46 protein-coding genes (2 of these 46 cut by a window edge) are annotated in these 57,671 nt (G+C 71.2%); 17 read left to right on the forward strand and 29 right to left on the reverse strand.

Features of this window, described 5'->3' with window-relative positions:
- Positions 1-420 carry the 3' portion of a PepSY domain-containing protein gene (locus PV734_RS42375; RefSeq protein ID WP_319098080.1) on the forward strand. The gene continues 210 nt to the left of window position 1, outside the view, so 420 of the gene's 630 nt are visible here — the last part of the coding sequence; the start codon falls outside the window, past its left edge; it ends in the stop codon at positions 418-420.
- Between the two features lie 17 nt (positions 421-437).
- Here the strand turns inward: PV734_RS42375 and PV734_RS42380 are convergent, their stop codons facing one another.
- The 3 genes from PV734_RS42380 to PV734_RS42390 all read right to left on the reverse strand — a co-directional run bounded on the left by PV734_RS42380 (position 438) and on the right by PV734_RS42390 (position 4,072).
- The gene (locus PV734_RS42380) at positions 438-1,652 is read right to left on the reverse strand and encodes an MFS transporter (RefSeq protein ID WP_319294711.1); all 1,215 of its coding nucleotides are present in this window, start codon (positions 1,650-1,652) and stop codon (positions 438-440) included.
- 210 nt (positions 1,653-1,862) lie between these two features.
- The gene (gene meaB, locus PV734_RS42385; RefSeq protein ID WP_319294713.1) at positions 1,863-2,819 is read right to left on the reverse strand and encodes a methylmalonyl Co-A mutase-associated GTPase MeaB; all 957 of its coding nucleotides are present in this window, start codon (positions 2,817-2,819) and stop codon (positions 1,863-1,865) included.
- A gap of 50 nt (positions 2,820-2,869) precedes the next feature.
- Positions 2,870-4,072, reverse strand: coding sequence for an acetyl-CoA C-acetyltransferase (locus PV734_RS42390; RefSeq protein ID WP_319098084.1), 1,203 nt, complete (start codon positions 4,070-4,072; stop codon positions 2,870-2,872).
- A 150-nt stretch (positions 4,073-4,222) separates the two neighbouring features.
- Between PV734_RS42390 and mce the strand changes: the two genes are divergently transcribed.
- The 7 genes from mce to PV734_RS42425 all read left to right on the forward strand — a co-directional run bounded on the left by mce (position 4,223) and on the right by PV734_RS42425 (position 14,179).
- On the forward strand, positions 4,223-4,663 hold the full coding sequence (gene mce / locus PV734_RS42395; protein ID WP_319098085.1) for a methylmalonyl-CoA epimerase: 441 nt from the start codon (positions 4,223-4,225) through the stop codon (positions 4,661-4,663).
- A 243-nt stretch (positions 4,664-4,906) separates the two neighbouring features.
- The gene (gene scy, locus PV734_RS42400) at positions 4,907-8,755 is read left to right on the forward strand and encodes a polarized growth protein Scy (RefSeq protein ID WP_319294715.1); all 3,849 of its coding nucleotides are present in this window, start codon (positions 4,907-4,909) and stop codon (positions 8,753-8,755) included.
- 218 nt (positions 8,756-8,973) lie between these two features.
- Positions 8,974-9,912 carry a cellulose-binding protein gene (locus tag PV734_RS42405; RefSeq protein WP_319098089.1) on the forward strand — a complete coding sequence of 313 codons (939 nt, stop codon included), beginning with the start codon at positions 8,974-8,976 and terminating at the stop codon, positions 9,910-9,912.
- A gap of 245 nt (positions 9,913-10,157) precedes the next feature.
- Positions 10,158-11,177 (forward strand): ABC transporter ATP-binding protein, encoded by a 1,020-nt coding sequence (locus PV734_RS42410; protein ID WP_319098090.1) that lies wholly within the window; start codon positions 10,158-10,160, stop codon positions 11,175-11,177.
- On the forward strand, positions 11,174-11,944 hold the full coding sequence (locus PV734_RS42415) for an ABC transporter permease (protein ID WP_319098092.1): 771 nt from the start codon (positions 11,174-11,176) through the stop codon (positions 11,942-11,944). The genes PV734_RS42410 and PV734_RS42415 overlap by 4 nt, the downstream gene beginning before the upstream one ends.
- Positions 11,945-12,089: 145 nt before the next feature.
- Positions 12,090-13,319 carry an ABC transporter ATP-binding protein gene (locus PV734_RS42420; RefSeq protein ID WP_319294717.1) on the forward strand — a complete coding sequence of 410 codons (1,230 nt, stop codon included), beginning with the start codon at positions 12,090-12,092 and terminating at the stop codon, positions 13,317-13,319.
- Positions 13,316-14,179: an ABC transporter permease subunit gene (locus PV734_RS42425; protein WP_319098095.1), complete on the forward strand. Its 864-nt coding sequence runs from the start codon at positions 13,316-13,318 to the stop codon at positions 14,177-14,179. Before PV734_RS42420 ends, PV734_RS42425 begins: the two co-directional genes overlap by 4 nt.
- A gap of 76 nt (positions 14,180-14,255) precedes the next feature.
- Here the strand turns inward: PV734_RS42425 and PV734_RS42430 are convergent, their stop codons facing one another.
- Positions 14,256-14,591 (reverse strand): ATP/GTP-binding protein, encoded by a 336-nt coding sequence (locus PV734_RS42430; RefSeq protein WP_319098097.1) that lies wholly within the window; start codon positions 14,589-14,591, stop codon positions 14,256-14,258.
- A gap of 311 nt (positions 14,592-14,902) precedes the next feature.
- Here PV734_RS42430 and PV734_RS42435 point away from each other — a divergent pair, with 311 nt between their 5' ends.
- Positions 14,903-15,931 (forward strand): LLM class flavin-dependent oxidoreductase, encoded by a 1,029-nt coding sequence (locus PV734_RS42435; protein WP_319294719.1) that lies wholly within the window; start codon positions 14,903-14,905, stop codon positions 15,929-15,931.
- 90 nt (positions 15,932-16,021) lie between these two features.
- On the opposite strand, the gene PV734_RS42440 is transcribed toward PV734_RS42435, so the two are convergent.
- A complete protein-coding gene (locus PV734_RS42440; RefSeq protein WP_006381684.1) occupies positions 16,022-16,414 on the reverse strand; it encodes an SCO5389 family protein in 393 nt (130 codons plus the stop codon).
- A gap of 298 nt (positions 16,415-16,712) precedes the next feature.
- On the opposite strand from PV734_RS42440, the gene nucS reads away from it, so the two are divergent.
- Positions 16,713-17,384, forward strand: a complete 672-nt coding sequence (gene nucS / locus PV734_RS42445; RefSeq protein WP_319098100.1) for an endonuclease NucS — start codon at positions 16,713-16,715, stop codon at positions 17,382-17,384.
- A 78-nt stretch (positions 17,385-17,462) separates the two neighbouring features.
- On the opposite strand, the gene PV734_RS42450 is transcribed toward nucS, so the two are convergent.
- The 3 genes from PV734_RS42450 to PV734_RS42460 all read right to left on the reverse strand — a co-directional run bounded on the left by PV734_RS42450 (position 17,463) and on the right by PV734_RS42460 (position 21,773).
- Positions 17,463-20,156 carry an ATP-binding protein gene (locus tag PV734_RS42450; RefSeq protein WP_319294729.1) on the reverse strand — a complete coding sequence of 898 codons (2,694 nt, stop codon included), beginning with the start codon at positions 20,154-20,156 and terminating at the stop codon, positions 17,463-17,465.
- A 222-nt stretch (positions 20,157-20,378) separates the two neighbouring features.
- A complete protein-coding gene (locus tag PV734_RS42455) occupies positions 20,379-20,702 on the reverse strand; it encodes an STAS domain-containing protein (RefSeq protein WP_006382151.1) in 324 nt (107 codons plus the stop codon).
- Positions 20,703-20,924: 222 nt separating this feature from the next.
- Complete coding sequence (locus PV734_RS42460; protein WP_319294720.1) at positions 20,925-21,773, reverse strand: 3-hydroxyacyl-CoA dehydrogenase family protein; 849 nt, start codon at positions 21,771-21,773, stop codon at positions 20,925-20,927.
- Between the two features lie 305 nt (positions 21,774-22,078).
- Between PV734_RS42460 and PV734_RS42465 the strand changes: the two genes are divergently transcribed.
- Both PV734_RS42465 and PV734_RS42470 read left to right on the forward strand, forming a co-directional pair.
- The gene (locus tag PV734_RS42465) at positions 22,079-22,651 is read left to right on the forward strand and encodes a cob(I)yrinic acid a,c-diamide adenosyltransferase (RefSeq protein WP_319098103.1); all 573 of its coding nucleotides are present in this window, start codon (positions 22,079-22,081) and stop codon (positions 22,649-22,651) included.
- 305 nt (positions 22,652-22,956) lie between these two features.
- Positions 22,957-24,786, forward strand: a complete 1,830-nt coding sequence (locus PV734_RS42470; RefSeq protein WP_319098105.1) for a glycoside hydrolase family 18 chitinase — start codon at positions 22,957-22,959, stop codon at positions 24,784-24,786.
- Positions 24,787-24,857: 71 nt separating this feature from the next.
- Here the strand turns inward: PV734_RS42470 and PV734_RS42475 are convergent, their stop codons facing one another.
- The 17 genes from PV734_RS42475 to PV734_RS42555 form a co-directional block, all read right to left on the reverse strand.
- Positions 24,858-25,304: a DUF2550 domain-containing protein gene (locus PV734_RS42475; RefSeq protein WP_319098106.1), complete on the reverse strand. Its 447-nt coding sequence runs from the start codon at positions 25,302-25,304 to the stop codon at positions 24,858-24,860.
- A 163-nt stretch (positions 25,305-25,467) separates the two neighbouring features.
- The gene (locus PV734_RS42480; protein ID WP_006381675.1) at positions 25,468-25,842 is read right to left on the reverse strand and encodes a F0F1 ATP synthase subunit epsilon; all 375 of its coding nucleotides are present in this window, start codon (positions 25,840-25,842) and stop codon (positions 25,468-25,470) included.
- Positions 25,843-25,971: 129 nt separating this feature from the next.
- Positions 25,972-27,408 (reverse strand): F0F1 ATP synthase subunit beta, encoded by a 1,437-nt coding sequence (gene atpD, locus PV734_RS42485; RefSeq protein WP_319098107.1) that lies wholly within the window; start codon positions 27,406-27,408, stop codon positions 25,972-25,974.
- Positions 27,408-28,325 (reverse strand): F0F1 ATP synthase subunit gamma, encoded by a 918-nt coding sequence (locus tag PV734_RS42490; RefSeq protein ID WP_319098108.1) that lies wholly within the window; start codon positions 28,323-28,325, stop codon positions 27,408-27,410. The genes atpD and PV734_RS42490 overlap by 1 nt, the downstream gene beginning before the upstream one ends.
- A gap of 20 nt (positions 28,326-28,345) precedes the next feature.
- Positions 28,346-29,938 carry a F0F1 ATP synthase subunit alpha gene (gene atpA / locus PV734_RS42495; protein ID WP_319098109.1) on the reverse strand — a complete coding sequence of 531 codons (1,593 nt, stop codon included), beginning with the start codon at positions 29,936-29,938 and terminating at the stop codon, positions 28,346-28,348.
- A 160-nt stretch (positions 29,939-30,098) separates the two neighbouring features.
- Positions 30,099-30,914, reverse strand: coding sequence for a F0F1 ATP synthase subunit delta (locus tag PV734_RS42500; RefSeq protein ID WP_319098138.1), 816 nt, complete (start codon positions 30,912-30,914; stop codon positions 30,099-30,101).
- 2 nt (positions 30,915-30,916) lie between these two features.
- Positions 30,917-31,462 carry a F0F1 ATP synthase subunit B gene (locus PV734_RS42505; RefSeq protein ID WP_319098111.1) on the reverse strand — a complete coding sequence of 182 codons (546 nt, stop codon included), beginning with the start codon at positions 31,460-31,462 and terminating at the stop codon, positions 30,917-30,919.
- 40 nt (positions 31,463-31,502) lie between these two features.
- Positions 31,503-31,754 carry a F0F1 ATP synthase subunit C gene (locus PV734_RS42510; protein WP_319098113.1) on the reverse strand — a complete coding sequence of 84 codons (252 nt, stop codon included), beginning with the start codon at positions 31,752-31,754 and terminating at the stop codon, positions 31,503-31,505.
- Between the two features lie 72 nt (positions 31,755-31,826).
- Positions 31,827-32,648 carry a F0F1 ATP synthase subunit A gene (gene atpB / locus PV734_RS42515; protein ID WP_319098114.1) on the reverse strand — a complete coding sequence of 274 codons (822 nt, stop codon included), beginning with the start codon at positions 32,646-32,648 and terminating at the stop codon, positions 31,827-31,829.
- Between the two features lie 225 nt (positions 32,649-32,873).
- Entirely contained in the window at positions 32,874-33,311 is a 438-nt protein-coding gene (locus PV734_RS42520; RefSeq protein ID WP_319098115.1) for a hypothetical protein, read from the reverse strand.
- A gap of 281 nt (positions 33,312-33,592) precedes the next feature.
- Positions 33,593-34,717 (reverse strand): flavodoxin-dependent (E)-4-hydroxy-3-methylbut-2-enyl-diphosphate synthase, encoded by a 1,125-nt coding sequence (gene ispG, locus PV734_RS42525; protein WP_319098116.1) that lies wholly within the window; start codon positions 34,715-34,717, stop codon positions 33,593-33,595.
- Complete coding sequence (locus PV734_RS42530; RefSeq protein WP_415924363.1) at positions 34,714-36,483, reverse strand: 1-deoxy-D-xylulose-5-phosphate synthase; 1,770 nt, start codon at positions 36,481-36,483, stop codon at positions 34,714-34,716. The genes ispG and PV734_RS42530 overlap by 4 nt, the downstream gene beginning before the upstream one ends.
- Before the next feature lie 32 nt (positions 36,484-36,515).
- Positions 36,516-37,514: a 4-hydroxy-3-methylbut-2-enyl diphosphate reductase gene (locus tag PV734_RS42535; RefSeq protein ID WP_319098117.1), complete on the reverse strand. Its 999-nt coding sequence runs from the start codon at positions 37,512-37,514 to the stop codon at positions 36,516-36,518.
- Positions 37,511-41,179, reverse strand: a complete 3,669-nt coding sequence (locus PV734_RS42540; protein ID WP_319294721.1) for an ABC transporter ATP-binding protein — start codon at positions 41,177-41,179, stop codon at positions 37,511-37,513. Before PV734_RS42540 ends, PV734_RS42535 begins: the two co-directional genes overlap by 4 nt.
- A 39-nt stretch (positions 41,180-41,218) precedes the next feature.
- The gene (locus tag PV734_RS42545; protein WP_319098120.1) at positions 41,219-41,794 is read right to left on the reverse strand and encodes a 4'-phosphopantetheinyl transferase family protein; all 576 of its coding nucleotides are present in this window, start codon (positions 41,792-41,794) and stop codon (positions 41,219-41,221) included.
- Positions 41,791-42,000 (reverse strand): MbtH family protein, encoded by a 210-nt coding sequence (locus PV734_RS42550; RefSeq protein ID WP_319098121.1) that lies wholly within the window; start codon positions 41,998-42,000, stop codon positions 41,791-41,793. Before PV734_RS42550 ends, PV734_RS42545 begins: the two co-directional genes overlap by 4 nt.
- 63 nt (positions 42,001-42,063) lie before the next feature.
- Positions 42,064-43,356, reverse strand: a complete 1,293-nt coding sequence (locus PV734_RS42555; RefSeq protein WP_319098122.1) for a glycosyltransferase — start codon at positions 43,354-43,356, stop codon at positions 42,064-42,066.
- Positions 43,357-43,529: 173 nt separating this feature from the next.
- Between PV734_RS42555 and PV734_RS42560 the strand changes: the two genes are divergently transcribed.
- From PV734_RS42560 to PV734_RS42580, 5 genes are read left to right on the forward strand one after another with little or no spacing between them, the layout of a single operon-like run.
- Positions 43,530-44,807 (forward strand): glycosyltransferase, encoded by a 1,278-nt coding sequence (locus tag PV734_RS42560; RefSeq protein ID WP_319098123.1) that lies wholly within the window; start codon positions 43,530-43,532, stop codon positions 44,805-44,807.
- Positions 44,807-46,195 (forward strand): NDP-hexose 2,3-dehydratase family protein, encoded by a 1,389-nt coding sequence (locus tag PV734_RS42565; protein ID WP_319098124.1) that lies wholly within the window; start codon positions 44,807-44,809, stop codon positions 46,193-46,195. Before PV734_RS42560 ends, PV734_RS42565 begins: the two co-directional genes overlap by 1 nt.
- Positions 46,192-47,175 (forward strand): NAD-dependent epimerase/dehydratase family protein, encoded by a 984-nt coding sequence (locus tag PV734_RS42570; protein ID WP_319294722.1) that lies wholly within the window; start codon positions 46,192-46,194, stop codon positions 47,173-47,175. Before PV734_RS42565 ends, PV734_RS42570 begins: the two co-directional genes overlap by 4 nt.
- The gene (locus PV734_RS42575; protein ID WP_319098126.1) at positions 47,172-48,293 is read left to right on the forward strand and encodes a DegT/DnrJ/EryC1/StrS family aminotransferase; all 1,122 of its coding nucleotides are present in this window, start codon (positions 47,172-47,174) and stop codon (positions 48,291-48,293) included. Before PV734_RS42570 ends, PV734_RS42575 begins: the two co-directional genes overlap by 4 nt.
- A 55-nt stretch (positions 48,294-48,348) precedes the next feature.
- Entirely contained in the window at positions 48,349-48,474 is a 126-nt protein-coding gene (locus PV734_RS42580) for a hypothetical protein (protein WP_319098127.1), read from the forward strand.
- Between the two features lie 25 nt (positions 48,475-48,499).
- On the opposite strand, the gene PV734_RS42585 is transcribed toward PV734_RS42580, so the two are convergent.
- From PV734_RS42585 to PV734_RS42600, 4 genes are all read right to left on the reverse strand, one after another.
- Positions 48,500-49,360, reverse strand: coding sequence for a hypothetical protein (locus tag PV734_RS42585; RefSeq protein ID WP_319098128.1), 861 nt, complete (start codon positions 49,358-49,360; stop codon positions 48,500-48,502).
- Positions 49,361-49,394: 34 nt separating this feature from the next.
- Entirely contained in the window at positions 49,395-50,516 is a 1,122-nt protein-coding gene (locus PV734_RS42590; RefSeq protein ID WP_319098129.1) for a cupin-like domain-containing protein, read from the reverse strand.
- A 101-nt stretch (positions 50,517-50,617) separates the two neighbouring features.
- Entirely contained in the window at positions 50,618-51,862 is a 1,245-nt protein-coding gene (gene ccrA, locus PV734_RS42595; protein ID WP_319098130.1) for a crotonyl-CoA carboxylase/reductase, read from the reverse strand.
- On the reverse strand, positions 51,859-57,671 hold the 3' portion of the coding sequence (locus PV734_RS42600; protein WP_319294732.1) for a non-ribosomal peptide synthetase. The gene runs 2,911 nt beyond the window's last position; the window shows 5,813 of its 8,724 coding nt (coding positions 2,912-8,724); the start codon falls outside the window, past its right edge — the gene reads right to left on this strand; the stop codon is at positions 51,859-51,861. Before PV734_RS42600 ends, ccrA begins: the two co-directional genes overlap by 4 nt.

Here is a 57,671-nt window from a genome sequence, read left to right on the forward strand (position 1 = left end):
GCCGAGGCGGTCGCCGCCGCACTGCGGCACACCCCGGGCACCGCTGTCTCCGCCGAACTGGAGGACGACGGCGCCGACGCCGGCACGTGGAGCGTGGACGTCGTGCGGGGCGACGGCGCCGAGTACGGCGTGGAGGTGTCCGGCGCCGGGAAGGTGCTGGGCGCGCACCGCGACGACGACGGGGGCGACGACGACAGCGAGGACCGCGCCGAGTCGGCCGCCCTCAAGGGCGCGAAGTTCGACGCCCACGAGGCCGCCCTCGCCGCCGCCGCGAAGGGCACGGTCACCGAGGTCGACGCGGACGACGACAGCGGTGCCGTGGCCTGGAACGTGGAGACGGTGAAGGCCGGTACGACGAGTGAGTGGACGGTGGCACTCGACACGGGGAAGATCACGCGGGTCCAGTCCGACGAGGACTGAGCACGCCGTCGGGGGGGTCACTCGCGCATCGGGCCGTAAACGGGTGGGCGGGTGGGAAACAGAGCCGCGACCAGCACCACCACCCCGGTCAGCGCGAAGCAGACGCCCACCGGGAGATGTCCCGCGACGACCCCCGCCCCGGCGGAGCCGATCGTGCTGCCCGCGTTGGTCGCCGTGTTGACCCACGCCCCCGCCCGGACACGCGCCTCGGGCGCCACCGCCTCGTCGGCGATGAGATACGCGGTGGTGATGGCCGGGGACACGAAGACCCCGGCCACCGTCATGGCGACGACGAGGGTGCCCAGGCCCGGGGCGAGTCCCGCGCCGAGGAGCGCCAGGCCCAGGCCGCACGCCAGCAGGGTGAGCCGGGTCCGGGCCGGCCCTGACCACGCCACGACCCCGTTGAGCAGGCCCCCGACGGCGCTTCCGGCGGACAGCGCGGCCAGGACCCAGGCCGCGCTCGCCGCGCCGTGGCCGTGTTGCCCGGCGAACACCACGACCAGGAGGTCGAGGGAGCCGAGCCCGACTCCGACACCCGCGGCGGCGCCCACCGGACCCCGGACGCGGCCCAGCACCCGCCTGCCGCCGCCTGTCCCCCGGCGGGCGTCGGGTGCCGCGGGGCGCATCCCCCGTAGCGCCGGCGAGGTCACGAAACCGGCGGTGCCCGCCGCCATCAGGGCCGCCCCGACGACGATGCCGACGGCCGGCACGGTGAACCCGGCCAGGACACCGACCAGCAGCGGCCCCGAGACGAACAGCAGTTCCTCGGCGACACCGTCGAGGCTGTACGCCCGTTGCAGCAGTCGCCGGTCCTCGGCGATGGTGCTCCACACGGCCCGCATGGTCGGTCCGAGCGGCGGGACACAGGCGCCCGAGAGGGCGGTGAGGGAGCCCAGTACGGCCGTCGGCGCACCTGGGCGCCAGACGGCCACCGTGAGCAGCCCGAGCGCGGTGAGGTGGGTGAGCAGCAGGGGGACGAGCGCCCGGCGCGGCCCGTGCCGGTCGATGAGGGCGGCCCTGGCGGGCGCCAGGAGGACGACGGTGGCACCGAAGAGCGCCATCGCGGCACCGGCCACGGCGTAGGAACCCGAGGCCCGGGTGACGGCGAGCATCACGGACAGTGGGACGACGCCGTAGGACAGCCTGCCGAGCAGGGCGGTGGCGAAGGTGCGGCGGGCGTACGGAATGCGCAGGACGGCGGCATATGAAGGCCGCGTCGAGGTCGCGGACATGCGAAGTTCCTCTGGGAGGCGGCGCGTTGAGCGAGCGCCGTGGCAGAAAGGGGACGCCGGGTCACCGCGTCGACCGCGCCGCGTGTGCGGGCCGGTCGTCGTGGTGCGGGGCGGCACCTATGCCAAGAGGAGGAACATGCCGGTCAACGTATCAGCGTGGCCCGGGAGTCGGCCACGGCCGCCGCGAAATCCCGCCCGCCGACGGCCTCTTCACTTCTCGGTCAGACCCGCGACCAGTTCGTCCGCCGCCCGGTACGGGTCCAGCTCACCCGCCACGATCCGCTCCGCCAGGGCGCTCAGGCGCCGGTCGCCGCGGAGGTCGCCGATGCGTTCGCGGAGGGTCGTGACGGCGATCGTCTCGACCTCGTGGGACGCGCGGGCGCGGCGGCGCTCGGCGAGGACACCGTGCTCCTCCATCCACGCGCGGTGCTTCTCCAGGGCCTCCACCAGTTCGTCGACGCCCTCTTCCCTGGAGGCGACCGTCTTCACGATCGGGGGACGCCAGTCGCCGGGCTTCCTGGCCGCGCCGAGGCCGAGCATGTGGTTCAGCTCGCGGGCGGTGGAGTCCGCGCCGTCCCGGTCCGCCTTGTTGACGACGTACACATCGCCGATCTCCAGGATTCCGGCCTTGGCCGCCTGGACGCCGTCGCCCATCCCGGGCGCGAGGAGCACCACGCTGGTGTCGGCCTGCGCGGCGATCTCGACCTCGGACTGGCCGACGCCCACGGTCTCGACCAGGATCACGTCGCAGCCCGCCGCGTCCAGGACGCGGATCGCCTGCGGGGCCGCCCAGGCCAGTCCGCCGAGGTGGCCGCGGGTCGCCATCGAGCGGATGTAGACGCCCGGGTCGGAGGCGTGGTCCGACATCCGCACCCGGTCGCCGAGGAGCGCGCCGCCGGAGAACGGCGACGAAGGGTCGACGGCGAGCACGCCGACCCGTCTGCCCTGGCGCCGGTAGGCCGTGACCAGCGCCGAGGTCGACGTCGACTTGCCCACGCCCGGTGATCCCGTGAGGCCGACCACGTACGCGTTGCCCGCCAGCGGGGCCAGCGCGGCCATGACCTCGCGGAGTTGTGCGGACGCCCCCTCGACCAGGGAGATCAGCCGGGCCACGGCCCGTGGCCGGCCTTCCCTGGCCTGCGCGACCAGCGTGGGGACGTCCTCCATCACAACTCCGTTCCGATCCTGGCCGTACGGCCGGTACCGCTCGCGACCGCCTACGCCTTGGGTACCCGCACGATCAGCGCGTCACCCTGGCCGCCGCCCCCGCACAGGGCAGCCGCGCCGACACCGCCGCCGCGCCGCTTCAGTTCGAGAGCCAGGTGCAGTACGAGCCGTGCGCCGGACATCCCGATCGGGTGGCCCAGGGCGATCGCACCGCCGTTGACGTTCACCCGATCCGTGGACACGCCGAGGTCCTTGATTGACTGGATCGAGACCGCCGCGAAGGCCTCGTTGATCTCGATCAGGTCAAGATCTTCGACGCCCAGGCCCTCCTTCTTGAGCGCGTTCAGGATGGCGTTGGAGGGCTGGGAGTGGAGGGAGTTGTCGGGGCCCGCCACATTGCCGTGGGCGCCGATCTCCGCGATCCACTCCAGGCCGAGTTCCTCGGCCTTCGCCCTGCTCATGACCACTACGGCGGCCGCGCCGTCCGAGATCGGCGACGACGTACCCGCCGTGATCGTGCCGTCCTTCGTGAACGCCGGGCGCAGCTTGGCCAGCGACTCCGCCGTCGTGTCCGCCCGGATGCCCTCGTCCTGGCTGAAAACAACCGGGTCGCCCTTGCGCTGCGGGATCTCGACGGGGGTGATCTCCGCCTCGAACACGCCGTTCTTCTGCGCCGCCGCCGCACGCTGGTGGGAGAGCGCCCCGATCTCGTCCTGCTCGGGGCGCAGGATGCCCAGCCGCGTGTTGTGGTTCTCCGTCGACTGGCCCATGGGGATGTTCTCGAAGGCGTCGGTCAGCCCGTCGTACGCCATCGCGTCGAGCATCTCGATCGCGCCGTACTTGTAGCCCTCACGGGACTTGGGGAGCAGGTGGGGGGCGTTCGTCATCGATTCCTGGCCACCGGCCACGACGATGTCGAACTCGCCGGCGCGGATCAGCTGGTCGGCGAGCGCGATGGCGTCCAGGCCGGACAGGCACACCTTGTTGATGGTCAGCGCCGGGACGTTCATCGGGATGCCGGCCTTGACCGCGGCCTGGCGGGCCGGGATCTGGCCCGCGCCGGCCTGGAGGACCTGGCCCATGATCACGTACTGCACCTGGTCGCCACCGATACCCGCACGGTCGAGGGCGGCCTTGATCGCGAAGCCGCCGAGGTCGGCTCCGGAGAAGGTCTTGAGCGAGCCCAGCAGCCGTCCCATGGGCGTACGTGCGCCCGCGACGATCACCGAGGTGGTGCTGTTCGTTCCTGACATGAGGTGCGATCCCCTTTCAGCTGGGGAGCTGAGGAGTGTGTGAACGAGGGTTTACTTGAATGTACTGAGCGGTAGCCCCTGGCGTCACCGGGCCGTCGGTGTGACAGCGCGCACGTTGCGTAACCACCTCGGGCGCGCTGCACTAACACCATGTTGACGCGAATCGACCACATCGGGATCGCCTGCTTCGACCTCGACACGACCGTCGAGTTCTACCGGGCCACGTACGGCTTCGAGGTGTTCCACTCCGAGGTCAACGAGGAGCAGGGCGTCCGCGAGGCCATGTTGAAGATCAACGACACGGGCGACGGCGGTGCCTCCTACCTCCAGCTCCTGGAGCCGACCCGCGAGGACTCGGCCGTGGGCAAGTGGCTGGCCAAAAACGGGGAGGGCGTGCACCACATCGCTTTCGGTACGGCAGATGTGGACGGAGACGCCGCCGACGTCCGCAGCAAGGGCGTACGCGTTCTGTACGACGAGCCACGGCGCGGCTCCATGGGGTCGCGGATCACCTTCCTGCACCCGAAGGATTGCCACGGAGTACTGACAGAACTGGTCACTTCGGCGCCTGTTGAGTCACCTGAGCACTGACCCTCGTACATATGGGCCGGTAGGGTTGGGGACGGCCGCTGCCGTGTTGTCGGGAAGCGGCCCGGGTCCTGGTGTGTTGCGGTGCGGGATCCGAGGGCCGGGGTACAGGTTTCGGGGGCCGAGGGTGAGGGCGGGAGTCCGTGCTTCGCCGTTGATCTGACACCATTCCCCGGGAGCCCCGTTCGGCGGATGGACGTGGCTCGTTCGGAGAAGGTTGCGACCAGGGACGGATGGGACCGCGCAGTGCGGGGCTACGAACGCCAGGAGCGAGAGCCGGCGGCTGACGTCGACCACCTCTCTCGGTTCGAGGCCGAGATGGAGCGGCTGAAGACCGAGCGGGAAAAGGCGATTCAGCACGCCGAGGACCTCGGCTACCAGGTCGAGGTGCTGCGCGCCAAGCTTCACGAGGCGCGCCGCACACTCATGTCCCGGCCCGCCTATGACGGCGGCGACATCGGGTATCAGGCGGAGCAGTTGCTTCGCAACGCCCAGATCCAGGCGGATCAGCTCCGCCAGGACGCCGAGCGCGAGATGTCGCAGGCCCGCGCCCAGACCCAGCGCATCCTGCAGGAGCACGCCGAGCAGGCGGCCCGTCTGCAGGCCGAGCTGCATCAGGAGGCGGTCACCCGTCGCCAGCAGCTCGACCAGGAGCTTTCCGAGCGGCGCCAGACCGTCGAGTCGCACGTCAACGAGAACGTGGCGTGGGCCGAGCAGCTGCGGGCCCGCAGCGAGTCCCAGGCGCGCCGGCTCGTCGACGAGTCGCGGGCGGAGGCCGAGCAGGCGCTGGCCGCCGCGCGTGCCGAGGCCGAGCGGGTCGCGAACGAGGCCCGGCAGCGGCTGCAGAGCGAGGGCGAGACCGCCCGCGCGGAGGCCGACCAGCTGCTGCGCCGGGCACGCGCCGAGGCCGAGCGGCTCCTGAACAGCGCGACCTCCGAGGCCCGCGAGGCCGCCGACCACGCCGAGCAGCTGCGCAGCTCCACGGTGACCGAGTCGGACAGCGCCCGTCGCCAGGCCACCGAGCTGAGCCGGGCCGCCGAGCAGCGGATGCAGGAGGCCGAGACCGCGCTGCGGGAGGCCCGCGCCGAGGCGGAGAAGGTCGTCACCGAGGCGAAGGAGTCCGCGGCCAAGACGTCCGCCGCCGCCGAGTCCGCCAACGAGCAGCGCACCCGTACGGCGAAGGAGCAGGTCGCCCGGCTGGTCACCGAGGCCAGCCAGGAGGCTGAGACCACCAAGGCGATCGCCGAGGAGGTCGTCGCCGACGCCAAGGCCAAGGCCGAGAAGATCGTCGCCGAGGCCGAGGAGACCGCCCGCAGTCTCACCGCCGAGGAGACCGCCTCCCAGCTCGCCAAGGCGGCCCGCACCGCAGAGGACGTCCTGAACAAGGCGTCCGAGGAAGCGAAGTCGACCACCAAGGCGGCGACCGAGGAGGCCGAGCGCATCCGCGCCGAGGCCGAGTCCGAGGCGGACCGGCTGCGCGCCGAGGCGCACGACATCGCCGAGCAGCTCAAGGGCACGGCGAAGGACGACACCAAGGAGTACCGCGCCAAGACGGTCGAGCTCCAGGAGGAGGCCCGGCGGCTGCGCGGCGAGGCCGAGCAGCTGCGCGCCGACGCGGTCGCCGAGGGCGAGCGCATCCGCGCGGAGGCGCGCCGTGAGGCCGTCCAGCAGATCGAGGAGGCGGCCAGGACCGCCGAGGACCTGCTCGCCAAGGCGAAGGCGGACGCGGACGAGCTGCGTCAGATCGCCCAGACGGACAGCGAGAAGGTCCGTACGGAGGCCATCGAGCGCGCGACGACGCTGCGCCGGCAGGCCGAGGAGACGCTGGAGCGCACCCGCAAGGAGGCGGAGCGGCACCGCGCGGAGGCCGTCGAGCAGGCCGAGGGCATCGCGGCGGACGCCGAGCAGGCCGCGCGCGAGCTGCGCGAGGAGACCGAGCGGGCCATAGAGACGCGCCGCGACGAGGCGTCCGCCGAGCTCACCCGGCTGCACACGGAGGCCGAGGACCGCCTCACCGCCGCCGAGCAGGCGCTCACCGACGCCCGCGCGGAGGCCGACCGGGTCCGCCGCGAGGGGTCCGAGGAGGCGGAGCGGCTGCGTTCCGAGGCGGCCGAGCGCGTCCGCAGCCTCCAGGCGCAGGCCGACGCGGAGATCCAGCGGCTGCGCGACGAGGCCGCGGCGGACGCGTCGGCGTCCCGGGCGGAGGGCGAGGCCATCGCCGTACGCCTGCGGTCCGAGGCGGTGGCCGAGGCCGAGCGGCTGAAGTCGGAGGCCCAGGACACCGCCGACCGGGTACGGACGGAGGCGCAGGCCGCCGCCGAGCGGCTGGCGACGGAGGCGTCGGAGACGCTGGCCGCCGCGCAGGAGGAGGCCGCCCGGCGTCGCCGCGAGGCCGAGGAGACCCTCGGTTCCGCCCGTCAGGAGGCCGACCAGGAGCGTGAGCGGGCCCGCGAGCAGAGCGAGGAGCTGCTGGCGTCGGCGCGCAGGCGCGTGGAGGACGCCCAGGCGGAGGCCGTACGGCTGGTCGAGGAGGCGGACCGGCGGGCCAACGAGATGGTGTCGGCGGCCGAGCAGCACGCCCAGCAGGTGCGGGAGTCGGTGTCCGGGCTGCACGAGCAGGCCCAGGAGGAGATCCAGGGACTGCGGTCCGCGGCCGAGCACGTCGCCGACCGGATGCGCCGCGAGGCGCAGGAGGAGTCGGACCGGGTCCGCGCGGACGCCTACTCCGAGCGGGAGCGTGCCTCCGAGGACGCGAGCCGGGTGCGGCGCGAGGCGGCGGAGGCGTCGGAGCACGCCAAGTCGCTCGCCGAGCGCACGGTGGGCGACGCCATCGCCGAGGCGGAGCGGCTGCGTCAGGACGCCGCCGCGCACGCCCAGCGGGTGCGCACGGAGGCGTCGGACACCATCGCGGGCGCCGAGCAGGACGCGGCGCGCAGCCGGGCGGAGGCCCGCGAGGACGCGAACCGGATCCGTTCGGACGCGGCGACGCAGGCGGACACGCTGATCACCGAGGTGACGGCGGAGGCGGAGCGGCTCACCGAGGAGACCAACGCCGAGGCGGAGCGGGTCCGGGCGGAGTCCGTGGCCACGGCCGAGCAGCTGGTCTCGGAGGCGACCGGGGAGGCGGAGCGGCTGCGTGCCGAGGCCGCCGACACGGTCGGTTCGGCGCAGCAGCACTCTGAGCGTGTCCGTGCCGAGGCGGAGCGGGTCAAGGCCGAGGCGGCGCAGGAGGCCGACCGGCTCATGTCGACCGCGCGCGACGAGGCCGACAGCACGCTGGACGAGGCCCGCAAGGAGGCCAACAAGCGGCGCTCCGAGGCGGCCGAGCAGGTCGACACCCTCATCACGGAGACGGCCGCCGAGGTCGACAAGCTCCTGTCGGAGTCGCAGCAGGCCGCGCAGAAGACGACCGCGGAGGCGGAGGCGCAGGCCGACTCGATGGTGGGCGCGGCCCGCACCGAGGCCGAGCGTCTGGTGGGACAGGCGACCGCGCGGGGCAACTCGACGGTGGAGAAGGCCCGTGCGGACGCGGACGAGCTGCTGGTCGGCGCGCGCCGGGACGCCACCGCCATAAGGGAGCGCGCGGAGGAGCTGCGGGACCGCATCACGGCCGAGATCGAGAGCCTGCACGAGCGGGCCCGCCGTGAGGCCTCCGAGACCATGAGGTCGACCGGCGACCGCTGCGACGCGCTGATCAAGGCCGCCGAGGAGCAGCTCGCCAAGGCGGAGGCGAAGGCCAGGGATCTGGTCTCGGAGGCCAACTCCGAGGCGGGCAAGGTCCGGATCGCCGCCGTCAAGAAGGCCGAGGGGCTCCTGAAGGAGGCCGAGCAGAAGAAGTCCTCGCTGATCCGGGAGGCCGAGGAGCTGCGGGCCGAGGCGATCCGCGAGGCGAAGGCCACGGTCGAGGAGGGCAAGCGCGAGCTCGAGATCCTCGTCCGGCGCCGTGAGGACATTCAGGCGGAGATCTCCCGTGTCCAGGACGTGCTGGAAGCGTTGGAGTCTTTTGAGGCCCCGTCGGCGAACAAGGACGGCGGCGTCAAGGCGGGCGCTGCCGCCGGCGTAACTCGATCGGGTGGCAAGTCGTCAGAGAGCTAGCACGGAGGGCCCGTTGAGGGTTAACGCGGAGAGGGCGCTGTGTGCACTCTGTGGGGCTTTCTGGCGTCTTTGACCAATTCTTTGGCAAGCAGTCCGCCGGTTAGCCACTCAAAAGGGGTCTCATTCTCCATATCAATCGGGTGACTGCTCGATGACACGCCGCTTGGACCCCTAGGATTCCCCCTATCACCTCACCGGTCTCATTCGACAGGAACCCCATGAGCGACACTTCCCCCTACGGCTTCGAGCTTGTGCGGCGTGGGTACGACCGCGCTCAGGTGGACGAACGCATCTCGAAGCTCGTCTCCGACCGTGACAGCGCTCTGGCTCGCATCACTGCTCTGGAAAAGCGCATCGAGGAGCTCCACCTCGAAACGCAGAACGCCCAGGCCCAGGTGAGCGACGCAGAGCCGTCGTACGCCGGTCTCGGCGCGCGAGTCGAGAAGATCCTCCGTCTCGCCGAGGAGGAGGCCAAGGACCTGCGCGAGGAGGCCCGTCGCGCGGCCGAGCAGCACCGCGAGCTCGCCGAGTCGGCGGCCCAGCAGGTGCGCAACGACGCAGAATCGTTCGCTGCGGACCGCAAGTCCAAGGCGGAGGACGAGGGCGTCCGGATCGTCGAGAAGGCCAAGAGCGACGCCTCGCAGCTCCGCCAGGAGGCGACGAAGGACGCGCAGTCCAAGCGTGAGGAGGCGGACGCCCTCTTCGAGGAGACCCGCGCCAAGGCCGCCCAGGCCGCCGCGGACTTCGAGACGAACCTCGCCAAGCGCCGTGAGCAGTCGGAGCGCGACCTCGCGTCCCGTCAGGCCAAGGCCGAGAAGCGCCTCGCGGAGATCGAGCACCGCGCGGAGCAGCTCCGTCTGGAGGCCGAGAAGCTGCGCACGGACGCGGAGCGTCGCGCCCGTCAGACCGTCGAGACGGCCCAGCGCCAGGCCGAGGACATCGTGGCCGACGCGAACGCCAAGGCCGACCGGATCCGTTCGGAATCGGAGCGCGAGCTGGCGGCTCTCACCAACCGCCGCGACTCGATCAACGCCCAGCTGACGAACGTCCGCGAGATGCTCGCCACCCTGACGGGAGCCGCGGTCGCCGCCGCCGGCGCCCCGGTCACGGACGACGAGCCGATCACCCGCGGAGTACCGGCCCAGCAGTCCCGGTAGCCAGTCGGACGAGCGGTACCTGAGACCCGCACCCCTTCGAACGGGGGTGCGGGTCTCCGCCGTTTGGCGATCACTTGTAGACAGGGGGCGAGGGCACATCCCCAGGGGCGCGGGGAACTGCGCGACAAGCCACGACGGCGCGGCGCACACGCACCGGCGACCACCCCCAGAAGACCAAACCCACGTTCACCAGAAGTTGCCGCACACAAGTGGCAACCCCCCTCACCCCCAACTAGCGTGGCCGCATGATCGAGCTAGAGGGGCTGACCAAGCGGTACGGCGAGAAGGTGGCGGTCAACCATCTGACATTCACCGTCAGACCGGGCATCGTGACCGGCTTCCTCGGCCCCAACGGCGCCGGCAAGTCCACCACCATGCGGATGATGCTCGGCCTCGACCGCCCCACCGCGGGTGACGTCCGGATCGACGGTCAGCACTACGACCGCCTCAAGGACCCCCTCAAGTACATCGGCGCCCTCCTCGACGCCAAGGCCATGCACGGCGGGCGCAGCGCCTTCAACCATCTCCTGTGTCTCGCGCAGAGCAACGGCATCCCCCGCGCGCGCGTGAACGAGGTCCTCGACACCGTGGGGCTCACGTCGGTCGCCCGGAAGAAGGCGAAGGGGTTCTCCCTCGGCATGGGACAGCGGCTCGGTATCGCGGGCGCGCTCCTGGGTGACCCGCGGATCCTGATGTTCGACGAGCCGGTCAACGGCCTCGACCCCGAGGGCATCCACTGGATCCGCAACCTGATGAAGTCGCTGGCCGGTCAGGGCCGGACGGTCTTCGTCTCCTCGCATCTCATGAGCGAGATGGCGCTGACCGCCGATCACCTGGTCGTCATCGGCCAGGGCCGGCTCCTCGCCGACACCTCCATGGCGGACTTCATCGAGCAGAACTCGCGTTCGTACGTCCGTATCCGCTCCCCCCAGCGCGAACGGCTGCTCGACGTCCTGTACGCCGCCGGGATCACCGCGGTGCAGGCCGGCGGCGAGACGCTCGAAGTGGACGGCGGGAAGGCCGAGCAGATCGGTGAGCTGGCCGCGCAGCACCACCTCGTGCTGCACGAGTTGAGTCCCCAGCAGGCCTCCCTGGAGGAGGCGTTCATGCAGCTGACCGCCGAGTCCGTCGAGTACCACGCGCACTCCGACACCCCGGCCACCACCGGCCTCCCGGCGAGCTCCCCACCCGTCTCCCCCTCCGCGCCCCCGCCCGGTTCGGCGGCCGGGGCGTGGGGCGACGGCTGGCAGAAAGGACGGTCATGACGGCCGCTCAGGTCATCCGGTCCGAGTGGACCAAGATCCGGTCGGTGGCGTCCACGGTGTGGACACTCGGTCTCGCGGCCGTGGTGACGATCGCGCTCGGCGCGCTGATCTCGCTGCTGTTCAAGAACCAGTGGAGCGATCTCAGCGAGAAGGACCGGCTCTCCTTCGACCCGACGTACACGAGTTTCGCGGGGATGAGTCTGGGACAGCTCGCGATGATCGTGTTCGGGGTTCTCGTCGTGTCGAACGAGTACAGCACCGGCATGATCCGCACCTCGTTGGCCGCCGTACCGCAGCGCGGCACGTTCCTCGCCAGCAAGCTCACGGTGGCGGCCGGGCTCGCCTTCGCGGTCGGCGTCGTCACCAGCTTCGCCGCGTTCTTCCTCGGACAGGCCATGCTGGGCGACCACTCGACGTCCATCGGCGATCCCGGCGTGCTGCGCGCGGTCATCGGCGGGGCGCTCTACATGACGCTCATCGCCCTGTTCTCCATGGGCGTGGCCGCGATGCTGCGCAGTCCGATGCTGTCGCTCGGTGTCCTGATGCCGTTCTTCTTCCTGATCTCCAACATCCTGGGCGCCGTGTCGGCGACGAAGAAGGTCGCCCGCTATCTGCCCGACCAGGCCGGCAGCAAGATCATGCAGGTGGTCACCCCGATCGACAACGACACGCCGTACGGCCCCTGGGGCGGACTCGCGATCATGGTGGGGTGGGTCGCGGTGGCCCTGCTCGGCGGCTATGTGCTGCTGAGGCAGCGGGACGCCTGAACAGCGTCCCCCGCGCATGGATCACTCGGTCATGGACCCGACATTTTTACCGCGTTTTGAAGGGAACCGTCAGCGCCCGGATAAGCTCCTAACCCTTACGGGGGCTTGTGCCCCGCTGTCCTGAATTTTTCGATGGGTGCGGAGCATGATCGAGGCAGTCGGCCTGACGAAGCGCTACGGCGACAAGACGGCCGTGTACAACCTTTCCTTCCAGGTGCGGCCGGGTTCCGTCACCGGCTTCCTCGGCCCGAACGGGTCGGGCAAGTCGACGACGATGAGGATGATCCTCGGCCTGGACCAGCCCACCTCGGGCCAGGTGACGATCGGCGGCTTCCCTTACCGCAAGCTGCCCAACGCCCCCCGGCAGGTCGGCGCGCTGCTCGACGCCAAGGCCGTGCACGGCGGCCGGTCCGCCCGCAGCCACCTGCTGTGTCTGGCCCAGCTGTCGGGCATCCCGGCGCGGCGCGTGGACGAGGTGCTGGGCGTCGTCGGACTGCAGGACGTGGCCCGCAAGCGCTCCAAGGGCTTCTCGCTCGGCATGGGACAGCGGCTCGGTATCGCCGCCGCGCTGCTCGGCGACCCCCAGGTACTGCTCTTCGACGAGCCGGTCAACGGCCTCGACCCCGAGGGCATCCTCTGGGTGCGCAACCTGATGAAGGCGCTCGCGGCGGAGGGGCGGACCGTGTTCGTCTCCTCCCACCTGATGAGCGAGATGGCGCTGACCGCCGACCACCTCATCGTGATCGGGCGCGGACAGCTGCTCTCCGACATGAGCATCAAGGACTTCATCTCCACCAACTCCGCCGACTTCGCGCGCGTGCGCACCCCCGACACCGAGCCGCAGCAGCGCGAGAAGCTGACGGCCGCGCTGACCGAGGCGGGCGGCCAGGTGCTGCCCGAGCCGGACGGCGGGCTGCGCGTGACCGGGCTGCCGCTGCCCCGCATCAGCGACCTCGCGCACGGCGCCGACGTACGCCTGTGGGAGCTGTCGCCGCACCAGGCGTCGCTGGAGGAGGCGTACATGCGGATGACGCAGGGCGCCGTCGACTACCGCTCGACCGTCGACCAGAAGGCCGGGCTCCACCAGCTGCCGCCGCCGGGCATGGAGCCGCCGGTGCAGATGCCGGTCCCGGGGCAGGGCCAGCCGGGCTGGTACGCCCCGCCGCCGCCCCAGCAGGGCGGTCAGCCGCCCTTCGGGGACTCCGGACAGCACAACCACCCCGGACAGCCCGCAGGGCCGTACAGCGCCCCTGGCGGCCCCGGCGCTCCCGCCGGCGGCCACGCGAACCCGTACGCGCAGCCCGCCGCCACTCCTCAGCAGGCGCCCGCCGCTGCCGCCGCTCCCGCCCTGACCAAGCCCGAGGACGCCCGATGAGCACGCCCCAGCAGCCCCCGACGCAAGCGCTGCAGCCGCAGGCCGCGCCCAACTGGCAGGCGGCGCCCGGCACTCCGTACGCCGCCTACACCTCGCCGATCCCGGTCACGCCCACGCACCTCGGTCATGCGCTCGCCTCCGAGTGGACGAAGATCAAGTCGGTGCGCTCCACGATCTGGACGCTCGGGGTCTTCCTGCTCCTCGTCATCGGCATCGGTCTGCTGGTCGCCGTCCAGACGACCGACGAGGACTTCGGGGATGTGCCGTACACCATCCCCGCGTTCTTCGGGCTGGTGCTCGGACAGATCTGCCTGATCACGCTGGGCGTGCTGGTCGTCTCGTCGGAGTACGGCACGGGCATGATCCGTACGACGTTCACCGCCTCGCCGCAGCGCCACCGGGTGCTCGCCGCCAAGCTGATCATCTTCTTCGCCGTCGCGTTCGTCGTGTCCGCGTTCGCGATCGGTTTCGTCGGGCTGGTGACCGAGTCGATGCACAACACCGGTGAGGGCAGGGCGTGGGGGGGCAGCGTCGTCAAGGGTGCTCTGTACGTCTCGCTGCTCGGGGTGCTGGCCCTCGCGGTCGGCTCGATGCTGCGCCACTCGGCGGGCGCCATCACCGCGATGCTGGGTCTCGTCCTCGTGCCGGCGATCATGCCCGCGTTCCTGATGCTGTCCGCGAGCCTGCAGACGATCGGCGAGAAGATGCTGGAGTACAACGCCCCCAATTCCCTCGCCAAGATCTTCGGGATCGGCGAGGGGGACGGCAGCGGAGGCGGCGCCCAGCTCGGTCTGCTCGCCGGGGTGACCGCCGCGGCGATCGCCGGCGCCTTCGTGCTGCTCGACCGCAGGGACGTGTGATTCACCCGGACGCGTGAACTGCCCGGACTGCTGGGCGAGTTCGGAAACCCGGTCAGGACCTCGGTCGAGGTCTCGGTCAGAACCTCGGCGAGTTACGGGACCGCTGCACCCGCGTGGTGCGGCGGTCCTTCGCGTTCCAGCACGCCTTGTGCCAGTGCCGGCGGTCGTCCACGCCCGCGTGCTCGGCCCACGCGACGACGTGCGGGACACCGGACGGGATCAGCTGGTCGCAGCCGGGGCAGCGGTACGTCTTGCCCTGGGCGCTGGCGCCCGCCACGTGCCGGACGTTCCAGTTCTCGCCCTGCCAGCTCTCCGAGGACTGGAAGCCGCCGTAGCGGCCGGAGTCGTCCCCGTCGGCACTCCGGCCGGACGAGCCGCCGGGGCCTTGGGGGCGGTTGCGACGCGGGGACACAGGACACCTCACGGAGCGGGTCAGGGAGCACGGATGCGCTCCAGCCTACGCGGCGCGATCCTGGGTAGATGTAAGTAACCAGCTCCGCACCACTCCCCTCGAACCCTCTCGAACTCCCGCCCGAATCATGTCGTCGACTCTCGGGCCGCTTCGAGGCAGACCCCCGCCGGACCACAGGAAGCTCCCCACCCGGCCGCCCAATTCTGCAGACAATCCGCCAATCTCTCCGCCAAGCCGTGACTTCGGCACGTGTCGCACGGTTATGCCGTGCGGGGGAGCTCCGTGTCGGGGCCTAGGAAGCAGGAAAGAGCATGCGCGTAGGAAGTTTTGTGCTGGCGGCCCAGTTCCCGGGCCAGGGCCAGGGGGAGGCGCTGCACCGAGCGGTCCGGTCCGCCGAGGTCGCCGAGGAGGCGGGTCTCGACACGGTCTGGCTGGCGGAGCACCACTTCGTGCCGTACGGCACCTGCCCGTCCGCGACCACCCTGGCCGCCCTGCTGCTGGGCCGCACCCGGCGCATCCGGATCGGTACGGCGGTGAGCGTGCTGCCCACCACCCACCCCGTGGCGCTCGGCGAACAGGCGGCGCTGCTGCATCTGACGTCCGGCGGGCGGTTCACGCTGGGCGTGGGGCGCGGCGGGCCGTGGGTCGACCTGGAGGTCTTCGGGACGGGCCTAGAGGCGTACGAGGAGGCCTTCCCGGAATCACTCGATCTGCTGGTCCGCTGGCTGCGTGAACCGTCCGTGTCGGCGGACGGCGACCGGTTCAGGTTCCGCCAGGTACCCGTCGTACCCAGCCCGTCGGAGTCGCTGACCGAGACGGCGGGTCCGGAGGTCGTCGTCGCCTGCACCTCGCCGTCGAGCGTGCGGCTGGCAGCCGAGCGCGGCCTGCCGATGCTCCTCGGAATGCACATCGGGGACGAGGAGAAGGCCGAGATGGTCGCCCTGTGGCGGCGGTACGCGCGTGCGGCGGGGCGTCCGGCGGACGAGATCCGGGGCGCCGCCCATGTGTCGGCCGGTATCTGCCAGGTCGCGGACCGGCGTACGGACGCGGTCGAGACGCTGATGAAGGCGATGCCGGGCTGGCTGCGACAGGGGCTGGAAGCACATGTCACGGTGGATGGCCGGGAGCGTTCGATGCGGGACCCGGTGGCGTACACCGAACTCCTCTGCGGACTGCACCCGGTGGGCACGGCGAGGCTGTGCGCCGACCGGCTGGCGGCGACCTCCGAACGGACGGGCATCTCGCGCTTCGCCCTGCTGGTGGAGGGCTCCGGCGACCTGGCGGCCACGGAGGAGAACGTACGGCGGCTGGGCACCGAGGTGCTCACCCAGCTGCGCTGAACCGCTCGACCGCACTGCCCCAGGGAGCTTGCCGCCCCGTACAGAAACACCTCCCGCGTACGGAGCGGCAAGCCGTTGCCCCAAATCGCGTCAGCAGTCCCGGAATTCCGGGGACTGGTTCAGCAACTGACTGCGTACCGAGGTGAAGCGGGCCAGCTTGACATCCACCGAGGAGTCCAGCGGGAACACCGCCACCCGGTGGCAGTTCTGGAAGGCCAGCCGCACACCGAAGTGCCGCTGCAGCGCGCCGCGAATCGCGTCACTCGCCAGCGCTCGCAGCAGCTGGCCACGTGCCTGCTCGTCCGGCGGCGGCGTCTGGTTGTCGGCGAAGTCTCCGCCGTCCACCTTCAGCTGGGCCACCAGGGAGCTGATCATCTCCCATGCGTAGGGCAGGGAGGTCCGGACGCAGTCGACGAATTCAGCTTCGTCGACCTCGCCTCGCTCGGCCTGTTCGAGTAGGGCCGGTGAGACGTCGAGCGACATGAGTTCTCCTCTCGCACCCCCGGGTCACGGGGGTTGCCTGACAGGGAAAGAGAGCCCGCGAAACCGAGCACGCTCCGTACACGCATCGCGACCTCCCGTTTACTACGGTAGGCAACGGGCCGTGACCGCACCAGGAAAACGCGGATACAGGACCGGTCAGAACCGTCCTCGTAGGCACACAATCAGCCAACAACGAACAGTTGCCTCTGGCATGTTCCGTGGGCCCACCGAGCGCGTACCGGCACTGTGAGGTGGGCGAATCGCGTGGACCACCGCCCGTCGAGTAGCGTTGCCGACCATGCGTCTCGTCATTGCGCGCTGTTCCGTGGACTACGCGGGCCGGCTCACCGCTCATCTCCCGTCGGCCCCCCGTCTCATCCTGGTCAAGGCTGACGGCAGCGTCTCGATCCACGCGGACGACCGCGCCTACAAGCCTCTCAACTGGATGTCTCCGCCCTGCACGTTGAAGGAGGGGACCGGAGAAGAGGAGGGGATCTGGACCGTCATCAACAAGGCGGGCGAGAAGCTCATCATCACGATGGAGGAGATTCTTCACGACTCCTCGCACGAACTGGGCGTGGATCCCGGCCTGATCAAGGACGGCGTGGAAGCGCACCTCCAGGAACTCCTCGCCGACCGCATCGACACCCTCGGCGACGGCTACACCCTCATCCGCCGCGAGTACATGACGGCCATCGGCCCGGTCGACATCCTGTGCCGGGACGGCGAGGGCGCGACGGTCGCCGTCGAGATCAAGCGGCGCGGCGAGATCGACGGCGTGGAGCAACTCACGCGCTATCTGGAGCTGTTGAACCGCGACCCGCACCTCGCTCCGGTGCGCGGAATCTTCGCCGCCCAGGAGATCAAGCCCCAGGCCCGCGTCCTCGCCACCGACCGGGGCATCGGCTGCGCGGTCCTCGACTACAACGCCCTGCGCGGCATCGAGGACGACAAACTCCGGCTGTTCTGACGCGGGTTCACTGCGTGCGGCTTGGCGGTACGAGGAAGGGGGCGGGCCCGCCCCCTTCCTCGTACCTTCCTCGCGCTGTCAGATCACCGGCGCCGTACCGGCCGTCGACGCGGGTGCGGTGGTGGTGTCGGCGGGGGCGCTCGCCGGGGCGCTCGCCGGGGCGCTCGCCGTCTCGCTCTGGATCGGGCTGGAGACCGGACCGCTGGCCGTGGTCGTGGTCGCCGGGGTCGACGGCGAAGGCGATGTCGTCGGACCGTCTGTCGGCGGCGTGGTTGTCGGACCGCCGGTCGGCGGGGTCGTCGTGGGACCGCCTGTCGGCGGCGTGGTTGTCGGACCGCCGGTCGGCGGGGTCGTCGTCGGGCGCTCCGTCGGAGACGAGGTCACCGTACCGCCGCTGCTCCCCCCGGTACCGGTCCCGCCTCCCGGCGTCTTCGTCCCCGTCGGGTCGTCCGACGGGGTCGCGCCGTCCGTGGGCGGTGGCGTCGGGTCGTCCGAGGTGCCCATCGTCCCGTCGGGGCCCGGATCCGTCGGGCGGCTGGTAGCCGTACCGGTGTCGCCGTTGCTGTCTCCGCCGCCGTTGTCGGCCTTGTCGGCGCCGAGGCTGTCGTCGTCGCTGCCCGCGCTGGCGGACGGGTTGACGCCCACCTGGCCGGACGGCGTGTCACCCGGGTTCGAGGTCGCGCCCAGGGTCACCACCGTACCGAGCACGGCCGCGAGCAGGGCGCCCGCGCCGACCGCCACGAGGTTGCGCCGGGCACCGCCCACGAGCCGCTGGACGCCCGAGACCTTGTGCGCCCCGCCGCCCCCGGACCGGGACGCGATCACGGTCGGCGCGAAGTCACCGCCTCCATAGGCGGAATCCGAACCGGAAGACGAACCGGAACCCGTGCCCGAGGACTGTAGCGGCGGGTAACCGGCGGCCCCGAAGAGGGCCGGGACCCCACCGGGCGGCGACGCCGACTCCTCGTACCGCGCGTCCGGCACCTCCTCGCCCGCCGTGGAACCCGGGCCGGAGCCGAAGCCCGGTGTGTCACCGGCCCGGTCGGCGACCAGGGTGAGGGCACGGCGGCCCGCGACCGTGCCGCGCTTGTCGGCGACGGCGCCGCGCAGGCCGATGGCGGCCTCCAGCTCCGCACGGGCCTGGTCGAGCTGCTCGCCGCAGAGCGCGAGGATGCCCAACTCATGGTGGAAATAGGCCTGTTCCGAGACCTCCCCGGCGACCCGGGCGGCCTCGGCGCCAAGCTGCAGGACGTGTTCCCAGGCGCTCCAGTACAGTCCGGCCGCGAAGGCGGGCGCCGCCGTGCGGGCCAGTTGTACGGCTGTCCTCTCCTCTTCCTCCCCCGGCGTCACTGTCTCGGGGACCGGGCCGCCGAGGGCGACGAGCGTGGCGAGCGCGGCGATCAGGGCGTCGGCCTCGGCGCTCACCCGCTCGGGAGTCACGGACGGGTGCCCCGCCCACCAGGCGTAGTGCCGGGCGGCGGTGTACGCCCGGTCCTGGGCGCCTTCGCCGTATCCGGCGGCCTCCAGCTGGGTCCGCACGCCGGCGGCGAGCCGGTAGTGGGAGCCGACCGGGGACACCAGGGCGCAGCCGAGCAGCTCCCCGAGGGCGGCGTCCGCGTGGGTGTCGCCGACCAGCGCGGGCAGATGGGCCTGGTGGGGCACCTCACCACCGAGCGCGACGGCGAACCGCAGGGTGTCCCGCGCGGACGGGCTGAGCCGGGACGCGAGCAGTGGCGCGGGCGCGGCACCCTCGGCGAGCGAGGGCAGCGGTACGGCGTCCTCGTCGCCGGAGTCCAACGGCGCGTCGACCGGGACGTCGGCCGGGACGTCCTCGAAGACGCCGAACTCGTCGAAGGCGTCGGCGCGGGCCCGGAGTCCGTCGCGCTGCCTGAGCAGGGCGCCGGCCTGGACGAACCGCAGGGGCAGGCCCTCGGACTCGAACCAGAGGTCGCCGGCCCAGTTGGCCTCCTCCTCGGTGAGGACCCGGCCGACGGCACGCTCAAGGAGTTCCAGGCCACCGGCCCGGTCGAGGCCGTCGAGGAACAGCTCCTCGATCAGCGCGTCGGCGGACGGGGCGGGTACGTCGGGGGTGGCGCTGATCAGGAAGGCGCACTCGGGGGTCGCCTCCAGGAGTTCGTCGAGCGCGGCGCCGCCGAACTCCACGTCGTCGAGGACGACGACCGCGCCGGCCTCCCGGACGAGGGCGCGCAGTTCGTCCGGTTCCGGCCGGTACAGAGGTGCGCTGTAGACGGCGTAGAAGAGGTCGTAGAGCAGGTCGGTCTGGGTGCGGTGGAGACCGGTGAGGCGGACCACACCGTCGGGTGCGAGGTCGGCGCAGTCGGCGGCCACGGCGTCGAGGAGCGTGGTGCGGCCGGAGCCGGCCGGGCCGGTGAGACGTACGGAACGGCCGCGGGCCAGCAGCCGCACCAGCCGTTCGCGCTCGCCGTCGCGCTCCAGGAGCGGCAGTTCGGGCCGCCCGGGTCCGGGCGGTACGGGTGGCCGCGCGGCGCGGGTGATCTCGGTGCGCTCGGCCGCCGTGAGCTTGACGGGCCGGCCGGGCCGTTCGCCGGGCGGGCAGATCTCTATCTCGCTGCCGTCGACCGGGTTGACGGTGAGCAGGTAGTCACCCGAGACGAGCTGCGCCGTGCGCGCGAGCGCCGGCGTGTGCTGACCGAAGTCGGATGTGAGGGCGTCGCGAGGCGGGCGCTGACGCGGCGTGCTGCCGTCGGCGTCATGGCCGTACTCCTCGGAGCCCTGGTTGTTCGGGTCCATAAGGTTCAAGCCCCCCAAAAGCGTCGTGTGCGGGTCGACGGGACCCTGGCCCCTCCCGGCCTTGCTGCACACTGCGCTGTCGCTTCTGGTCCGGGCCCGCTCGTGGGATGTCAGGCAGCGGGCGACCGAACCCTAAACCTTCGCACAGTATCTATGACAGGCCGGGGTACCGCGCCGTCCGAGACGTCACAGTGTCGTGAGGATTGTGCGCGAAGCGCGTTTTCACACTCTGGGCAGCGACTCCACCCCGATGCCACCCTCGATCGCGAGGATCCGGTGCAGCCGGGTGGCCACCAGCAAACGTTGCATCTGCGGTGGTACGTCGCGCAGCACCAGCCGCCGACCGCACCGCCCGCACCGCCGGTGGGCTCCCATGATCACCCCGAGCCCGGTGGCGTCCCAGGAGTCCAGCTCGGACAGGTCCAGCACGAGATCGCCGACGCCCGTGTCGACGGCCGTGTGCAGGACCGTACGGGCGTCCGCCGCGCTGCGGACGTCGAGGCGGCCCCCGACGACCAGCTCGGCGTGGTCGCCCCTGATGTACATATGCGCTCCCGTGAGTGCGTGTGTGGTGCTCCGCGTCGGTAGGTGATGCAACGTCTGACTGCCTTTGGGGCGGCCAGGTTGCCGTCTGTGAGCGAACCGATACTCAATTCACCCCACAGGGTGATACCCCAGGGGTTCGTGCGGTTTCCGTACCTGTTGACTACGTGCGGTACTGCTGGTCGGCGATACGTCTCGTCCCTTCTCGGTACCGCCTGGTACTGCTCAGTGCTTGTAGAAGCCCTGCCCGCTCTTTCGGCCGATGTCACCGGCGTCAACCATCCGGCGCATCAGCTCCGGAGGAGCGAACTTCTCGTCCTGGGACTCGGTGTAGATGTTGCTCGCGGCGTGCAGCAGGATGTCGACCCCGGTGAGGTCGGCGGTGGCCAGCGGGCCCATGGCGTGCCCGAAGCCGAGCTTGCAGGCGAGGTCGATGTCCTCGGCGGTGGCGACACCGGACTCGTACAGCTTGGCCGCCTCGACGACGAGCGCCGAGATCAACCGGGTCGTCACGAAACCGGCGACATCCCGGTTGACGACGATGCAGGTCTTGCCGACCGACTCGGCGAACTCCCGTGTGGTGGCGAGTGTTTCGTCGCTCGTCTTGTAGCCGCGGACCAGCTCGCAGAGCTGCATCATCGGCACCGGCGAGAAGAAGTGCGCGCCGACGACCCGTTCCGGGCGGTCGGTGACGGCGGCGATCTTGGTGATCGGGATGGCCGAGGTGTTGGAGGCGAGAACGGCGTCCTCACGTGCGATCTTGTCGAGCGCGCGGAAGATCTCGTGCTTGACCTCAAGCTTCTCGAAGACGGCCTCGACGACGATGTCGGCGTCGCCGACCGCGTCCAGGTCGGTGGTCGCGGTGATGCGTCCGAGGGCGGCCTCGGCGTCGGCCGCGGTCAGTTTGCCCTTGCCCACGAACCGGTCGTACGAGGATTTGATGCCGTCGGTGCCACGGGTGAGCGCTTCGTCGGTGACATCGCGCAGTACGACGTCCCAGCCCGCCTGCGCGGAGACCTGGGCAATGCCGGAACCCATCAGGCCGGCTCCGATGACGGCAAGCTTCCGTGCCACTGTGCGACTCCCCTGACGCGCTGTTTATGTGCCTCGTGCATTGGGCCTCTTCGGCGGACCCTAGCGGTCGCGGGGGTGCTGTGTGACTGCTTAGTAACGCGTTTCACGTCTCATGGGGTGAGACACCGATCACGTCTGATCCGGCGGACCGGACGATCCTCCCGGCTGCCGAAGCCACCGGGATTCCTACCTCAGGGTTCGGAGTGCCAATTCCTCGGGGTTTCACACTGGTTGGCGCTTCCAGGTGGCCAGGACTCCGCACCGAGAACGTCTGTACGACTTGGGGCAACGTCTAGATTGGCGCCATGGTCAATCTGACGCGCATCTACACCAGGACCGGCGACAAGGGCACCACCGCCCTCGGTGACATGAGCCGGGTCGCCAAGACCGATCTGCGGATCTCGGCGTACGCCGACACCAACGAGGCGAACGCGGTGATCGGGACCGCCGTCGCGCTGGGCGCCCTGACGGAGGAGGTCGTCAAGGTGCTGACCCGGGTACAGAACGACCTGTTCGACGTGGGCGCGGACCTGGCGACGCCGGTGGCCGAGAACCCGGAGTTCCCGCCGCTGCGGGTGGAGCAGTCCTACGTCGACAAGCTGGAGGCGGACTGCGACCGGTTCCTCGAAGACCTGGAGAAACTGCGCTCGTTCATCCTGCCCGGCGGCACCCCCGGCGCGGCCCTGCTGCACCAGGCGTGCACGGTGGTACGCCGGGCCGAGCGCTCGACGTGGGCGGCGCTGGAGGTCCACGGGGAGGTCATGAACCCGCTCACCGCCACCTACCTCAACCGGCTGTCGGACCTGCTCTTCATCCTGGCCCGTACGGCCAACAAGGAGGTCGGGGACGTGCTCTGGGTGCCTGGCGGGGAGCGCTGAGCCGGGGCCCGGGTCACGCTTGGGCCAGATCGTGTACGTCGGCGCGATCAGCCCGTGGCGGCCGTCTCGACATGGCCGAGGCGACGGTGAAGACGCACGTCAGCCGGTTGCCGGGCAAGCTGGAGCCGCGCAGCCGGGTGCAAGCGGCCGTGCCGGCACAGGAGTTGGGGGTTCAGCGAATCGGTGGAGGCTTTCCGCGAAGTGGTCCAGACCTATTGACCCGTGGTCCAGACCTTCCTATTCTCGCGGCACTGTGGGTGCGAAGGCTCAGTCGCGCCCCCCTGACTCCCCCAAGGAGGCGCGGCATGCGCTTCGGACAAAGATGTACGGCAGGCCTGACAACCCTGCTGCTCCCCCTCGCCGCCATGGTCGGCCTCTCGACCCCGGCACAGGCTGCCGCTGTATCGTCATCGGCTACCGCCACCTACACCAAGACCCAGGACTGGGGCACCGGCTTCGAGGGCAAGTGGTCGGTCACCAACACCGGTACCACGTCGATCAGTTCATGGACGGTCGAGTGGGACTTCCCCTCGGGTACGTCCGTCACCTCGGCCTGGGACGCGGACGTGACGTCCAGCGGCGCCCACTGGACCGCCAAGAACAAGTCCTGGAACGGCACCCTCGCCCCCGGCGCCACCGTCACCTTCGGCTTCAACGGTGCCGGCTCCGGGGCCCCCGCCAACTGCAAGCTGAACGGCGGCAGTTGTAACGGCGGCTCGGTCCCCGGGGACAACGCCCCCTCGGCGCCCGGCACTCCCACCGCCTCCGGCGTCACCAACACCTCGGCGAAGCTGAGTTGGAGCGCGGCCACCGACGACAAGGGCATCAAGAACTACGACGTCCTGCGCGGCGGCACCAAGGTCGCGACGGTGACGGCCACCTCGTACACGGACACGGGTCTGACCGCCGGTACGGACTACTCGTACACCGTCCAGGCCCGGGACACCGCCGACCAGACCGGACCGGTGAGCGGCGCGGTCTCCGTGCGCACCACCGGTGGCACCACCGACCCGCCCACCGGGAACAAGGTCAAGCTCGGCTACTTCACCGAGTGGGGCGTCTACGGCCGCAACTACCACGTCAAGAACCTGGTGACATCGGGCTCGGCGGCCAAGATCACCCACATCAACTACGCGTTCGGCAACGTCAAGGACGGCAAGTGCGTCGTCGACGACACCTACGCCGCCTACGACAAGGCCTACACCGCCGACCAGTCGGTCTCCGGCGTGGCCGACACCTGGGACCAGCCACTGCGCGGCAACTTCAACCAGCTGCGCCAGCTGAAGGCCAAGTACCCGAACATCAAGGTGCTGTACTCCTTCGGCGGCTGGACCTACTCCGGCGGCTTCGCGCAGGCCGCCGCCAACCCGGCCGCCTTCGCCGCCTCCTGCAAGTCGGTCGTCGAGGACCCACGCTGGGCGGACGTCTTCGACGGCATCGACATCGACTGGGAGTACCCGAACGCCTGCGGCCTGACCTGTGACACATCAGGCGCGGCATCGTTCAAGAACCTGCTGTCGGCGCTGCGTACGACATTCGGGTCGAGCTACCTGGTCACCGCGGCCATCACCGCCGACGGCTCCTCCGGCGGCAAGATCGACGCGGCCGACTACGGCGGCGCCTCCGCCTACGCCGACTGGTACAACGTGATGACGTACGACTACTTCGGCGCCTTCGACGCGGACGGCCCGACCGCCCCGCACTCGCCGCTCACCTCGTACGCCGGTATCCCGGCCGCCGGCTTCAACTCCGCCGACGCCATCGCCAAGCTGAAGGCGAAGGGCGTCCCGGCGGCGAAGCTCCTGCTGGGCATCGGCTTCTACGGCCGCGGCTGGACCGGCGTCACCCAGTCCGCCCCCGGCGGCACGGCGACCGGCGCGGCACCGGGCACGTACGAGGCGGGCATCGAGGACTACAAGGTCCTGAAGTCGTCCTGCCCGGCCACCGGCACGATCGCCGGCACCGCGTACGCGTACTGCGGCAACAACTGGTGGTCGTACGACACCCCCGCGACGATCGCCGGGAAGATGACCTGGGCCAAGAACCAGTCCCTGGGCGGCGCGTTCTTCTGGGAGTTCAGCGGCGACACGAGCAACGGGGAGCTGGTGAACGCGATCAGCGGCGGCCTGGCGTAGTCACCGGCACGGCGGAAAAGGAGGGTGGGGCGGGCCCGTACACACGGACCCGCCCCACCCTCCTGTGCGTGTCAGGCCACGTTCACCTGTTGTCCGGGAGGCGCCGCCTCCAGCCAGGCGAGGAAGCCGGTCAGCGCGTCGTCGCTCATCGCCAGCTCCAGTCTCGTCCCCCGATGGAGACAGGCCAGCACCACCGCGTCCGAGAGCAGGGCCAGCTCCTCCTCGCCGTCGGGGGCGCGGCGGCCGGCCACGTCGATCGACGCGCGTTCCAGGACGCGGCGCGGACGGGGGGAGTACGAGAAGACGCGGTACCACTCGATGCGGTCGCCGTTGTAGCGGGCGACACCGTAGCCCCAGCCCTTGCCGCTGGGGTCGGGTTTCTCCGGCACGTCCCAGCGCAGGCTGCAGTCGAACGTACCGCCGGAGCGTTGGATGAGCCGGCGCCGCAGCCCGAAGACGAACAGGCCCACCACGACGAACGCCACTACCAAGCCGCACACAGTCAGAGCGAGGAACATCGACACCGACCTCCTCGTCTCCTAGGTAACGGAAAGGAAAAAACATCCGGATTCGCCTCAGCCGCGGCCAGGACCGGCGCTAACCGGTCCCAGCCGCGGCTGAGGCAAAGCATCCGCTGGGGCTCCCCCAGTGCCTGAAGGGCCTGGGAGGTACCCCCTGTGGTCAGCGCGCCGCCACGGCCCGCAGTCGGACGTCCGCACGCCGCTCGGCGGAGGCGTCGCCCTCCGCCTTCGCGCGCTCGAGCTCTCGCTCCACGCGCTGGACGTCGATCTCGTCCGCCAGCTCGGCGATCTCCGCCAGCAGCGACAGCTTGTTGTCCGCGAACGAGATGAAACCGCCGTGCGCCGCGGCGACGACCGTTCCACCATCACTCGTACGGATGGTCACCGGGCCCGACTCCAGCACACCGAGCAGCGGCTGGTGACCGGGCATGACGCCGATGTCGCCGGACGTGGTGCGCGCGACGACCAGGGTGGCCTCGCCGGACCAGACCTTACGGTCGGCCGCGACCAGCTCGACGTGCAGCTCAGCAGCCAAGGTTGGCTCCTCGGGTCACCACCCGGCTGTTGTGCCGGGTGTTGGGTTCAATTCTAGAGGTAGTGCGGAGAGGGGCAGGACGCACCCCGCGAAGGGTGCTCCCCTGCCCCTCTCCCAAAGGCGCCGGGGTCAGGAGACGCCCAGCTCCTTGGCGTTGGCCGTGAGGTCCTCGATGCCACCGCAGAGGAAGAACGCCTGCTCCGGGAAGTGGTCGTAGTCGCCGTCGATGATCGCGTTGAACGCGGTGATCGACTCGTCCAACGGCACGTCCGACCCGTCGACGCCGGTGAACTGCTTGGCGACGTGGGTGTTCTGGGACAGGAAGCGCTCCACGCGACGGGCGCGGTGGACGACGAGCTTGTCTTCCTCGCCCAGCTCGTCGATACCGAGGATCGCGATGATGTCCTGAAGGTCCTTGTACTTCTGCAGGACCGTCTTGACGCGCATCGCGGTGTTGTAGTGGTCCGCCGCGATGTAGCGGGGGTCCAGGATGCGGGACGTGGAGTCCAGCGGGTCCACGGCCGGGTAGATGCCCTTCTCGGAGATCGGACGGGAGAGAACCGTCGTCGCGTCGAGGTGGGCGAACGTGGTGGCCGGGGCCGGGTCGGTCAGGTCGTCCGCGGGGACGTAGATCGCCTGCATCGAGGTGATCGAGTGACCACGGGTCGAGGTGATGCGCTCCTGGAGGAGACCCATCTCGTCGGCCAGGTTCGGCTGGTAGCCCACCGCGGAGGGCATACGGCCGAGCAGGGTCGAGACCTCGGAACCGGCCTGCGTGAAGCGGAAGATGTTGTCGATGAAGAACAGCACGTCCTGCTTCTGCACATCGCGGAAGTACTCCGCCATGGTCAGACCGGCCAGGGCCACGCGCAGACGGGTGCCCGGGGGCTCGTCCATCTGACCGAAGACCAGGGCGGTCTTGTCGATGACGCCCGAGTCGGCCATCTCCTCGATGAGGTCGTTGCCCTCACGGGTGCGCTCGCCGACACCGGCGAACACGGAGACACCGTCGTGGTTGTTGGCGACGCGGTAGATCATCTCCTGGATGAGCACCGTCTTGCCGACACCGGCACCGCCGAACAGGCCGATCTTTCCACCCTTGACGTACGGGGTGAGAAGGTCGATGACCTTGACGCCGGTCTCGAACATCTCGGTCTTCGACTCGAGCTCGTCGAAGCGCGGGGCCTTGCGGTGGATGGACCAGCGCTCGCCCGAGTACGTCTCGTCGGAGTTCAGAACCTCACCGAGGGTGTTGAACACCTTGCCCTTGGTGAAGTCGCCGACGGGGACGGTGATGCCCGTACCCGTGTTGGTGACCACGGCCTGGCGGACCAGACCGTCGGTGGGCTGCATGGAGATGGTGCGGACCAGGCCGTCACCCAGGTGCTGGGCGACCTCCAGGGTCAGCGTCTTCTTCGCGCCGTCGAGGGCCGGGTCGGCCACCTCGACGTGAAGGGCGTTGTAGATCTCCGGCATGGCGTCGACGGGGAATTCCACGTCGACGACCGGGCCGATTACCCGGGCGACGCGGCCCGTGGCAACGGCCGTCTCAACTGTCGTCGTCATTACCTGTCACTCCCCGCGGTCGCGTCGGCCAGGGCTGCGGTGCCACCGACGATCTCGCTGATTTCCTGGGTGATTTCGGCCTGTCGGGCCGCGTTGGCAAGTCGGGAGAGCGTCGTGATGAGGTCTCCCGCGTTGTCGGTGGCCGACTTCATCGCGCGGCGCGTGGCGGCGTGCTTGGAAGCGGCCGACTGGAGCATCGCGTTGTAGATACGGCTCTCGACGTACCGCGGCAGCAGAGCGTCGAGGACGTCCTCCGCCGACGGCTCGAAGTCGTACAGCGGAAGGATCTCGCCCTTCCCCGTCGACTCCGCGGCCACCTCGTCGAGGCGGAGCGGCAGCAGACGGCTGTCGACCGCGTTCTGCGTCATCATCGAGACGAACTCGGTGTAGACGATGTGGAGTTCGTCCACGCCGCCGTCCGCCGTCTCCTTCTCGATGGCCTCGATGAGCGGAGCCGCGACCTTCTTGGCGTCCGCGTACGTGGGCTGGTCGGTGAAGCCCGACCACGACTCCACGACCTTGCGCTCGCGGAAGTTGTAGTGGGCCAGACCGCGGCGGCCGACGATGTACGTGTCGACCTCCTTGCCCTCCGCCTCAAGGCGCGCCGTCAGCTGCTCGGCGGCCTTGATCGCGTTGGCGTTGAAGGCGCCGGCCAGACCGCGGTCGCTCGAAAGGAGCAGGACCGCGGAACGGGTCGGTGTCTCGGCCTCGGTGGTCAGCGGGTGCCTGGTGTTGGACCCAGTGCCGACCGCCGTTACCGCGCGGGTGAGCTCGGTCGCGTACGGCGCGGAGGCCGCCACCTTGCGCTGCGCCTTGACGACACGCGAGGCGGCGATCATCTCCATCGCCTTGGTGATCTTCTTGGTCGCGGTGACGGATTTGATGCGACGCTTGTAGACCCGGAGCTGGGCTCCCATGAGTCAGGTCCCTTCCGTCGTCACTTGGCCGCGGCGGCCGGAGCGTCTTCGCCGAGAAGCTTGCCGTCCGAGGTCTCGAACTGCTTCTTGAACTCCGCGACGGCGTCGCCGATGGCGGTGATGGTGTCGTCCGACATCTTCGCGCCCTCCTTGATGGAGGTCATGAGGCCCTGCTCCTTGCGGTGCAGGTACTCCAGGAGCTCCTTCTCGAAGCGGCGGATGTCGCCCACCGGCACCTCGTCCATACGGCCGGTGGTACCGGTCCAGATGGAGACGACCTGGTCCTCGGTGGCCATCGGCTCGTACTGCGCCTGCTTGAGCAGCTCGACCAGACGCTGACCCCGCTCCAGCTGCGACTTCGACGCCGCGTCCAGGTCGGAACCGAAGGCGGCGAACGCCTCCAGCTCACGGTACTGGGCGAGGTCGAGACGCAGTCGACCGGACACCTGGCGCATCGCCTTGTGCTGCGCGGAACCACCGACTCGGGAGACGGAGATACCGACGTTCAGCGCGGGGCGCTGACCGGCGTTGAACAGGTCCGACTCCAGGAAGCACTGGCCGTCGGTGATGGAGATGACGTTGGTCGGGATGAACGCCGAGACGTCGTTGGCCTTCGTCTCGACGATCGGCAGACCGGTCATCGAGCCGGCGCCCAGCTCGTCGGAGAGCTTCGCGCAGCGCTCCAGGAGGCGGGAGTGCAGGTAGAAGACGTCACCGGGGTAGGCCTCGCGCCCCGGCGGGCGGCGCAGCAGCAGGGACACGGCGCGGTAGGCGTCGGCCTGCTTCGAGAGGTCGTCGAAGATGATGAGGACGTGCTTGCCCTCGTACATCCACTGCTGACCGATGGCCGAACCGGTGTACGGCGCGAGGTACTTGAAGCCGGCCGGGTCGGACGCCGGGGCGGCGACGATGGTCGTGTACTCCAGCGCGCCGGCCTCTTCGAGGGCGCCACGCACGGAGGCGATGGTCGAGCCCTTCTGACCGATGGCGACGTAGACGCAGCGGACCTGCTTCTTCGGGTCGCCCGAGCGCCAGTTGTCACGCTGGTTGATGATCGTGTCGACGGCCAGAGCGGTCTTGCCGGTCTGACGGTCGCCGATGACCAGCTGACGCTGGCCGCGGCCGATCGGGGTCATCGCGTCGACGGCCTTGTAGCCCGTCTCCATCGGCTCGTGCACCGACTTGCGCGCCATGACGCCCGGAGCCTGCAGCTCAAGGGCGCGTCGACCGCTGGTCTCGATCTCGCCGAGGCCGTCGATCGGGTTGCCGAGCGGGTCGACGACGCGGCCGAGGTAGCCCTCGCCGACGGCGACGGACAGAACCTCGCCGGTACGGGTGACCGGCTGGCCTTCCTCGATGCCGCTGAACTCGCCGAGGATGACGGTACCGATCTCGCGCTCTTCGAGGTTGAGCGCGAGACCGAGGGTGCCGTCCTCGAACTTCAGCAGTTCGTTGGCCATGGCCGAGGGGAGGCCCTCGACCTTCGCGATGCCGTCACCGGCGAGGGTGACCGTACCGACCTCCTCGCGCGAGGCCGCGTCCGGCTTGTACGACTGGACAAAGTTCTCCAGCGCGTCCCGGATCTCCTCCGGCCGGATCGTGAGCTCCGCCATCTGGGTTCCCTGCTCTCCTTGTTGGGCCCGAAGTTTCACTTGGGGGGATGGGGACTCCCCCCAAAAAAGAGGTGAATCCTCTGCACGGCCCAACGAGGGCCGCATTCAAGTACGTACTACGAGTATTGAGTTGCTGCGTGCTGTGTGGCTGCCGGGCGGGCTAGCCCGCCATGCGGCGGCCGGCGTCCTCGATGCGGTCCGCGATGCTGCCGTTGATGACCTCGTCGCCGACCAGCACCCGGATCCCGCCGAGGACCTCGGGGTCCACGTCCAGGTTCAGGTGCATCTGACGGCCGTAGAGCTTCGCGAGGGCGGCGCCGAGGCGCTGCTTCTGCGGGTCGCTCAGCGGGACCGCGGAGGTGACGACGGCGACCATGCGGTCCCGGCGCTCGGCGGCGAGCTTGGACAGGGACTCGAGTCCCGATTCCAGGCTACGTCCCCGAGGCGCGGTCACCAGGCGGGTCACCAGACGCTCGGTCGTGGCGGCGGCCCGGCCCCCGAGCAGGCTGCGCAGCAGCTCGCCCTTGGCGCCGGTGGTCGCGGCACGGTCGGTCAGCGCGGCGCGCAGCTCGGTGTTCGAGGAGACGATCCGGCCGAACCGGAACAGCTCGTCCTCGACGTTGTCGAGCGCGCCCGCCTGCTGGGCGGCCGTGAGGTCGGCGATGTCCGCCAGCTCCTCCAGCGCGTCCACCAGGTCACGTGAACGCGACCAGCGGGAGCGCACCATGCCGGACACCAGGTCGGTGGTGGGCCCGCCGACCTGGCTGCCGAGGAGACGCTGGGCCAGTTCGGCCTTGGCCTCGCCGGACTGCGCCGGGTCGGTGAGGACCCGACGCAGCGACACCTCGCGGTGCAGCAGCGCGGTGACCGAAGCCAGCTCGTCGGACAGCTTCTTCGCGTCGGCGGACGTCGAGTCCGTCAGCGCGTCGAGACGCTCCCGTGCGGCGGCGGCAGCCTCGCGACTGGCTCCGTGCACGGTCATCGAGTCGCCTCGGCCTTCTCCTCAAGGTCATCGAGGAAACGGTCGATCACGCGGCTCTGCCGGGCGTGGTCCTCAAGGGACTCGCCGACGAGCTTGCCGGCCAGCTCGGTCGCGAGCTTGCCGACGTCCTGACGGAGCGCGGACGAGGCGGCCTTGCGGTCGGAGTCGAGCTGGGAGTGACCGGCGGCGACGATCTCCTCGCGCTGCCGCTGGCCTTCCGCGCGCATCTCGGCGATGAGCGTGGCACCCTGCTCCTGCGCCTCCTGGCGCAGCCGCGCGGCCTCGTGCCGAGCCTCGGCGAGCTGAGCCTTGTACTGCTCGAGGACACTCTGGGCCTCGGTCTGAGCGGCCTCGGCCTTCTCGATACCGCCCTCGATGGCCTCGCGACGCTCTTCCAGAACCTTGTTGATGTTCGGGAGGAGCTTCTTGGCGAGGAAGCCGAAGACGATGACGAAGGCGATCAGGCCGATCACGAGCTCTGGGATCGGCGGGATGAGGGGGTTCTCTGCCTCCTCAGCCGCCAGCTGAACCAGGGGGCTCATATCAGTGCCTTTCGTCGAAAGGGGCGGTCCGACGTCTGGGTCAGGAGGTCGGGTAGACGAACGGCATGACCAGACCGATCAGCGCGAGCGCCTCACAGAAGGCGAAGCCGAGAATCTGGTTGGCGCGGATCAGACCGGCAGCCTCGGGCTGACGGGCGAGAGCCTGCGTACCGTTACCGAAGATGATGCCGACGCCGACACCCGGACCGATGGCGGCGAGGCCGTAACCGATCGAGCCGAGGTTGCCCTTGATTTCCGTGGCGGCGAGGGTGGCCTGCGCGAGAGCGGACATGCCGTTCTTCCTTCTCTTTCAATGACCGGTGGGGGTTGGCCACCGGATGTCTCTGGTAGTCAGGTCGGGCGCTCAGTGGTGCTCGGCGAGAGCGCCCTGAATGAAGCTGCAGGTCAGCAGTACGAAGACATAGGCCTGGACTGCCTGGATGAAGAGTTCGAAGGCGGTCATCACGAGGACCATCACGAACGAGACACCCGAGTACGCGATGCCGATGCCGTTCAGCATGTACCAGCTGGCGATCGTAAAGAGCAGCAGCAGGGTGTGACCGGCGAACATGTTCGCGAAGAGTCGCACGGCGTGGGTGAAGGGCCGGACCAGGAGGTTGGAGAACACCTCGATGGTCATGGACAGCGGCAGGACCGCGCCCAGCGACTTGTCGTAGCCGCTGATGTTCTTCCAGCCGCCGACGAACCCCTGCCGTTTGAAGGTCAGGCTGACCCACAGGATGTAGACGATGCCGGCCAGTACCGCGGGGTACGAGATGATCGCGGTGACCGGGAACTGGGCGACCGGGATGATCGACCAGAGGTTCATCATCCAGACGAAGAAGAAGAGCGAGACGACCAGAGGGACGTACTTCTCGCCTTCCTTCTTGCCGATGGTCTCGTAGACGACGCCCTTGCGGATGAAGTCGTAGCCCATCTCGGCGACCATCTGCAGCTTGCCCGGGACCACCTTCGGCTTGGCGAAGGCGGCCCAGAAGAAGCCGACGATGATGACCGAGCCAAGCAGCGCCAGCAGCATCGTCTTGTTGAAGTACGCGTTGCTGTCCCCGTCGCCCAGAAGCGGCTCGAACAGGAACGAGTGCAGGCCCGGAGCCGGGAAGCCACAACCGTCGAAGAGGTGGCAATCGGTCTCGAAGGCGAGCACCTGCGTCGGGTCAGCACTCACCGCGGGCTCCTTCAGCGTGGCGCATAGGTACGGCAACCTCGTTGTGTCGGCGCGGCACGCAGCCGCGGTTCGGCACTGGACTGGTGTTACGGATGTGGGGGCGGCTGTGGGGCATCAAGCCTCGCGATTGAGCAGGCGTCAGCTCAGATGCCCGCGCCCGCGATGCCGCAGTTGGCACCGGACGATAGCAGGCTCTCTCACACGCCCTTATCCCGGCCCTACCTCTCACGACGAGTGCCCCGTCTTGTGGGGCCTGTCCCCCGTCGTGGAGTCGGGTTCAACGTAGAGGATCTTTGCCTTCACGTGGGCACGCGCCTGCGCCGCGATCCAGGCGATTGTGCCTGCGACCAGCGTGAGCGCGAAGACCCTGGGGTTGAAAAGCGTCGTGTTCTTGAACGCCGCGAGAAAGATGAACAGCAGAAGAATTTGTGCCGCGTACAGCATCAGGCCCATTGCCTGGAACAGATGCGGAAGCGTTTTGGCAGTGCGCTGCAGAACGTAGAACCCGATTCCCATGAAGAGAATCACGACCAGCGTCGCGACAACCGCCCCGATCGCCCCTTCGGCACCGGTGACCACAGCACTGATGCCGGCGGCAAGAGCACCGACGGCGGCTGTGGGCACAGCGGCCTGAAGCAGGGTCCGGACGTCATTGGACGGCATGGCGGCAACTCCGCTTTCGCAGGGGGCGTGGGGTGTCGTCATGGACGAGCGTAGTCCCCGGGTCGAGCGGTGAAACTCACGCCAACCGACCGTCGCACTGCGGTCCTTCGGCTCTGTCCGGGGTTCTCGTGAACCGTATCACAAACTATTTGATGAGGTCTTTACCTGGATGGTGTGCTCGACGTCACGCATGAGAGTGAACCTGCACACCTGCGCAGGAACGCCGCCTATTTGTCTGGTATTGAGGCGACTAATTCCCCCACGGTTTGGCAATGCTCTAGTCAGATTCTTACCTTGCCCTGCTTGGACGCCAGCTTCAGTGCCTCCTCGATGAGGGTCTCGGCGATCTTGGATTCGGGGACGGTCCGTACGACCTCGCCCCGGACGAAGATCTGCCCCTTGCCGTTGCCGGAGGCCACCCCCAGGTCCGCCTCCCTGGCCTCGCCGGGGCCGTTGACCACACACCCCATCACCGCGACCCGCAGCGGCACGTCCATGCCCTCCAGGGCGGCGGTCACCTCGGCGGCCAGCTTGTAGACGTCGACCTGCGCCCGGCCGCACGACGGGCAGGAAACGATCTCCAGCTTGCGCGGCCGCAGGTTCAGCGACTGGAGGATCTGGATGCCGACCTTGACCTCCTCCACGGGCGGCGCCGAGAGCGAGACCCTGATCGTGTCCCCGATCCCCTGCCGCAGCAGGGCGCCGAAGGCGACGGCGGACTTCACCGTGCCCTGGAAGGCGGGGCCGGCCTCGGTGACGCCGAGGTGCAGCGGGTAGTCGCACGCCTCGGCCAGCAGCTCGTAGGCGCGGACCATGACCACCGGGTCGTTGTGCTTCACGGAGATCTTCAGGTCGTGGAAGTCGTGCTCGGCGAAAAGCGAGGCCTCCCACAGCGCCGACTCCACGAGCGCCTCCGGCGTCGCCCTGCCGTGCTTGGTGAGGAGGCGAGCGTCCAGCGAGCCGGCGTTCACGCCGATCCGGATCGGCGTGCCGCGGTCCTTGGCGGCGCGGGCGATGGCGGCCACCTGGTCGTCGAACTTGCGGATGTTGCCCGGGTTGACCCGGATCCCCGCGCAGCCGGCGTCGATCGCGGCGAAGACGTACTTCGGCTGGAAGTGGATGTCGGCGATGACCGGCAGGGAGGACTTGGCCGCGATGACGGGCAGCGCCTCGGCGTCGTCCTGCGAGGGGCAGGCGACCCGGACGATGTCGCAGCCCGCAGCGGCCAGTTCGGCTATCTGCTGGAGGGTGGCATCGACATCTGCCGTGACCGTGGTGGTCATCGACTGCACGGCGACCGGGAAGTCGCTGCCGACGCCCACCTCCCCCACGCGCAGTGCGCGCGTCCGGCGGCGCTCCCCGAGGGTCTGCGGCGGTGCGGCGGGCATGCCGAGCTGGACCGTCATTCTCCTTCTTCCTTCCCGATCACGCGCAGTGCCGTCGAGAGGATCACGTCGGCGGTCAGTCCGCTGCGGGCGAGGATGTCCTCGCGCCGCCCCTGGGCCAGGAACCGCTGGGGCAGGCCCATCACTTGGACCGGGCGGCGGGCGCCCGCGTCGGTGAGTGCCTGGGCCAGGGCCGCTCCGGCGCCGCCGGAGCGGCCGCCGTCCTCGACACTGATCACCGCCCGGTGCGCGAGACCGAGCTCGATGAGGGCGGGCGCGACCGGCTTGATCCAGCGCGGGTCGACGACGGTGACGCCGATCCCGCGCTCCTGGAGCCTCTCCGCCGCGTCAAGGCACATGCGGGCGCACGGGCCGACCGAGACCAGCAGGACGTCCCGACCGCCGGAGCGGTGCAGTACGTCCACGCCGGCGACGGTGTCCACGGCGGGTACGGGTTCCGGTACGGCGCCCTTGGGGAAGCGCAGCGCAGTGGGTGCGTCGTCGACGGCGACGGCCTCGCGCAGGGCGTGGCGCAGGGTCTCGGCGTCGCGCGGGGCGGCGACCCGCAGGCCCGGCACGAGCTGGAAGAGGGACAGGTCCCACATGCCGTTGTGGGAGGCGCCGTCCTCGCCGGTGACCCCGGCCCGGTCCAGGACGAAGGTGACCGGGGCCCGGTGCAGGGCGACGTCCATCAGCAGCTGGTCGAAGCCTCGGTTGAGGAAGGTGGCGTAGACGGCGACAACCGGGTGGAGTCCGCCGAGGGCCAGGCCGGCGGCGGAGGTGACGGCGTGCTGCTCGGCGATGCCCACGTCGAAGGTGCGCTCGGGGAAGCGCCGGGCGAAGGCGCCGAGGCCGGTCGGCTCCAGCATCGCGGCGGTCAGAGCGACCACGTCGGGGTACCGCTCGCCCACGGCGAGGAGCTCGGTCTCGAAGACGGAGGTCCACGACGGTCTCTTCGATGCCGGGGCCTTGCCCTCGGCGGGGCGGGCGCGGACCGCGTGGAAGCGGTCGAACTCGTCGCGCTCGGCCGGCGCGTGCCCGCGCCCCTTCTCGGTGACGCAGTGCACGACCGCCGGGCGGCGCAGGGCTGCGGCCCGGAGCAGGGCCTCCTCCAGCGCGCCCACGTCATGGCCGTCGACCGGGCCCAGACAGGGCAGCCCCAGGTTCTCGAACAGGCCGGGCAGACTCGTGTGTTCGCCCGCGCGGCGTGCGGTGAGGTGGTTGGCGATGCCGCCGATCGTCGGGGCGTAGGAGCGGCCGTTGTCGTTGAGGACGACGACGACCGGGCGGTGCGGGGCCGCCGCGAGGTTGTTGAGCGCCTCCCAGGCCATGCCGCCGGTCAGCGCGCCGTCGCCGATCACCGCGACGACCGCCCGGTCCCTGACTCCGCGCAGTGCGTGCGCCTTGGCAAGACCGTCGGCGTAGCTCAGGACGGTGGAGGCATGCGAGTTCTCGATGACGTCGTGCGCGGACTCCGCCCGCGCAGGGTAGCCGGACAGGCCCTCGGGCTGGCGCAGCGCGTCGAAGGCGTCCGCGCGGCCGGTGAGAATCTTGTGGACGTAGGTCTGGTGGCCGGTGTCCCAGAGAACGGTGTCGCGGGGCGAGTCGAAGACGCGGTGCAGGGCGAGGGTCAGCTCCACGACGCCCAGATTGGGGCCGAGGTGGCCGCCGGTGCGGCTGACCTTGTCGACGAGGAAGTCCCGGATGTGCCCGGCGAGTTCCTCCACCTGGGGCAGGCTCAGCGTGCGCAGCTCCTCGGGGCCACGCAGGGCCGCGAGGGCGGGCAGGGGGCGTTCGATGCCGGTGGTCATCTGTGCGGTCACCCGTTCTCGTCGGCGAGCGGTGTCAGCGGGGCCCGGCCGGTCACGGGGTCGGCGAGCCGGGCGGGCATGGCGAACACGACGTCCTCCGGGGTGCCTTCGTCGACGCGGACCTCGGTGTGGCCCAGTTCGGCCAGGCGCTCCACCAGACCGCGGACCAGAACCTCGGGGGCGCTGGCGCCGGCGCTGAGGCCGACGGTGCGGGCCCCCTCCAGCCACTCCTCGTCCAGGTGCGTGGCATCAGGGACGAGATGGGCGGCGCAACCCTCCCGGCGCGCGACCTCGACCATCCGCAGGGAGTTGCTGGAGTTGAGCGAGCCGACCACCAACACCAGGTCGCAGGAGCGGGCGAGGGACTTCACCGCGTTCTGCCGGTTCTGACTGGCGTAGCAGATGTCATCGCCGTGCGGGCCGACGAGGTCGGTGAAGCGCCGGTGCAGGGCCTCTATGACGTCGGCGGTCTCGTCGAAGGACAGCGTGGTCTGGGTCAGGTAGGCCACCGGGGTGTCGTCAGGCAGATCCAACCGGGCGACGTCCTCGGCGCTCTCCACGACCAGGGTGCGGGCGGGCGCCTCGCCGCGCACGCCCTCCACCTCCTCGTGGTCCTCGTGCCCGACGAGCAGGATGGTGCGGCCGTCGCGGACGTAGCGGACCGCCTCCTGGTGCACCTTGGACACCAGCGGGCAGGTGGCGTCGATGACGTCCAGTCGGCGCGCGGCCGCTCCCGCCCGCACCTGTGGGGAGACCCCGTGGGCGGAGAAGACGCACACGGCGCCCTCGGGCACCTCGTCCTCGCTGTCGACGAACACCGCGCCGCGGCGGCGCAGTTCGCCCACCACATGGTGGTTGTGGACGATCTCCTTGCGGACGTACACCGGCGCGCCGTACAGGTCCAGGGCGCGCTCGACGATGCCGATGGCTCGCCGTACGCCCGCGCAGAAGCCGCGGGGCTCTGCCAGGAGGATGCGCCGGCGGGGCGTCAGCTGCTCGGTGGTCATAGGGGCCTTCCTTGCGTCTGGAGTGCTGTGCGGGGGTGCGCCTCGTGGGCGCGCCACAGGGCGGCGTAGTGCCCGCCCAGCGCGAGGAGCTCGTCGTGCCTGCCGTCCTCGCGGACGCGTCCGTCGGCGAGGACGAGGACGCGGTCGGCGCGGGCCGCCAGGGCGAGCCGGTGGGTGACGATCAGGGCGGTGCGGCGGGTGGCGAGCCGGTCGGTCGCCGTGTTGACCAGGGCCTCGGTGGCCGGGTCCAGGGCGGAGGTCGCCTCGTCGAGCAGCAGGATCGCGGGGGCGGCGAGCTGGGTGCGGGTGAGGGCGATCAGCTGGCGCTGGCCGACGGAGAGGTTGCGGCCGCCTTCCGTGAGCTGGTGCCGGTAGCCGCCGGGAAGGGCGGTGACGAAGGCGTGGGCGCCGGTCGCGCGGGCCGCCGCCTCGATCTCGGCGTCGGTGGCATCGGGGCGGCCGTAGGCGATGGCGTCGCGGACCGGGCCGGCGAACAGGTAGGGCTCCTGCGGGATGACGCCGAGCCGCTGCCGGTAGGCGCTCAGGTCGAGCCGGGTCACGTCGGTGCCGTCGATGAGGACGGTGCCGGCGGTGGGGTCGTAGAACCGTGGGACGAGCTTGAGCAGGGTGGACTTGCCGGAGCCGGTCTCGCCGACGACGGCGACGCGCTGGCCGGCGGGGATGGTGAGGGTGACGCCGGCGAGGGCGGGCACGGTGTCGTCCGCGTAGCGGAAGCGGACGTCCCGGAAGGTGATCTCGCCGTGCAGGGGGACGACCGGGTGGGGGTGTTCGGGCAGCGGGGTGCTGGTGGGCAGGTTCAGCAGTGCGCCGATGCGGTCGAGGGAGACGCGGGCTTGCTGGAAGGCGTCGTAGAGCTGGGAGAGCTGTTGGACGGGGACGAAGAACAGCTCCAGGTAGAGGAGGTAGGCGACGAGCGTGCCGACCTCCATCGCGCCGTCGCGCACCCGCTGGGCACCGAGGGCGAGGACGCCGGCGGCGGCGACGGCGGCGACGCACTCGATGAACGGGAAGTACACGGCCATCAGGAACTGCGAGCGGATCCGGGCGCGGCGGTAGGCGTCGCTGTGCGCGGCGAAGCGGCGAAGGAAGGCGTCCTGCGCGCGGAAGGCCTGGATGACGCGCATACCCTCGGCGCTCTCCTGGAGGGCGGCGTTGACCGTGGCGGTGTGTTCCCGGGCGAGCTGGTAGGCGGCAACGGCGCGGCCGCGGAGGACGGCGGTGGCCAGGTACAGGGCGGGCAGGGCGACCAGGACCACCAGGAGCAGTACGGGGTCGGTGACCAGCAGGGCGACCAGGACGCCAGCCATGGTCAGCAGGGAGGCGAGGAAGGCGAGCAAGCCGGTCTGGAGGAAGCCGGCGACGGCGTCCACGTCCGTGGTCATCCGGGTCAGGATCCGGCCGTCGGCCTCGCGCTCGTAGTGGTCCAGGCCGAGGCGGTGCAGGTGGGCGGTCATGCGCAGGCGCAGGGAGTACAGGAGGCGCTCGCCGGTGCGTCCGGTGACCCGTATGGAGCCGCCCTGCACCGCCCAGCGCAGCAGGGCCACGGCCAGGGCGGCCACGCAGGCCGCCGTCAGCGCGCCGGTAGCCACGGAGCCGACGGTGCTCTCGATGCCCCACCGCACGGCGTACGGCTGGGCGAGCCCGCAGCCGACTTCGGCGAGGACCAGGGCGAGACCGGCGACGAGGGGGAGGCGGAAACCGCGGGTGAGGGTGCGGAGGGAGAAGGGGGTGGTGAGAGGGCGGGTGGCGGATGCCTCGTCCACGGCGGGGTTGTCGGGGGTGGGGGGCGTCTGGGGGGTGGAAGTGGTCGGGACGGCGGTGGTCAGGGCTGCGGAGAGGGGCCGGGCTGCGGGGGCGGGGGTGTCGGCGGGGGTGGTCTCGGGGTGCGGCTGTCGTGTCGGGTTCTCCTCGTGCCCGAACAGTGCCCGGAACTGCGGACAGCGGGTGAGGAGCTCCGGCTCGGTGCCGATGTCGGTGATGCGGCCGTCGTCCAGGACGGCGATGCGGTCGGCCAGGGCGAGGGTGGAGGGGCGGCGGGCGATGAGGAGGGTGCTGTGGTCGTGGGCGAGGGTGCGCAGGCCTGCGTGGATGGCGGCCTCGACGCGGGTGTCCACGGCGGAGGTCGCGTCGTCGAGGACGAGGAGGCGGGGGCGGGCCAGCAGGGCGCGGGCCAGGGCGAGGCGCTGACGCTGGCCGCCCGAGAGTGACTGGCCGCGCTCGGTCAGTTCGGTGTCGTAGCCCCCGGGGAGGGCGGTGACGAAGTCGTCGGCCCAGGCCAGCCGGGCGGCCTCACGGATCTCGGCGTCGGTGGCGTCGGGGCGGCCCAGCGCGATGTTCTCGCGAACGGTCCCGGCGAAGAGGAACGTCTCCTCGGGGACCAGGGCGAGGGCACCGCGCAGGGCGTCCAGACACAGATCGCGTACGTCGGTGCCGCCGATCCGCACCGAGCCGGACTGTGCCTCGTGGAAGCGGGCGAGCAGCAGGGCGAGGGTGGACTTGCCGGTGCCGGTGCCGCCGACGACGGCGACCGTCTCACCCGGTTCGATGCGCAGGATCAGGCCGTCCAGGACTCGACGGCCGGGGTCGTGGCCGAAGGCGACGCGGTCGAACTCCACGGCGAGCGGGCCGTCGCCGGGCAGCGGGAGCATGCCGTCCGGGTGGCTGGGCGGGGCGCCGGTCACCTCCAGGACGCGCTCGCAGGCGGCCGTGCCCTGCTGAACGGAGCTGAGGAGTCCGGCCAATTGGCGCATGGGGTCGGCGAGTTGGGTGAGGTACATGGAGAGGGCGACGAAGGTGCCGAGGCTGAGGTCGCCGCGGGTGGCCAGCCAGCCGCCGAGGAAGAGGACGGCGACCTGGGTGAGCGCCGGTACGGCCTGGAGCGCCGGCTGGTAGCGGGCGACCAGCCGGTTCAGGCGCAGCCGGGCGGTGTACAACTCCCGTGCCGCCTCGGTGAAGCGGGCCGTCTCCTGCTGCTCGCGGCCGTGGCCCTTGACGAGCTGGACGCCGGCGACGGAGCTCTGCACGACGCCCGCGACGGCGGCCGCGCGGTCCTGCGCCCGCCAGGAGGCGGCGAGCATCCGCGGGTGGCTGCGACTGGCGAGCAGCCACAGCATTGGGAGCATGGCCAGGCTCACCAGCGTCAGCGGCACCGACAGCATCGCCATCACGGCCAGCACGCCGACCACGGTGGTCAGTTGGGAGAGCAGCGCGGGCAGAGTGGCCACCAGGCTGTGGACGACGTCGAGGTCACCGGTCGCCCGGCCCATGAGTTGGCCGGGGCCGAGCCCTTCCGGTCCGGGTCCGTCGGGCCGGGACACCGCCCGGAACATCGCCGTCCGCAGCTCGTGCTGGACGTCCGCGGCGAGCCGGTTGGCGTAGTGGCGGCGCAGGAAGGTGAGCGCGTAGCGGGCCAGGGCGGCGAGCAGCAGCAGGCCGATCCAGGGCAGCAGGGGGCGTACGGCGCTGACAACGACGTCGTCCAGCACGATCTGGGTCAGCAGCGGGACCGCGACGCTCGTCGCCGTGGCCCCCACCGCGCCGACCAGCGTCGGCACCAATGCGCCGGGGTGCCGCAGGCAGATCCCTGCCAGGCGCCGCAGCGCAGGACCACGGAGGTTTCGCGTGTCATCGGCGTCGGACGCCACGGGCCGGGTCCTTTCGGGTGGGTCGTGTCCCGGCCGCGGTCACTCCAGGGCGACGGACACCACCGCTCGGGTGGTACCGACCATCGCCACAGTCGTGGTGGGCGCGCCCGGACGAGGCGGGAGGTGTAGGCGGGCGGTTGGGGGCCAGAGGGTGGGGAGCGGGACCGGGTGGTGAAGGCCGCCGGCGCGCAGGCCGTGGCCCCGGGCCTTGCCCAGGGCCTCCTTGCGGGTCCACAGCGTGAGGAAGGCCTCCGGGTGCTGGTGTTCGGGGAGGGCCGTGAGCCACTCGGCGGCCGCCACGTCCAGCCAGCGGCGGGCCAGGGCCGCCGCCGGGAGGGGGCGTAACGGCTCGATGTCGATGCCGAGTTCGGCCGGGCCACGGCCGAGGGCGACGGCTGAGACGCCCCCGGCGTGGCTGAGGCTGACCTTCAGGTCGGCGGCCGGCCCGGTGAGTCGGGGCCGGCCGCCGGGGTCGTACGCCAGCCGGATCAGGCCGGCGGGCCGGCCGGTCAGCCGTGCCGCCGCGGCGACGAGCGCGGCGTGGGTGGCACGCCGTTCGTCGCCCTCGGGAACCCGCCCCCACAGCACGGTCAGCCAGGAGGCGGCGGCCCTCATCCCGCCATCTGGCGGATGAGGCTCTTGGGGCGCATGTCGATCCAGTTCTTCTCGATGTAGTCGAGGCAGACCTGGCGGCTGTCCTCGGGGTGCGCCACCTCCCAGCCCGCGGGTACCTCGGCGAAGACCGGCCACAGGGAGTGCTGGCCCTCGTCGTTGACGAGCACCAGGTAGCGGCCGTCCTCGTTCTCGAACGGGTTGGACATGTCTGATCTCCTTCGGTTCTTCGGCGTTGTGCTGTGCGGCTGTGCACGGGGCAGGTCGCGGTCCTAGGACCGTCCGGCCGCCGTCTGTTCGAGGACGCGGACCGTGTCCTCGGCGCCCCGCTCCCCCGCCGTGCGCTCCGCCAGGCGGGCCGTCGCGCAGGCGATGCCGGGGTCGGTGACGGCGGTGTGCAGGGCGTCGGCGAGGGCGTCCGCGGTGAGGTCGCGCTGGTGCAACGGCGCCGGGGCGACGCCGAGTTCGTGCAGCCGCCCGGCCCACATCGCCTGCTCCTTGTGGAAGGGGCAGGCGACCTGGGGGAGGCGGGCCGCGAGGGCCGCGTTGTGGGTGCCGGAGCCTCCCGCGTGCACGGCGGCCCGTACCCGGGGCAGCAGCCAGTCGTAGGGGATCTCCCGCTCCACCAGGACGGAGTCCGGCGGGTCGCAGATCTCGATGCCGCCCCAGCCGGTGACCACGACCGCGCGCAGCCCGGTCCGGCGCAGCGCCTCCACGACGACGCGCCCGGTGTGCTCGGGGTCGTTGCCGAGCAGGCTGCCGAAGCCGACGAACACGGGCTGTTCGCCGTTCTCGAGGAAGCGCTGGAGCCGCTCCGGGGGCTGCCATTCGGGGGCCGTAGGCAGCACCCACGGGCCGGTGACATGGACCCAGTCGGGCCAGTCGGGAGCGGGCTCCAGGACGTACCGACTGAAGCCCAACACGACCGGCGCGGGGCTGCCGTCGGCCCGGAAGCGGTGGTCCAGGGCGCCAGGGCGGGGCGGCAGCCCCAGCACCTCGGCGCGCCAGCTCCTGAACAGCTCGCCCACCGCGCCCTGTCCGATCGCGTCCTCTGCGCGGGCGTGCCGCTCCAGGTTGTCCGCGCGTTCCTCGAAGGAGCCGACCTCCGGCGGATAGTGCCGGGAGGCCACGAAGTGCGGGTAGAGGCTGGCGAAGACATGCGGAACGCCCAGTCTCTCGGCGATCTGGTGCACGGCCTGACGGGACGAATGGGAATGCACGACGACATCGGCTCCGCTCGCCTCTGCGGCCTCCCACATTTCTCGCAGCACCACCGGATAAACCCTGGGGAATAACTCCTGGAATATCCTTTCGCGTTCCTGCTGATGAACGTCTCCGGCCTTCTCCTGATGGAGGAGGATCCGGCGGACGTCGGGCCGCTGCTGAAGTCTCACCACCTCGTCGTTGACAGGTGCGAAACGGACCCCGTGACCGGTCACCCAGGCCTCGTACAGGCGCGGTCCGACCAGCGTCGCGGTGTGGCCGACGCGGTTCAGCGCGTGGGCCAGCGCCAGGTACGGCTGGACGTCACCGCGGCTGCCGTGCGTGTAGATGAGGGCCTTCATGCCCCACGTCCTCCAGCGAAGCCGTATTGAGGGATCGACTAATTCCTCGGTCACGCTAACGCCGGGATCCGGGCCTGCGCTGGAGCGGTTCTGTACGGAACAAGCTGCCTCTTGCGGGTACTTGCAGAGAATGGAGACTGTGGTTCTTCCGACCACTAGGGGGAGGCACCGATTTGAAGGCCCTCATCTACAGTTATGGAACGCGCGGCGATATTCAGCCGTATCTCGCGCTCGCGTACGCGATGCAGCGGGCGGGGCACGAGGCCGTGCTCGCGGCGCCCCGGCTCTTCGCCGCGCTGGCGGCCGAGTACGGCGTCGCGTTCGCCCCGCTGGACGACGCCGCCGTGACCGTGCGGTCCCGTGCGGACATCCGCCATCTCCAGGCGCACAGCGACCGTCCGACCGAGCAGATCGAGGAGCAGCGGCGGGCGGTGCGCCAGGAGATGGTGCCGCACTACGCGACGGTCCTCGACGACCTGTGGGCGGTGGCGCGGGAGCACGGCCCGGACCTGATCGTGCACTCGCACGCGTTCCGCGAGGCGATCCCACAGATCGCCGAGAAGCTGGGCGTGCCGCATGTCCTGGGCGCCCTGTACCCCAACTTCGTGGTGTCGCACGACTATCCGGCCTTCGGCCTGCTGTCGGACATCTTCTCCGGCCGCCAGGACCAGAGCCGTATCGATGTGCGCACCTTCCTGCCACCGCAGGTCATCGACGTGGTGGACCGGTGGCGCGCCGAGACGCTCGGGCTGCCGCCGCGCGAGGGCCGGCTGGACTTCCGCTTCGGGGCCGACGGCACGCCCACGCCCGTCGTGCACGGCTTCAGCCCGCATGTCATCCCCGAAGGCTCGGACTGGCCCGACACCGTGCACACGGACGGTTTCTGGCATCTGCCCGAGCCGCTCGGCTGGGAGCCGCCCGCACGGCTGGTGCGATTCCTGGAGGCGGGCGAGAAGCCGGTGTTCATCGGGTTCGGCAGCGCGGTCGGCACCGACCCGGAGCGGACGACCTCGCTGGTGCTGGACGCGGTGCGGGAGAGCGGGTTCCGGGCCGTGGTGGTGGCCGGCTGGGGCGGGCTGTCGGCCGACGAAGCCCGGGGCGACGTCCTGGCGATCGAGGACGTGCCGTACGGCTGGCTGATGCCGCAGGTGCGGCTGGCCGTCAACTCCGGTTCGCCCGGCGCCCACAACGCCGCGCTGTCGGCCGGGATCCCACAGGTGACGTGCCCGTACGAGGTGAACCAGCTGATGTGGGGCGAGCATCTGCACCGGCTCGGGGTGGCGCCGCCGCCGCTGCACCAGCGCGAGCTGACCGCCTCCGGCCTCGCGGCGGCGATCGTCATCGCGGCCACCGACCCCGCGCTCCGGAAGGCCGCCGCCCGGCTGGGCGGTCTGCTGTCCGCGGAGGACGGCGCCGCGTCCGCGGTGAAGTTCCTGGAGACGATCCGGTGATGACGCAGCCCGCCACGTCGGAACGCGTCGACCTCCTCCCCGAGCTGGGCACGGCGGACCGGCTGGCGGTGTCCGCGCGCTGCACGGAGGGCGTCCTGACGAGTACGAGCGCCTTCTTCGACTGGCTCGCCGACCGCCGGTCCGCGCACGCGCAGCAGGTCGAACGGATCCCCTTCGACCGGCTCAGCGGCTGGGACTTCGCGCCCGGCACGGGCGATCTGCGCCACCGCAGCGGCCGGTTCTTCTCCGTGCACGGCCTGAAGGTGCGTTCCGACTTCGGCCCCGTGGGCGAGTGGGAGCAGCCGATCATCCGCCAGCCGGAGCACGGCATCCTCGGCTTCGCGGTCCGCGAGTTCGACGGGGTCCTGCACTGTCTGGTACAGGCCAAGTCCGAGCCGGGGAACGTCGGCGGGATGCAACTCTCCCCCACCGTGCAGGCCACGCGCTCCAACTACACGCGGGTGCACGGCGGTTCACCGGTTCCCCTGCTCGACGTCTTCCGCCGGCCCGAGCCCGGCCGGGTACTGGCCGACGTCCTCCAGTCCGAGCAGGGCTCGTGGTTCTGGCGCAAGCGCAACCGGAACATGGTCGTGGAGGTCGGCCCCGGGGTGGAGGCCGGCGAGGACTTCTGCTGGCTGACCCTGGGCCAGCTCGGCGCGCTGCTGTCCTTCCCCGACCTGGTGAACATGGACGCCCGTACGGTCCTGGCGTGCCTGCCGGACTGGCGCCCGCACGCCGGGCCGGACGCCGGGCTGCACACCGACCGGGAGATCCGCAGCTGGCTGACCGGCCAGCGCGCCGAGCGCCAACTGAGCGCCGAGCGACTGCCGTTGCAGGATCTCGCGGGCTGGCACCGGACGGCGGACGCCATCACACACGAGTCCGGCCGCTACTTCAGCATCGTCGCCGTCCATGTCGGCTCCCATCGCCGTGAGGTGCCCGCCTGGTCGCAGCCTCTGCTACGGCCGCACGGGGACGGGCTGGCGGCACTGCTGGTGAAGCGGATCGGCGGGGTGCGCCACGCGCTGGTCAACGCCCGCTCCGAGCCCGGCTTCCTGGACACTGTGGAGCTGGGCCCGACGGTGCAGTGCACCCCGGCCAACCATGCCCACCTGCCGCCCGGCGACCTGCCGCCCCATCTCGACCTGGTCCTCGGAGCCCCCCTCGCCCGCACCCTGTTCGACACGGTGCTGTCCGAGGAGGGCGGCCGCTTCCATCACGCACAGAGCCGCTACATGATCATCGAGGTGGACGACGCCGGCCCGGTCGGTGAGGGAGACACCTTCCGCTGGCTGACCGAACGCCAGCTGGAGGAGCTGCTGAAGTACGGCGGTCATCTCAACGTCCAGGCCAGGACGCTGGTCGCGGCGCTGAGGACGGTGCGATGACCAGCGTCGTCGTCCTCGGTGGGGCCGGATACGTGGGGCGCCATGTCTGCGCCGCCTTCGCCGCGCGCGGCCACGAGGTCGTGGCGGTGGGCCGGCGTCCGGCCGAGGATCCGTTGCCGTACCGCACCGCGCTGCTGGACCTGGCGGAGACCGGACCCGGGGAGCTGGGCCGCGCCCTTCGGGCGCTGCGCCCGTCGGTCGTGGTCAACTCGGTCGGCAGCATCTGGGGCCGTACCGACGCCGAGATGTGGTCCGCGACGGCGGTTCCCGTGCTGCGGCTGCTGGACGCCCTCGGCCGAATGCCGGACACCCCCCGGCTTGTCCACCTGGGCTCGGTCCTGGAGTTCGGGCCCGTCCCCTCCGGCACCCGGGTCTCGGCCGCCGTCCCGGCGCGCCCCGATACCGCCTACGGCCGGGGCAAGCTCGCCGCGACCGAGGCGGTGCTGCGCGCCGCCGCCGAGGGCCGTGTGGACGGCACGGTGCTGCGGGTCTCCAACGTGTGTGGGCCCGGCACCCCGGGCGTCAGTCTGCTGGGCCGGGTCGCCGGGCAGTTGCTGGCCGCGTCCGACGAGGGCCGCGAGGCCGTCGTAAAACTGACCCGGATGAGCGCGCGCCGCGACTACGTGGACGTCCGGGACGTGGCCGACGCGGTGGTCGCCGCGGCCTCGGCCCCCGCCGTCCCGGAACCGCTGGGCATCGGGCGGGGCGAGGCCGTGCCCGTGCGCGACCTGGTCGATGTGCTCGTCACCGCGAGCGGGATCCCCGCGAGCGTGGTGGAGCTGCCTCCGCCGCCCGGCTCGCCCGGCGGCGGTGCCGACTGGCTGTGCGTGGACACCGCCGCGGTTCGCACACACCTGGGGTGGCAGCCCCCTATTCCCCTGGCGGAGTCGGTGCGCGACGGCTGGCTGGCCGCACTGCGCACCCACCGCACCGCACCGCCGTCAACGAACCGATCCGCCAGGAGGTTGAGCACCACATGACCACCTATGTCTGGGACTATCTCCCGGAATACCACGCCGAACGCACCGACCTGCTCGACGCCGTCGAGACCGTCTTCTCCTCCGGCAGGCTGGTGCTCGGCGCCAGCGTGGCGGGCTTCGAGCGGGAGTTCGCCGACTACCACGGCGCACAGCACTGCGTCGGTGTCGACAACGGCACCAATGCCGTCCAGCTCGGCCTCCAGGCCATCGGCGTCGGCCCCGGGGACGAGGTGATCACCGTCTCCAACACCGCGGCCCCGACGGTGGTGGCCATCGACGGCACCGGCGCCACACCGGTCTTCGTCGACGTCCGCGAAGAGGACTACCTGATGGACGTGACCCAGGTCGCGGCCGCCCTCACCCCCCGCACCAAGGCGCTGCTGCCGGTGCATCTCTACGGGCAGTGTGTCGACATGGAGCCACTGCGCGCCCTCGCCCGCGAGCACGGCCTGGCGGTGCTGGAGGACTGTGCCCAGGCGCACGGCGCCCGCCACCACGGCCGCCCCGCCGGCACGCTGGGCGACGCCGCCGCGTTCTCCTTCTACCCGACCAAGGTGCTCGGCGCGTACGGCGACGGCGGTGCCGTCGTCACCGACGACGAGTCCGTCGACCGCTCGCTGCGCAGGCTGCGCTACTACGGCATGGAGGAGGTCTACTACGTCGTCGAGACGCCCGGCCACAACAGCCGGCTCGACGAGGTGCAGGCCGAGATCCTGCGCCGCAAGCTGCCCCGCCTCGACGCCTATGTCGAGGGCCGGCGGGCGGTGGCCCGGCGCTACGAGGAGGGCCTCGCGGACCTCACCGGCGAAGGCGGCCTGGTCCTGCCGGCCACGGCCGCGGGCAACGAGCACGTGTACTACGTGTACGTCGTGCGCCATCCCCGGCGTGACGAGATCATCGAGCGGATGAAGGCGTACGACATCTCCCTCAACATCAGCTATCCGTGGCCCGTGCACACCATGACGGGCTTCCAGCACCTGGGGTACGCCAAGGGCTCGCTGCCGGTGACCGAGCGGCTGGCCGGGGAGATCTTCTCGCTGCCCATGTACCCGTCGCTGTCGGCGGGTGTGCAGGACAAGGTGATCAGCGCGCTGCGCCAGGTGATCGGCAGCCTCTGAGCACGGGAAACGGGGAGGGGGCCCGGCGCTTGAAGCGCGGGCCCCCTCCCCGTTGTTGAACGGTGCGGGCGTCGTCGCGGACCGCGTCGAGGACGAGGCGGTGTGCGTGCTTCTTCTCCTCCAGGGCCACCACCCGTCCCCGCCCGTCGAGTTCGGAAGCGGCGCCTCCTACGGCAGGTAGGTGATGCCGGCCAGGACCAGTGACTTCATGTCCACAACGCGACGGTGTCACGGTCGACGAAGCCGAAGATGCCCGCGAGCGTGGTACGGCGGCTGTCGGCGCCGATGTTGGGCTCGACGGCGTGGATGTGGCCGCCGTTGAAGACGTAGACGTCCCCGGCGTTGATCTCCAGCCACTGGCACTCGATGCTGTCGAGAGTCTCCATCGGGTACGGCGAGCCGCTGTGCTCCAGGCCGAGTCGGCGCTTGCTCTCCTCGTCCGGCTGGATGTTCCACACCGCGAGGCGGCCGCCGTCGCCGTTCTCCAGGCAGATGTTGAGCGCGCACACCTCATGGTCGAGGACGCCCTGGATCTCGAAGTCGGCCTGGCGGGGCTCGGCGCACTGCGAGGTGTCCTCGTGCGGGTCGAGGGTGTAGTCGCCGGCGCCGTGCCAGGAGCGCAGCAGGCCCCGGCAGGCCTGGCGGCCGTCGTGCTCGGCGCGGCGCACGGTGACGCCCTCGGGTGCGAGGGCCTTGGCGAGACCGTCGTAGAACTCGGTCAGCGGGTCCCGCGGGATGTCGAGGACGCTCTCCAGGGCGGCGGCGGTGCGCTCGGACTCGTCGAGGTAGTTCCGGGTCGTCTTGTGGTAGTGGTACGTGCCCAGGTAGTAGCTGGGCGCGACCGAGGTCCTGCGCTCGCGGTCCGGGCTGGACCAGAAACGCCCGGACAGCTCCGCGCAGGTGTCCGGGGCGATCACGCCGCGGAAGACGACGCCGGCGCTGCGGCCCTTGAGGACGTCGACGACGGCCTCGGGTTCGAAGGTCCGGTACTCCTTGATACGGAAGTAGTCGGGGTCGCCGCTGAATCCGGTGAGCCTTGCCGCGGCAACGGTGTCGGTGGTCGCCATGTGGTGCTTCTCCCTAGGTTGTTCGGTGTCCGGGTCAGGCGGCGACGAGGAAGCGGCCGAAGGCCGCGTGGAAGGCCGTCGTCCAGTGCGGGTCGGTCAGCTCGTCGAGGGCGGAGGCGACGTCGGCCTGGGTGACCTCGCCGCCTCCGGCCGGCGCCAGCCAGCGCCGCACCGTCCGCTCGTCCGGGGCTGTGAAGTTGTCGGTGTCCAGGGCCGCCCGGACCACCGCGGCGCCCAGGCCGGCCGCGGCGGCGTGGTGGCCGCGTTCGTTCAGATGGCGGGCCAGGTCGAGCAGCGCGGTCGCGGAGGCGTCCGTGCCGCTGAGACCCGTGAAGTCGAAGACTTTGAGGAGCGCGCCGATGCCGCCGCCCCCGAGCGTCCCCGCCCGCAGGTGGTGCAGGAGCGCCGGTGCCGTGGCGTGATCCTCGACGGCCGGGCGCCACCAGATGCTGAGCGAGACCCCGCCCTGCAGGCCGGAGACCTGGTGCCACCAGAACGGTGGCAGGTAGAGCAGGTCGCCGGGTTCGAGGACCGCCTCCCAGGCATCGAGGCCGGCGAACTCCGGGAAGGCCTCCAGGTCAGGGGCCTCCGGGTCGATGGCGCTCGCGTTGTGCATGCCGCCACGCAGCCCGGTCTGGATGCGGCCGAAGTCCTCCGGCCGGAACAGCAGGAACCGCTTGCGGCCCTCGATCTGGACGTAGAGGTTCTGCGCCATGTCGAAGTGGAGCTGGGTCGTGTAGTCCTTCGAGCCCATCCAGAGGTTGAGGTCGGAGATGCGCTGCGCGGGGATCGCGGAAGGCAGCTCCACGTCGTCCGCGAGTTCCGCGATCTCCTTGAGCAGGGAGACCTGCGGGAAGTAGACGACGTCCGCGCCCGTGCCGGCGGTGACCCGCTCGACGATCTCGTCCGCGCGCAGGGACACTCGCTCGGAGTCGATGCCAGGGCCGAACCGGGTACCCCCGCCGGCAGCCGGCGCCCAGGCCTGCACACCGTGCCGCTCGTAGCTCTCGGCGACGTGCCGGATCGTCCACCCGGTGACCTTCCGCAGCGCGTCGGCGCCCCGGATGATCAGAGGGGTTCTCGGCGCGCCGTCCGCGAGGTCGGCCGGCAGCTCCGTGACGACGTCCACCAGGGACAGGCGGTAGGGCAGGGACACGCTTCCTCCAGTGCTGGGCACGGTGTGGGACACGTCCACCCTGCCCGTGGCACCGCCGGACGGCCTGAACACGGGCTGAACGTGCGGTGCCCCTCCCACGCTCAGGTGAGCGAAGTCAGGCCCGTTCCCGGCGCGTTGACCAGGACGGCCGTGTTCCCGGCCGGGTGCCGGTTCTCGTAGACGAGCTGGTGGGCGTCGGCGATCTCGGCGAACGGCAGGGTCAGGCTCAGACACGGGTCGACCCGGCCGGAGGCCACCAGGTTGATGGCGGCCCGGGTCTCCCGGACGTTGGCCGCGTGCGAGCCCTGGAGACGCTTCTGGAACATCCACAGGACCCGCAGGTCGATGTCGCCGTTGAAGCCGCTGGTGCCCGCGCAGGTGACGACCATGCCGGCGTGGTCGCAGACGTAGACGGAGGTGGCCAGGGTGTCCCGGCCCGGGTGCTCCAGGACGATCCGCGGGGAGCGCCGCTCGCCGAGGATGTCCCAGATGGCTCGGCCGAAGGCGCGGGCCCCTGCCTGCCAACGGGCGTACTCCGCGGCGTCGTTCGCGTCGGGCAGCCTGCCCCAGTGGTCAAAGCCGCGGCGGTTGATGACGCCGCGGGCGCCCAGCTTCAGGCAGTGCTCGGCCTTGTCGTCGTCGGAGACCACAGCAATGGGGATCCCGCCGAAGTGGTCGGTGAGCTGGATCGCCATGGAGCCCAGCCCTCCGGACCCGCCCCAGATCAGCACCGGGTCGCCGGGCCGCACGATGTGCGGGGCCCAGCCGGTGAGCATCCGGTACGAGGTGGAGCCGCCACCGAGGAAGCAGCCGGCCTGCTCCCAGGTGAGCTGCTCGGGCTTGGGGTGCACCTGGTACTCGTCGACAACCGTGAACTGGGCGAAGGAGCCGAAGTTCAGCTCGTACCCCCACGCCTTCTGCGACCTGGAGGCGGTGGGGTCGACGCCCATGCGGATGTCGGGGGCGGACTCGTCCCACTGGACCCCGGCGATGATGACCGGGTCGCCAACCTTGTACTGGGTGGCGCCTTCGCCGACCGCCCAGACCACGCCGGCGCCCTCGGAGCCGGCGATGTGGAAGTCGTGCGGATCGCCCTGCTTGCGGCGGGCGGCGATGACGTCGGCGGGGGTGCCGAGACCGGCCCACACGCCGTTGTAGTTGACGCCGGCCGCCATCACCATGACCAGGACCTGGCCGCGGCCCACCGGCGGGACCTCGACCGGCTCGACCTGGATCGCCTGCCGGGGTTCGCCGTAGCGCTCGGGCCGGATCACGGCCGCGTACATGTGGCTCGGGACGTGGCCGAGCGGGGGGAGCTCACCGATCTCGTAGAGGTCGCGCTTCATCGCCCCTCCTCCTCACTGAAGGTCTCGAGGTGTTCCGTGACGATCCGGCCGACCTCGGCGATCGGGCCGGGCAGCAGCATCTGTTCGTGCCGGCCGGGAAGGGTGCGGGCGTCGATGCGCCCGTCGACGTACGGCCGCCAGCGCCGCGTTCCCTCCTCGGCTCCGGGGCCGCCCTCAGCGGCCGCGAGGAGCAGCACGTCGCCGCGGTAGACCTTCGGCGTGAAGGCCCGGCGGAGCTCGACGTGGTCCTGGAAGGTCTGCGCCACCGTGGCCAGGTGGTCGGCCAGCAGGTCGGTGAGCGCGTTGCCCTGGGCGCGCAGCACCCGGGCGACACTCTCCTCGTCCGCTTCGACGCCCTCGGACAGTTGGCCGCCGAGGCCGGTCGCCTCCAGCAGCGCCGCCATCAGGTTCCGCTTGTCGGAGGCGGACACGGGGGCCGCCGCGGGAGACTCCACGGGGAACGAGTCGAGTACGGCGACGAGGCCGGCCTCGGCCCCGTCCGCGTGCAGCCGGGTCGCCACCGCCTGGGCGACGAGCCCGCCGAAGGACCAGCCGAGCAGGTGGTACGGGCCCTCGGGCTGGACGGCGCGGATCCGTTCGGCGAAGTGCTCGGCGATCTCCTCGATGCCGCCGGGCCGGTAGCCGGGCGTGGAGAACGCCCGCGCCTGCACGCCGTAGACCGGCAGCGAGGCGGGCAGGTGGCGCAACAGGCCCGCGTACCGCCAGCTCAGGCCGCCGCCCGCGTGGAAGCAGAACAGGGCGGGGCCGCTTCCCTTGGCACGCAGCGGCAGCAGGACGTCGAGTCCGTTGTGCTCGTCGGGTCCGGTGCCGCCCGCCAGCTTCTCGGCGAGCCCGCGCACGGTCGGCGAGGTGAACAGGGCCTGGATGCCGAGTTCGCAGCCGAGGACCGAGCGGATCCGGCTGACCAGGGAAGCGGCCAGCAGCGAGTTGCCGCCGAGCAGGAAGAAGTCGTCGTCGATGCCGAGGTCGGCCACACCGAGGGCGTCCGTGAACAGTTCGCACAGGACGGTCTCCTGGGGGCTGCGCGGCTGTCCGGCGGACTCCGTGCGGTGCTGCTCGGGTGCGGGCAGCGCCTTGCGGTCCAGCTTCGTGTGCGAGGTCAGCGGCAGTCTGTCCAGGACCACGATCGCGGACGGCACCATGAACTCCGGGAGCCTCTGGGCCAGATGGGCCTGGAGGGCGGCGAGGTCGGGGGCCGAGGCGCCGGCGTCCGGGACGACGTAGCCGACGAGGCGCTTGTCGCCGGGGCGGTCCTCGCGGACCAGGGCGACGGCCTGGCCGATGCCGGGATAGTCGCTGAGCGCCACCTCGACCTCGCGCAGCTCGACGCGGAAGCCGCGCAGCTTGACCTGCTCGTCGGTGCGGCCGACGAACTCCATCAGGCCGTCGGAGCGCCAACGCGCCAGGTCGCCGGTGCGGTACATGCGGGTGCCGGGCTCGCCGTAGGGGTCGGCGACGAACCGCTCGGCGGTCAGGCCGGGGTTGTTCTCGTAGCCGCGGGCCACGCCGGACCCGGCGAGGTACAGCTCGCCGTCCACGCCGACCGGCTGGGGGCGCAGGCCGTGGCTGAGGACGTAGGCGCGGGTGCCGTCAAGGGCGGCGCCGATCGGGACGCTCTCGGGGACCTCGTCGCCGGGGCGCATGGAGTGCCGGGTGGAGAACACGGTCGTCTCGGTGGGACCGTACCCGGCCGTGACGACGGTGTCGGTGCCGGCGCAGGCGTCGAGCGCCCTGCGGACGGCGTAGGCGGGGACGACGTCACCACCGGTGCGCACCTCGGCCAGGCCCCGGAAGCACTCCGGGTGGGTCTCGGCGAGCAGCCGGAACAGGCCTCCGGAGGCCCACAGTCCGGTGATCTCCTCCTCGACGACGAGGGAGGCGATGGCCTCCAGGTCGACCTTGCCGGGCGGGGCGATGACGACCTCGCCGTGGTTGAGCAGCGGCACCCACCATTCGAGGGTGGAGACGTCCCAGGCGTGCGGGGAGTGGAAGAGCACGCGCTGGGTGCCGTCCAGCCTCCACCAGTGGTCGGCGGCGAGCTCTACGACGGAGCGGTGGCTGACGGCGACGCCCTTGGGGGCGCCGGTGGAGCCGGAGGTGTAGATGACGTAGGCCAGTTGGTCGGGCAGGACGTCGACGGCGGGTGCGGTCGTCGGCTGCTCGGTCATGCCCGGGTCCGCGTCCGCGGCCAGCACCTCGACGGTGTCCGCGAGCTGCTGCCTCCAGTGGGCGGTGCGGGAGCCGTCGGTGAGCAGGACCAGGGAGCGGGTCTCGGTGAGGAGCAGCCGGACGCGCTCGTCGGGGTAGGTGGGCTCCAGCGGGACGTACACCGCGCCCGCCTTGAGTACCGCGAGGACGCTGACGATCAGGTCGACGGAGCGGTCCAGCAGGACGCCGACGCGGGTCTCGGGGCGCACCCCGAGTCCGATGAGCCGGTGGGCCGCCTGGTTGGCGCGCTCGTCGAGCTGACGGTAGGTCAGGCGGTGGTCACCGAGGCGTACGGCGATGTCGTCGGGGCCCTCGGCCACGGCCTGCGCGAAGTGGTGGGTCATGGTCGGCGGGCCGGCGGGGACGTCCAGTGGGCCGCCGTTCCAGCCGTCGACGAGCTGCCGGAACTCCTCTGCGCCGACCAGGTCGACGGTGGCGAGCGGCCGGCCCGGGTTGTCTGCGACGCTCTCCAGGATCCGCGTGAAGCGTTCCAGCAGGGCCTCGACGGTCTCCGTGTCGAACAGCTCGGAGCGGTGGTCGAGGCGGAACCGCAGACGGCCGTCGCCCACGGAGGCGATCAGGGCCAGCGGGTAGTGGGCGACCGCGCGGGTCTCCACGGCGGCCGCGCGCAGGGCGGTGTCCTGACGGTCGCCGCCCGAGGGCGTGGGGAAGTTCTCGTAGACGAACAGCGTGTCGAAGAGTTCGCCGCCGAGCCCGGCCAGACGCTGGACGTCGGCGAGTCCGAGGTGGTGGTGGGCGCTGAGCGCGGACTGCTCCTCCTGGACCCGGGCCAGCAGGCCGTGCCAGTCCTCGGCCGCGTCCAGGCGCACCCGGACGGGGATCGTGTTGATGAACAGGCCAACGATGGACTCGATGCCGGGCACCTCCGGCGGACGACCGGAGACGGTCGCGCCGAAGACCACGTCGTCGCGGCCGAGCAGACGGCCGAGCAGCGCCGCCCACGCGCCCTGGAGGACGGTGTTCAGCGTGACCGCGGAAGCTTTCGCGAAGGTCCGCAGGGCCGCGGTGACCTCCGGGGAGAGGTTCCGGGCGACACTCGTGGGCATCCGGGTGGGGGCGCCCGAGCCCGCCGGGGCCAGCAGCGTCGGCTCGGCGAGCCCGTCCAGCGCGCCGCGCCAGGCCGCCTCGGTCGCCGCGCGGTCCTGGCCGGCCAGCCACACGAAGTAGTCGCGGTACGGGACGACTTCGGGCAGCGCGGCCTGCTCGCCGTGGTACAGCGCGACCAAGTCCCGCAGGAACAGCGGCATAGACCAGCCGTCGAGCACGATGTGGTGCTTGAGGACCAGCAGCCGGTGCCGCTCGGCGCCGAGCCGGATGAGCAGGAAGCGCACCATGGGGGCCCGCGCCAGGTCGAAGCGGGTGTCCCGGGCCTCGTCTGTGAGCCGGGCCAGCTCGGCCTGCCGGGTCTCCTCGTCGAGGCCGGAGAGGTCGATCTCCTCCCAGGGCAGCTCCGCGCGGCGCACGATGACCTGCACCGCCCGGTCGTCGGGCCGGTGGTGGAAGGCGGCCCGCAGGTTGGCGTGGCGCTCCAGCAGCGCCTGCCCGGCCGCGCGCAGCGCCGCGGGGTCCAGCGGCCCCTCCAGGTCGACGCCGAGCTGCATCGCGTACACGTCGGGGCCGGAGTCCGTGAACTGGGTGTGGAAGAGCAGGCCCTCCTGGAGCGGGGAGAGCGGCAGTACGTCCTCGATGCCGCCGTGGGCGTCCGCGAGCCGGTCGATCTCGGCCTGGTCGAGGGCGACCAGGGGCAGGTCGGACGGGGTGAGTCCGCCGGGCTGGCCGCCGAGCGACCCCAGCGCCGCGAACCATTCCTCGGCGAGCTGCCGGATCTGCTCGGCCGTGAACAGGGCGCCGGGCCAGGAGAAAGTGACGTCGAGCCGCGGCCCCTCGGGGGTCTCCCGGGTCACCGCGCTGATCTCCAAAGCGTGGGCGAACGGCATGCCGGGATCGGACGGCACGACGCGGGTGTCCATGCGGGACTCCCCCGCCCAGTCGCCCGAGTCCTCCAGGCTCGACGCGCTCACCCGGCCGAGGTAGTTGAAGCCGATCTGGGGCGCCGGGTACGCGGCGAGCGCCCCGGCGGTGTCCGGATTGAGGTAGCGCAGCAGTCCGAAGCCGAGGCCGTTGTCGGGGACGGCGCGAATCTGCTCCTTGACCCGCTTCAGGGAGGTGGTGGCGGCGCCGGTGCCGGGGTCGAGACGCAGCGGGTGGATGGCGGTGAACCAGCCGACCGTGCGGGACAGGTCGATGTCGTCCCGGATCTCCTCGCGGCCGTGCTTCTCCACGTCGACGAGGACCGAGGAGTCGGCGCCCCAGCCCTGGCGCTCGCGCCAGCGGGCGGTGGCGAGGGCGAAGCCGGTGAGCAGTGCCTCGTCCATACGTGCCTGTACGTCGGTCAGCAGCGCGCCGGTGGTTGCGGCGGGCAGTCGCACCGAGAGGTGTTCGGCGGTGCCGTAGGTGTCCCGGGCCGGGCTCAGCGGGCCGGAGCCCAGGCGCGGCTCAGGCTCCTGGAGCATCCCGGCCCACAGGTCGAACTCGGCGGTGCGGTCGGCGTTCTGGGCCTCCGCGAGCAAGAGCTCGGACCAGCGCCGCAGCGAGGTGCCGACGGGGGCGAGCTGGGGTTGCCGACCGTCCTGGGCCGACCGGCAGGCGGCGACCAGGTCCGGGAGCAGGATCCGCCAGGACACGCCGTCGACGACGAGGTGGTGGGCGGTGACCAGCAGCCGTCCGGGGCGGCCGGCTCCGGCGTCGAACCACACGACCTGGAGCATCGCCCCGGCCTCCGGGTCGAGGCGCAGCCGGGCGGCCTCGCCCTCCGCGGTGACCAGCGCGGTGAGGTCCGGGTCCGTCGGGTCGTCGGAGTGGGCGCTGACGTCCACGCGGCGGACGACGTCCTCGGCGCGGACGCTCCCGCCTGCCTCCACCTGCAGGCCCCAGATGACGCCGGTGGCAGACAGGCGCAGGCGCAGAGCGTCGTGCCGGTCGAGCAGGGCCTGGACGGCGCGGGTCAGCCCGTCGAGGCCGAGGGCGGGTACGCGCAGGAGCACGGACTGGTTGAGCCCGGCTGCCGGGCCGCGCCGCTGCGCCAGCCAACGCACCACTGGGGTGGGCGGCACCGGTCCGACGCCGTCGGCGGCGGGCGCGGCCTCGGCCGGCCGCGCGTCCACCGCCTCCACGGCGGCGGCGAGTTCGGCGACGGTCTGGTGGCGGAACATGTCGCGCGGCGACACGGCGAGCCCGGCCTCCCGGGCCCGGCTGGCCACCTGGAGGGCGGTAATGCTGTCGCCGCCGAGGGAGAAGAAGTTGTCGTGGACGCCGATCCGGCCGAGGCCGAGCACCTCCGCGAACAGGCGGCACAGCAGTTCCTCGCGCGGGGTGGCGACGACGGCGGCCGGGGCGGCGGGCGGGGCGGCGGGCGGCTCGGGCAGGGCCGCCTTGTCCAGCTTGCCGTTGACGGTGAGCGGGATACGGTCGAGCGTGACGAGCGCGGACGGCACCATGTACTCGGGCAGCAGCTCGGCGAGCCGGGCGCGGACGGCCGCCGTGTCCAGGCCCACACCGG

The sequence above is a fragment of the Streptomyces sp. AK08-02 genome (assembly GCF_033795085.1).
Taxonomy (GTDB): domain Bacteria; phylum Actinomycetota; class Actinomycetes; order Streptomycetales; family Streptomycetaceae; genus Streptomyces; species Streptomyces echiniscabiei.

Coding starts and splice junctions, on each gene's coding strand:
- PV734_RS42380 (WP_319294711.1), bottom strand. CDS start 1,652: ATGTCCGCGACCTCGACGCGGCCTTCATATGCCGCCGTCCTGCGCATT.
- meaB (WP_319294713.1), bottom strand. CDS start 2,819: ATGGAGGACGTCCCCACGCTGGTCGCGCAGGCCAGGGAAGGCCGGCCA.
- PV734_RS42390 (WP_319098084.1), bottom strand. CDS start 4,072: ATGTCAGGAACGAACAGCACCACCTCGGTGATCGTCGCGGGCGCACGT.
- mce (WP_319098085.1), top strand. CDS start 4,223: ATGTTGACGCGAATCGACCACATCGGGATCGCCTGCTTCGACCTCGAC.
- PV734_RS42405 (WP_319098089.1), top strand. CDS start 8,974: ATGAGCGACACTTCCCCCTACGGCTTCGAGCTTGTGCGGCGTGGGTAC.
- PV734_RS42410 (WP_319098090.1), top strand. CDS start 10,158: ATGATCGAGCTAGAGGGGCTGACCAAGCGGTACGGCGAGAAGGTGGCG.
- PV734_RS42415 (WP_319098092.1), top strand. CDS start 11,174: ATGACGGCCGCTCAGGTCATCCGGTCCGAGTGGACCAAGATCCGGTCG.
- PV734_RS42420 (WP_319294717.1), top strand. CDS start 12,090: ATGATCGAGGCAGTCGGCCTGACGAAGCGCTACGGCGACAAGACGGCC.
- PV734_RS42425 (WP_319098095.1), top strand. CDS start 13,316: ATGAGCACGCCCCAGCAGCCCCCGACGCAAGCGCTGCAGCCGCAGGCC.
- PV734_RS42435 (WP_319294719.1), top strand. CDS start 14,903: ATGCGCGTAGGAAGTTTTGTGCTGGCGGCCCAGTTCCCGGGCCAGGGC.
- PV734_RS42440 (WP_006381684.1), bottom strand. CDS start 16,414: ATGTCGCTCGACGTCTCACCGGCCCTACTCGAACAGGCCGAGCGAGGC.
- nucS (WP_319098100.1), top strand. CDS start 16,713: ATGCGTCTCGTCATTGCGCGCTGTTCCGTGGACTACGCGGGCCGGCTC.
- PV734_RS42450 (WP_319294729.1), bottom strand. CDS start 20,156: ATGGACCCGAACAACCAGGGCTCCGAGGAGTACGGCCATGACGCCGAC.
- PV734_RS42455 (WP_006382151.1), bottom strand. CDS start 20,702: ATGTACATCAGGGGCGACCACGCCGAGCTGGTCGTCGGGGGCCGCCTC.
- PV734_RS42465 (WP_319098103.1), top strand. CDS start 22,079: ATGGTCAATCTGACGCGCATCTACACCAGGACCGGCGACAAGGGCACC.
- PV734_RS42470 (WP_319098105.1), top strand. CDS start 22,957: ATGCGCTTCGGACAAAGATGTACGGCAGGCCTGACAACCCTGCTGCTC.
- PV734_RS42475 (WP_319098106.1), bottom strand. CDS start 25,304: ATGTTCCTCGCTCTGACTGTGTGCGGCTTGGTAGTGGCGTTCGTCGTG.
- atpD (WP_319098107.1), bottom strand. CDS start 27,408: ATGACGACGACAGTTGAGACGGCCGTTGCCACGGGCCGCGTCGCCCGG.
- PV734_RS42490 (WP_319098108.1), bottom strand. CDS start 28,325: ATGGGAGCCCAGCTCCGGGTCTACAAGCGTCGCATCAAATCCGTCACC.
- atpA (WP_319098109.1), bottom strand. CDS start 29,938: ATGGCGGAGCTCACGATCCGGCCGGAGGAGATCCGGGACGCGCTGGAG.
- PV734_RS42505 (WP_319098111.1), bottom strand. CDS start 31,462: ATGAGCCCCCTGGTTCAGCTGGCGGCTGAGGAGGCAGAGAACCCCCTC.
- PV734_RS42510 (WP_319098113.1), bottom strand. CDS start 31,754: ATGTCCGCTCTCGCGCAGGCCACCCTCGCCGCCACGGAAATCAAGGGC.
- PV734_RS42520 (WP_319098115.1), bottom strand. CDS start 33,311: ATGCCGTCCAATGACGTCCGGACCCTGCTTCAGGCCGCTGTGCCCACA.
- ispG (WP_319098116.1), bottom strand. CDS start 34,717: ATGACGGTCCAGCTCGGCATGCCCGCCGCACCGCCGCAGACCCTCGGG.
- PV734_RS42535 (WP_319098117.1), bottom strand. CDS start 37,514: ATGACCACCGAGCAGCTGACGCCCCGCCGGCGCATCCTCCTGGCAGAG.
- PV734_RS42545 (WP_319098120.1), bottom strand. CDS start 41,794: ATGAGGGCCGCCGCCTCCTGGCTGACCGTGCTGTGGGGGCGGGTTCCC.
- PV734_RS42550 (WP_319098121.1), bottom strand. CDS start 42,000: ATGTCCAACCCGTTCGAGAACGAGGACGGCCGCTACCTGGTGCTCGTC.
- PV734_RS42555 (WP_319098122.1), bottom strand. CDS start 43,356: ATGAAGGCCCTCATCTACACGCACGGCAGCCGCGGTGACGTCCAGCCG.
- PV734_RS42565 (WP_319098124.1), top strand. CDS start 44,807: ATGACGCAGCCCGCCACGTCGGAACGCGTCGACCTCCTCCCCGAGCTG.
- PV734_RS42570 (WP_319294722.1), top strand. CDS start 46,192: ATGACCAGCGTCGTCGTCCTCGGTGGGGCCGGATACGTGGGGCGCCAT.
- PV734_RS42575 (WP_319098126.1), top strand. CDS start 47,172: ATGACCACCTATGTCTGGGACTATCTCCCGGAATACCACGCCGAACGC.
- PV734_RS42585 (WP_319098128.1), bottom strand. CDS start 49,360: ATGGCGACCACCGACACCGTTGCCGCGGCAAGGCTCACCGGATTCAGC.
- ccrA (WP_319098130.1), bottom strand. CDS start 51,862: ATGAAGCGCGACCTCTACGAGATCGGTGAGCTCCCCCCGCTCGGCCAC.